Origin of the sequence: Sphingomonas sp. R647, from assembly GCF_020177055.1 — a bacterium.
In the GTDB taxonomy this organism is placed as follows: Bacteria; Pseudomonadota; Alphaproteobacteria; order Sphingomonadales; family Sphingomonadaceae; genus Sphingomonas.
The window spans coordinates 454,926-510,607 of sequence record NZ_JAIQXT010000001.1 but is presented as its reverse complement, the minus strand read 5'-3'; the positions used below and the strand labels follow the sequence as shown (position 1 = coordinate 510,607).

Sequence of the window (55,682 nt, the reverse complement as noted above, 5' to 3'; positions counted from 1 at the left end):
CGGCGCTCCATCGCCTGAACGACCGCAAACGCAACATCATGACGGTGGAAGATCCCATCGAATATGAACTTGCCGGGGTCGCGCAAACGCAGGTGAATGCGCGCACCGGCATGACCTTTGCCCGCGGTCTGCGCGCAATCCTGCGGCAGGATCCCGATGTCATCATGGTCGGCGAAATTCGCGATCAGGAAACGGCGGAGGTCGCGGTGCGATCGGCGATGACCGGGCATTTCGTGCTGTCGACGCTGCACACCAACAGCGCGGTCGGATCGGTGACGCGGCTGATCGACATGGGGGTGGAGCGGTATCTGCTCGCGCCGATGCTGGTCGGGGTGGCGGCGCAGCGGCTGGTGCGGCGGCTGTGCCCAAGCTGTCGGCGGCAGGATGTGGCGAACGAGGGCGATGTCCTGCTGCTGGGTGGCGGTATCCGTGTTGGCGAGACGCTGTGGCGTGCGGAAGGCTGTGACGATTGTCACGGCGACGGCTATCGCGGGCGCGCGGGACTGTACGAGGTCGTTGCGGTGGACGACAAGATTCAGGCGATGATCCATGAAGGTGCGTCCGAGGCCGAGATCGAGGCGCATGCGCGGCGGAGCAACCCGTCACTGCTCGATGACGGCGTCGACAAGGTGCGTGCCGGGGTGACGACGGTCGAGGAAGTTGCGCGCGTGGTGAGGGAAGAGGCGTGACGCTGGTGGCGGGGGGCTGGTGCTAGATGCCCGCATTTTCCTATCGCGCCGCTGATCGCACGGGCGTTCAGAAAAAGGGCACCGTCGAAGCGTCCAGTGCCGCAGCCGCGCGGGCGATGCTGCGCGATCAGGGGCTGCTCCCGCTCGCGGTAGAGGCGGCGGGGGAGCGGCGGTCGATCGGGTCGATCCAGCTGCCCAAGCTGGGCCGCTCCGGGATGAGCGCACGCGAACTGGCGACGGCGACGCGGCAGATTTCGACGCTGGTTGGGTCCGACATTCCGGTCGAGGAGGCGCTGCGGCTTGCGGCGAACCAGTCGGAGACGCAGCGGGTTTCGGGCATCCTCATGGAAGTGCGCGGCGCGATCCTCGACGGGCGAAGCTTTGCCAGCGCGCTTTCGACCCATCCCAAGACCTTCCCCGAATTCTACCGCGCTTCGGTCGCGGCGGGGGAGGCGTCGGGGAAGCTCACCGAAGTGCTCGGTCACCTCGCGCATTTTGTCGAGAACCGGCAAGCAAATGCGCAGAAATTGCAGCTGGCGTTGCTCTATCCCGGGCTGCTGGCGACGGTGTCGCTTGGCGTCATCGTGCTGCTGCTGGTCTATGTCATCCCGGATATCGTCAATGTGTTCGTATCGCGCGGGACCGACCTGCCGCTGCTGACGCGCATCCTGATTGCGGTATCGGGGTTCCTGCAGGCGTGGGGGTTGTATCTCCTGATCGCGGGACTGGCGGCGTATTTCGTGTTCAACCGCTGGGCGGCGGTCCCGGCGAATCGGTTGAAGGTCCATCGCGGATTTACCGAACGCTGGCCGTTCAAGCGCTTTTCGCGCCAGCATAATGCCGCGCGCTTCGCCGGAAGCCTAGCGACTCTGGTCGAGAGCGCGGTGCCGTTGGTCGATGCGTTGCACGCCGCGGCCGCTGTAACGCCGAACCTGTGGGTTCGTGCGCGCGCGATGCACGTCGCGGCGCGGGTGCGTGAAGGCATCAGCCTGCGTGCGGCAATGGGCGAGGCAGGGGTATTCCCGCTGATGCTGACCGCGATCGTCGCCTCGGGCGAGGCGTCGGGGAAGCTGGGGCCAGCGCTGTCGCGCGCGGCGGACGAACTCGATCGCGAACTGGACGCGGTGACCAGCGCACTGGTCGCGCTGGTCGAGCCGATGGTGCTGTTGCTGATGGGCGGCATGGTGTTGATGATGGTGCTGGCGATCCTGCTGCCGATCATCAATCTGAACGATCTGGTGACGTTGTAGCGCCGTTGTCCGCCGTTCATATCGGTAGCGGTACGGTTCCTGACCAAAGGGGAGAGACGTCATGCTGATCGGTTTGATTGCGACGACATTGATCGCGGTATCGCCGCAGGAGGCGCGGATGGGCCGAGGGAAGGCCAGCGTGTCCGACTTGAGCTTTCGTATTGTCGATACGCGCACCGACGGCGCGGTTCGGGAACTTCTGCTTGCTCCCGAAGCGGGCGATGCTGGCGCGGGTGTCGGTACAACTGATCATTTCGTGATGCGCGTGACGTGCGCCAAGGGCGCGGTCGCCAGTGCTTCACTGGTTGGCGCCGGTCAGATCAGCGCGATTACCGGCGGGGCGGTGGCTGGCCGAACCGGAGGCGGCGTCTTCAAGGGCCGTGAAAAAGGATTTCGCGCCGGAGCGACTGCACCGGCCGTGTGGCAGACCCGCGCCGTCGGCAAGGTGATCCGGGCGAGCTATGATCTCGCGACGATGAAAGGGGCGCGGACCAGCGGTACCGCCGTGCCGGTCACCGTGGCACAGGCGGACGCCGCCGCGATCGTCTGCGCGACTTAAAGCGCTCCGGCGATGCTCGCCCCGGCGGGCAATCCGGCGAACGGCAGGACACGCGCGCCCTCAGGCGTCATGCGGATCGTTAGCTGGCCATTTTCGCTGAGCGTCGCGGTCATCAGGATCTGACGCTGCTGGGCGCGGGGGGTGAGGCGGATCTGGGTGGTGGTGCCGATCTTTTCGGAGACCAGCAGCAGCGGCGGGACCGGGACCGGTGCGCCGCCGCCCTTGGGGGTGCAGGTGCCGGCGTCGGTGGTCAGGCGGCCGTCAATGCCCTGGCTCGACCCGCCGACCGCGATCCGGTCGAATTCGAGCTGCATCACCATGTCGCAGGTGAAGGGAAGGTTGGGCTGGAGCGCCTGGAGCAGGTTCGCGTGCGCGCTGCCGCTGACCTTGTCGAGCACGGTGCTGCTGAACCCGGCCAGTGCGCGGCCACCCATATCGGTATCCGGGCCGCTCGCGGTCCAGTCGGCGGCGAAGGCGAGGCTGGTGAGCGTACGCAACGGTGCCCAATGCCATTCGAACTTGCTGCCGCCTGCGACGCCGACTTCGCCATTCCAGACGGTTCCGGCGACGCCGGTGCGCCATGGCTGGTTCTTGACGAACACGCTTGCGGGCATCGTCGCGACCATCGCGAGGGCATAAGCCGCTATGCCCAGCACGACGAAGACGGTAAGACGCCGCCGAGCCGACCAGGATGCCCGTGAAAATGCTGCCGATTCGCCGCCGCGCGCTGCTGACTGCTCTGGGATCGGGGCTGGTATTGCCGTCGGCATTGCTCGCAAGTCCCTCTGTCTTTGCGGCCGACAAGGTCAAGCGTGACAAGCGGCCGGTGGCGTTGCTGCTGCCGCTGAGCGGACCGCGCGCCGCGCTGGGCCTTAGCATGCGTCAGGGCGTGTTGCTCGCTGATTCTGGGCCGGAAATCACTGCTTACGATACCGGCGGAACGGCCGAAGGTGCGGCGCTGGCGGCGCGCAATGCGCTGAAGGCCAAGTGCGCCATGATCCTGGGGCCGGTGACCGCTGAAGAGCTGAACACGGTGACCGCAGAGGTCGCGCGGCGGGTCCCGGTGATCGCCTTTACGAACAACGCGGTAGCGCGCGGGGCGGGCAGCTTCGTGTTCGGGATTACGCCTGCGCAGGTGACCAGCGCGGTGCTGCGCTATGCGCGGTCGCGCGGAGTGCGCAGCGTGGTGGTGGTCGATGACGGATCGCCCTGGAGTGTTGCGGCTGCGCTGGCGGCGGGCAAGGCGCAGGGCGAAGTCGGTCTCGACATTCGCGTGCTGACGGTCGTTGAGGGCCAGCCTTTGCCAGCTGCCGGGGATGCGCCTGATGCTGTATTGTTGCCGGGTAGCAGCGAGACGGTGCTGGCGGCGGCGCGGAACCTGAAGGGGACCGGGGTGCAGTTGCTAGGCACCGTGCAGGCACTCGACCATCGTCCGGCGGCGCTGGAAACGCTCGAGGGCGCGTGGATCGCCAGCCCCGATCCGGCTGCGTTCGGGCGGTTTGCGGGGGAGTTTCGGTCGCGCCATGGCGGCACGCCGGGGGCGTTGGCGGCGCTGGCCTATGATGCGGGCGGGGTGGTCAAGACGCTGCGCGCGAAGGGATCGCTCGACGAGGCGGCGTTGCTGGCAGAGACGAACTACACCTGCGTCACCGGAAATGCGCGCTTCCGCAGTGATGGCAGCGTGGCGCGTGAGCTGGCGATCCTGGTCGCGGGTGCGCAGGGCTACGAGCCGGTGGCGGTGAGCCTGGGGGCGTGAACGATGGAGCTGGCGAGGAGGGGTTTACCCTGCTCGAACTCATCATCTCGCTGGGCCTGTTCGCGTTGATCGCGGTGGCGGGCTTGACCCTGCTCAACAGCGTGATGACGACGCAGGAACGGACCGAAGGGCGGCTCGATCGGACTGCGGCGATTCAGCGGACGATGTTCGTTCTGCAGAGCGACCTCGATCAGATCACGCGGGGTGCGGTCAGTGGCGGGGGTAGCAACGTCGCCTTTACGCGCGTCGCCGCTGGCATGGGCGGGCCGCCGGTGCCGTTGCGCTATGCAGCGACCGGGGGCGCCTTGGTCCGTGCCGCGCCGCAGCCCCAGCTGTTGCTGACGGGAGTGAGCGGGGTGCGCTGGCGCTTTCTCGACGGACAAAACTGGGTCGATCGCTGGCCACCGAATGAGGAGCGCAAGGACGATTGGCCGCGCGCCGTGCAGGTCGAGATGCAGCTGGCGAGCGAACGCGGGCCACAGGGCTCGTTGCGCCGCGTCGTGGTGTTGCCGGTCAAACCACAGGACGAGGCGCAATGAGCCGGCGCGATGACGAACAGGGCATGATCCTGGTGAATGTGCTGATGTTCGTCGCCATTGCCAGCGGGCTGGTGCTGCTGATGATCGGGCGCGAGGAGCTGGCGCTGGACCGGGCGCTGCGCAGTCGTGAGGCGGCGCGGGCGGCGGCGATCGTGCGCGGGGGCGAGCTGTCGGCGCTTGCCGCGCTCCAGCGTGATGCGCTGGCGACGCCGCAGGTCGATCATGCGGGTGAGGCGTGGGCGTCGATCGGGGCGAATGGCGCGACGATCGATGGTGGGACGTTCGACCTGGCGGTCAGCGACGCCGAGGGGCGGTTCAACGTCAACATGCTGCGCAGCGGCGACGCGGTGCCAGTGATCCTGTTCCAGAAGCTGGCGCGGATCGCGGGGCTGGACGAGCAGCAGACGGTGGAGGCGATCGCCTATATCCGCACGCAAGGGCCGGTCAGCGACATCCGCCCGATCCGGCTGATCCCCGGCGCGGACCCGGCAGCGATTGCGCGGCTGGAGCGGATGGTGACGGCGCTGCCCGGCAAGACGACCATCAACTTGAATGCGGCGGACGAGGAACTGCTCGCGTTCCTGATCGGTGATCCGCTCGCGGCGCAACGGATCATCGCGATCCGCAAGCGCAACGGGCAGATCACGTTGCGCGACCTGTCCGATCTGAAGGTCAGTCAGCCGCCGGGGACGGCGTTCAGCTCCAACACCTATTGGGTGCGGGTGCGCGCGAAGGTCGGCGACACGACGCAACAGGGCGCGACGCTGATCCAGCGGCGGCGGAGCGCGCAGGGTGGGGTGACGACGGTGCCGGTCGCGCGCTGGCGCAACGCCGCGCTGCCTCCTGAGGCTCCGGCGCTCGCAGGCGGTTGAAATTCATGTAACTAAGTATCATCTGCGCTGCGAACGAAGGAGTTTGCGATGCGGGTGATGGTGGCGAAGTGGTTTGACGGGCTGGCAGTGGGTGCATCGGCGCTGTGCCTGATCCACTGCCTTGCCCTCCCGCTCCTGATCGCCGCTTTGCCCGCGCTGGCGGGGCGGCTCGATCTGGGGGATGGGTTTCATCTTGGGGTGCTCGCGTTCGCGCTGCCGATCAGCGCCTATGCGCTGGGTGAGGGCTGGCGGCGGCATCGCGGGCTGACGCCGTTGTTTGTCGGTGCTGCTGGGCTGGCGTTGCTGGCGGCAGGGCTGGCGTTCGAGGAGTGGGTTGCGGTCGAGACCGGCGTGACGGTGGCGGGGAGCCTGTTGCTCGCCGGGGCGCATGTGGCGAACTGGCGGGGGCGGGCGGCCTGAGGTCGGGTTAGAGGATTCCCGGCAGGTCCAACCCCATCTCCCCGGAGCAGGTCTTCGCGATCTCATAGCCCGCGTCCGCATGGCGCATCACCCCCGTCGCCGGGTCGTTCCACAGCACCCGCTCCAGCCGCTTGGCCGCTTCGGGCGTGCCGTCCGCGACGATGACCATGCCGCTGTGCTGCGAATAGCCCATGCCGACACCGCCGCCATGGTGGAGCGAGACCCAAGTCGCGCCGCTGGCGGTGTTGAGCAGGGCGTTGAGCAGGGGCCAGTCGCTGACTGCATCTGAGCCGTCCATCATCGCTTCGGTTTCGCGGTTGGGGCTGGCGACCGATCCGCTGTCGAGATGGTCGCGGCCGATGACGATGGGGGCTTCGAGTTCGCCCGATGCCACCATCTCGTTGAACGCGAGCGCGAGGCGGTGGCGGTCGCCTAAGCCCACCCAGCAGATGCGCGCGGGGAGGCCCTGAAACGCGATCCGCTCGCGCGCCATGTCGAGCCAGTGGTGGAGGTGGTGGTTGCCGGGGAGCAATTCCTTCACCTTGGCGTCGGTCTTCCAGATATCCTCCGGATTGCCCGACAGCGCCGCCCAGCGGAACGGTCCAATGCCGCGGCAGAAGAGCGGGCGGATATAGGCGGGGACGAAGCCGGGGAAGGCGAAGGCGTTGGCGACGCCCGCGTCCTTGGCGACCTGACGGATGTTGTTGCCATAGTCGAAGGTGGGCACGCCCATTTCCTCGAACGCCAGCATCGCGCGGACATGGGTGGCCATTGAGGCGCGGGCGGCTGTTTCCACTTCGTGCGGCGCGGTTTCGCGTTTGGCGAACCACTGTTCCAGCGTCCAGCCGGCCGGGAGGTAGCCGTTGATCGGATCGTGCGCGCTGGTCTGGTCGGTGACCATGTCGGGGCGGATCCCGCGCTTGAGCAATTCGGGCAGGATTTCGGCGGCGTTGCCGAGCAGTCCGACCGAGACGGGTGTGTCCGATACGCGAATGATTTCAAGCGCTTCGTCGATATTGTTTGCAGCGCGATCGAGATAGCGGGTGCGCAAGCGCATCTCGATGCGGCTCGGCTGGCATTCGATCGCGAGGCACGAGGCGCCCGCCATCGTCGCGGCGAGCGGCTGTGCGCCGCCCATGCCGCCGAGCCCGGCGGTGAGGATCCAGCGGCCCGACAGGTCACCACCATAATGCTGGCGCCCGGCTTCGACGAACGTCTCGTATGTGCCCTGAACGATGCCCTGCGTGCCGATATAGATCCAACTGCCCGCGGTCATCTGGCCGTACATCGCCAGCCCCTTGCGATCGAGCTCGTGGAAATGCTCCCACGTCGCCCAATGCGGTACGAGGTTGGAGTTGGCGATCAGGACGCGCGGCGCGTCGGGGTGGGTGCGGAACACGCCGACCGGCTTGCCCGACTGGACCAGCAGGGTCTGATCAGCGTCGAGCCGGCGGAGCGTCTCGACGATCTTGTCATAGGCTTCCCAGTTGCGCGCCGCGCGGCCGATCCCGCCATAGACGACGAGGCTCTCGGGCGCTTCGGCGACATCGGGATCGAGATTGTTCATCAGCATCCGCAACGCCGCTTCCGCCTGCCAGTTCTTGGCGGAGAGGGTGGTTCCGGTCGGAGCCTTGATGCGGCGGCTGTTGTCGGTGCGGGTCGTCATGCTTGGGCTTTCGCGAAATCGATGGCGGCGGTGACGATCGGGCGGAGCGTGGCGTGCGCCTGCGCGGCGTGGATGTCGTCCCAGCGCGGCGGCCAGTTGGCGGGGGGCACTTCGGTGACATAGGTACGCATCGCCAGTTCCATCTGGATGGCGTGGACGCCCTTTTCGGGTTCGCCGTAATGGCGTGTGGTCCAGCCGCCCTTGAAGCGGCCATCGATGACATGGCTGCGCTGTTGCTCGGCGCAGATCGCGGCGATGGATTGGGCGAGTTCGGGGGCGCAGGACTGGCCGCTATTGGTGCCGATGTTGAACTCCGGCAGTCGCCCGTCGAACAGCTTTGGCACCACGCTGCGGATCGAATGCGCCTCATAGAGGACGATCGCGGGATGGAGTGCGCGCAGGCGGTCGATCTCGGCGCGCAGGGCGGCGTGATAGGGATCGAAATATGCGCTGCGCCGGCGGGCGATTTCTGCCTCGTCCGGTTCCTTGCCCGGGTGGTAGAGCGGGTCGCCGTCGAAGGTTTCGGTCGGGCAGAGGCCGGTGGTGAACTGTCCGGGATAGAGCGTCGCGCCGCTGGGATCGCGGTTGACGTCGATCACTGTGCGGGAGGTTGTGGTGCGGACGATCGTTGCGCCGAGCTGAAACGCGAAGGCGTAGAGCTGGTCGATGTACAGATCGGCGTCGTAGCGTGCGCGGCTAAGCGAGACGAGCGACGGAGCGATGTCGGCGGGGATTTCGAGGCCGGCATGGGGGACGCTGACGATCAGCGGGCCTTCGTTGCGCGCGGTGACGATCATCCTTCGACTCCCGGAAGTCCGTCGCCCAGCGCGCCGCTGGTCACCAGCGCCGTGGCGAGGGCCATGTCGGGGGCGAAGTGGCGATCGTCCTCCAGCGTCGGCACCTGATCGCGGAGCAGGGTGCGGGCGGCTTCGAGCGGGGCGCTGGAGGTGAGTGGCGAATGGAAATCGCAGCCCTGCGCCGCCGCGAGATATTCGATGCCGATGATGTGCGCGAGGTTGGCGGTCATGGCGAGCAGGCGGCGCGCGCCATGGCCGGCCATCGAGACATGATCCTCCTGATTGGCGCTGGTCGGGATCGAATCGACACTGGCCGGATGCGCGCGCTGCTTGTTCTCGCTGACGAGCGCGGCGGCGGTGACTTGCGGGATCATGAAGCCCGAATTGAGCCCGGGGCGCGGAGTGAGGAACGCGGGGAGGCCCGACAAGGCGGGGTCGACCAGCATCGCGATGCGGCGTTCGGCGAGGCTGCCGATTTCGCAGATGGCGAGGGCGAGCATGTCGGCGGCGAAGGCGACGGGTTCGGCGTGGAAATTGCCGCCGGACAGCGCTTCACCCGTATCGGTGAAGATTAGTGGGTTGTCGGTGACGCCATTCGCCTCGATCGCCAGCGTCGCGGCGGCCTGACGGATCAGGTCGAGGCAGGCGCCCATCACCTGTGGCTGGCAGCGCAGGCAATAGGGGTCCTGCACGCGCTCATCGCCGTCGCGGTGCGAGGCGCGGATGGCGGAGCCGTCCATCAGCCCGGCGAGCGCCGCCGCCACCTCGATCTGGCCGCGATGGCCGCGTACCTGATGGATGCGCGGGTCGAACGGGGTGTCGGAGCCCTTCGCCGCCTCGGTCGACAGCGCTCCGGTGACGAGCGCGGCGCGGAACAGCTTTTCGGTCTCGAACAGCGCGGCAAGCGCGTAGGCGGTGCTGAACTGGGTGCCGTTAAGGAGCGCCAGCCCCTCCTTCGGCCCGAGCGTCAGGCCGCCGAGCATCGTCCGCGCGGGGATGCGGCGCGGGCCCATCTCCACCTCCCCTACGCCGATCATCGCGGCGGCGAGATGCGCGAGCGGGGCGAGGTCGCCGCTGGCACCGACCGATCCCTGCGACGGGATGATCGGGGTGATGCCGCGATCGAGCATGTCCTGAAGCATCGCGATCGTCGCGGGCTTCACGCCGCTATGCCCCTGCGCGAGGCTGGCGAGCTTGAGCGCGATCATCAGGCGCACGACCGGGGCGGGCATCGGGTCGCCGACACCTGCGGCATGGCTGAGCACGATGTTGCGCTGGAGCGTTTCGAGGTCGTCGTCGCCGATGCGGACGCTGGCGAGCTTCCCGAAGCCGGTGTTGATGCCATAGACCGGCTCATGCTTCGCCAGGATCGCCTGCACCGCGTCGGCGCTGGCGGCGACCTTGTCATGGCATGACGGGTCAAGCGGCGCGGGCTCGCCGCGATAGATGGCGTTCCAGGTGCCGAGCGGAGTGCTGCCGGGGACGATCATATGCCTGCGTAGACTCGTGCGTGGAGGGGGTTGGCGGCGATGCGATAGACCAGCTCGGCGGGGTCGGAGATGTCCCAGATGGCGAGATCGGCGGGGCGGCCGGGTTGCAGCGTGCCGCCTTCGATTCCTAGGGCGCGGGCCGCGTTGACCGTTACGCCGCGCAGGCATTCGGCGACGGTCAGGCGGAAGAACGTCGCGCCCATGTTCATCGCCAGCAGGATCGACGCCATCGGCGAAGTGCCGGGGTTGCAGTCGGTGGCGATCGCGATCGGGACGCCCTCGTCGCGCAGGGCCTGAACCGGCGGGCGGCGTTCTTCGCGCGTGAAATAAAAGGCGCCGGGGAGGAGCGTGGCGACGGTGCCGCTGGCGGCCATTGCGGCAATGCCGGAGGCGTCGAGATGTTCGAGGTGATCAGCGGACAGCGCGCCGTGGCGGGCTGCGAGGGCTGCTCCATGGAGGTTGGACAGTTGCTCGGCGTGCAGCTTGACCGGGAGGCCTTGGGCGACAGCGGCTGTCAGGACGCGGTCGGTTTGTTCCGGGGGGAAGCCGATGCCTTCGCAAAAGGCGTCCACGGCATCGGCGAGGCCGAGGGCGGCGGGGATGATGGTGTCGCAGACGAGGTCGACATAGGAGTCCGGGTCGCCGCGATATTCGGGCGGAACCGCGTGCGCGGCGAGCAGGGTGGTGCGGACGCGGACGTTGCGCACCTCGCCTAACCGGCGGGCGGCGCGGAGCATTTTCAGTTCGTCGTCGAGGGTCAGGCCATAGCCGGACTTGATCTCGACCGTGGTGGCGCCTTCGCCGATGAGCTGGTCGAGGCGGGGCAGGGCGCTCGCAATCAGATCGTCCTCACTCGCCGCGCGGGTGGCGGTGACGGTGGACAGGATGCCGCCGCCGGCGCGGGCGATCTCCTCATAGGTTGCGCCGTCGAGGCGGGCCTCAAACTCTTTCGCGCGGTTGCCAGCATAGACGAGGTGGGTGTGGCAGTCGATCAGGCCGGGGGTAATCCAGCGGCCTTCGCAATCGACGATCTCGGTGGCGTCGGGGGCTTCGGCGTCGGGGCCGACATAGCTGATCGTGTCGCCGATCGCCGCGACTGCCCCATGGTCGATCGCACCCAGCCCGTCACCGGTCATCGTCGCCAGACGGGCGTTGCGCCAGAGCTTGTCCGCAGGAGTCGCCATGCGTTTAGTGTTGGACAGTGCGGTCATTATGTCTAGACATATTCGCATGGCGCTCTGGTTCGAAACTGCGTTGCTCGATCATGGCTGGACCGATCGCGTCCGGCTGACGCTGGCGGGTGGGCGGATCGAGCGGGTGGAGGTTGGGGTCGAACCTGAGCGGTCCGATGAGCGGCATTTCGCGGCGTTGCCGGGCCTGCCCAATCTCCACAGCCATGCATTTCAGCGCGCGATGGCGGGGCTGACCGAGGTGCGCGGCGCGTCGAACGACGATTTCTGGTCGTGGCGTGAGTTGATGTACCGCTTCGTGGCCAAGATTGGGCCGGAGCAATGCGAGGCGATTGCCGCACTGGCCTATGCCGAGATGCTGGAGAGTGGCTTCACCCGCGTCGGCGAGTTCCACTATCTCCACCATGCGCCGGACGGGTCGCCTTATGCTGATCCCGCCGAGATGAGCGGGCGGATCGCGGCGGCGGCGGAGGCGACGGGGATTGGCCTAACGCTGTTGCCCGTATTCTATGCGCATGGCGGATTTGGTGGGCAGGCACCGGGCGCGGCGCAGGGGCGGTTTGTCCATGATGTCGATGGCTTTGCCGAACTGGTCGAGCGCGCGGCGGCGAATTTGGCGCAGGATGGCGTGATCGGCATCGCGCCGCACAGCCTGCGCGCGGTGACGCCGGACGAACTGGGCGCGTTGCTGCCGATCGGGAAGGGCGGGCCGGTACACATCCATATCGCCGAGCAGATGAAGGAAGTGGAGGATTGCATCGCGTGGAGCGGCCGGCGCCCGGTGCGCTGGCTGCTCGACGCGGTGCCGGTCGATGCGCGCTGGACGCTGGTGCATGCGACGCATGTCGATGCCGCTGAGGTCGCAGAGATCGCCGCGCGCGGTGCCGTTGCTGGCTTGTGCCCGGTCACCGAGGCCAATCTGGGCGACGGGCTGTTTCCGGCGGGCGCGTTTCTCGATAGCGGCGGCACGATCGGGGTCGGGAGCGATTCGAACGTGCGGATCGATGCGGCGGAGGAGTTGCGGTTGCTCGAGTATGGCCAGCGGCTGACCTTGCGCGGACGCAACCAACTGGCGAGCGATGTCCAGCCTTCGACTGGGGCGCGGCTGTTCGATGTGGCGGTTCGCGGTGGTGGCCAGTCGCTGGGCGTCGAGACCGGGCTAGCGGCAGGGCGTCCGGCCGACATCATCTCGCTGGATCGGTCCGATCCTGCTTTTGCCGAACGCAGCGGCGACGCGCTGATCGACAGCTGGATTTTCGCCAGCCGCCGCCCGATCGACTGCGTGTGGCGCGGCGGCGTCAAGCAGGTCGCGGGCGGGCGGCACCGGCATCGCGAGGCGATCGAGGCGCGCTATCGCACTGCGCTCCGCGAGCTGCTGGCATGAGCATCGAGGCGCGCATTCGCGGCGAGATCGAAGGCCGCATCCGCTCGGGCGAATGGGGGCCGGGAACGCGTGTTCCGACCGAATATGAGCTGATGGAGGCGTATCGCTGCGCGCGGGCGACGGCGAACAAGGCGTTGAGCCGGCTCGCCAGCGAGGGACTGATCGAGCGCAAGCGGCGTGCGGGCAGCTTTGTCGCACGGCCGGCGATCCGCACCCCGGTGGTCGGTGTGCCGGACATCGCCGCACTGATCGCTGATCGCGGTGAGGCCTATCGCTGGGAATTGCTGACGGTGAACCTCCACCGCCGCGCGCCCGCTGGCTTCCCGGTGCGCGGGTCGGGCAGCGGGTGGCTGGTACTGACCGGGGTGCATCATGCCGGGCCTTCCCCGTTCGGCTGGGAGGAGCGCTGGCTCGACCTCGCCGCTGCGCCGGGCGCGGCGGATGCGGATTTTTCCGCGACCGCGCCGGGCAGCTGGCTGCTCGCAAACATCCCGTGGACTGATGCGCGGCACCGGATCGCGGCGGTGGGGGCGAGCGCCGAGGCGGCGGGGCGGCTGAAGCTGACCGAAGGCGCGCCGTGCCTTCAGGTCGAACGCTGGACCTGGCGCGGCAAGGCGCCGGTGACGTTCGCGCGCCAGATCTTTCCGGGCGAGCATTACCAGCTGGTCGAGGATTTCACGCCGCGCGGTTAGCGGCCTGCATGGAGACGAAGATGTTCAACCGCCTGTTCCTGGACCATCCGCGCGATGTCGGCGAGAGCTATGGCGAGCATTTCGCCACCGCCGCCGGTTTCGGGGTGCGGATGGTTGGTGGCGGGCTGGCCTGCATCGTCCATGCGGTCGTGCCTGTGCTGTTTGTGCGGACGGCGAGCGATACGGTGAAGTCGCTCTACGCCACGATGAAGGCGCGCCAGCCAGCCTTTTCCAAAGAGCCGCCCGCCTTCGCCGCCCCTGAATGGCAGCTCGACTACGAGATTTAGGGATATGCGGATCGAGCACGTCGGCATCGTCGGCGCGGGCTTTTCGGGCACGCTGCAGGCGATCAACCTGTTGCGGCACAAGGGCCCGCGCGCGACGCTGATCGAGCGTGCGGCGACGCCGGGCCTTGGCCTCGCCTATGGCGCGGCGCACCCCAGCCATGTGCTGAATGTCCGTGCGGGCAATATGAGCGCCTTTCCCGACCAGCCGGGGCATTTTGCCGACTGGCTGGCGGCGCGCGGGGTGGCGGATGCGGACAACGCCTTTGCCGCGCGGGTGACCTATGGCGCGTATCTGCGCGAATTGCTCGATGCGGCGGTCGCGAGGAGCGGCGGGCGGCTGACCATCGTGCGCGGTGCTGTGGCAGGTCTCGACCAGCAGGAGGACGGCGTTTCGCTGGCGATGGCGGACGGGAGTAGGATCGGCGCCGACGCGGCGGTGCTGGCGGTCGGCAATCTGCCGCCGCACGCCCCGCCGGGCCTCGACCCGGCGGCCCTGCCGGACGATCTCTACAAGGGCGATCCGTGGGCCGGCGATATCGCCGACGGGCTGAACGAGAGCGACACCGTGCTGGTGATCGGCACGGGCCTTACCATGATCGACGTCGCGCTGATGCTGGAGGCGCGCGGCTTTGGCGGGCGGATCGTCGCATTGTCGCGGCGGGGGTTGCTGCCTCGGCGGCATGAGGCTGGCGCGACATGGGACCGGATCGATGAACGCCCTGCTACCGTGGCGTCGGCATTGGTCCGGAAGGTCCGCGCGCGGGCGGCGGAGATCGGCTGGCGCAATGCGGTGGACGAGTTGCGACCGTTTACCCAGCCGATGTGGGCCAATGCGAGCTTGGCAGAGCGCGGCCGTTTCCTGCGCCATTTGCGGCCATGGTGGGACGTGCATCGCCATCGTCTTGCCCCACAGGTGGCCGACCGTCTCGACGCGATGGCGGCGCGGGGGCAACTGCATGTGGTGGCGGGAAAGACGCTCGGGTTCGATGCCAGCGCTGATGGGGTCTCGCTCCACTGGCGGCCGCGCGGTGCGGATACGGCGCAGACGCTTCAGGTGCGGCGCGTGGTCAATTGCACCGGGCCACTGGGCGATCTGGGTCGCACCACGGATCCGCTGCTGGTTGCCCTACGTGAGTCCGGCGCAATCCGGCCCGATGCCGCGCATCTGGGGATCGACGTCAACGGGGCGGGAGAGGTGATCGGCGCAGATGGCCGCGCCAATCCGCGCATCTTCGCGCTCGGCCCGATGACGCGCGGGGCGTTCTGGGAGATCGTCGCAGTACCCGATATCCGCCGCCAGACCTGGGATGTCGCGCGGCGGCTGTCCAACGCGCACTGGGTTGGCGGCGAGGGGCTTTAGGGCGCTATTCGCCGCGCAGGGCGAGCCCGCGGTCGATGTCGCGCGCGACAACGGCGGCCGTCATGCGCGACAACAGCCGCTGCGCCACGGTCCAGGCACCCGGAGTGCGGGAACGTTCGGCGGTGATCAACTGGCTGCCCCAGCCACCGATCAGGTCCTGCATCTCATCCACAGTGGCGACGCGATTGCGTGCGGTCACGACCATCGACGGGAAGGGCAGGGCGATGCCGGGCGAGGCGAGCAGGGCACCTGCTTCGCCGGTGGGTGCGACCGGATCGAACAACAGTGCACCGGCGACTCGCTCCGAATAATGCCGGGGCGAGAGCCGTGCCCACCACGCTGCGGCGGTGCATCCGACGCCTTCGGCGACGAGCAGCACTGCGCGGTCGGCGTGCAACACGGCATCGTCAATGCGGCTGGCCCAAATGTTGCGGCGCGACGCATCGCGCGTGTCGAGCGCGACATGATTGTCGCCGTGCAGGGGCCAGCCCAGCCGGTCGCTCCAAATGGGGGCGCCGGCATGACGGTCGGCGATGGTGAGGACCGAAAAGCGGTCGGCCGGATTGGCGAGGGTCAGCGCGGTCATAAGCGGAAGGTCTCCCGTTCGAACGCGAAACGCTCTGTCGCGGGGCAATGTTGCATGGCCGCGGGCAGGGGTCGCGATAGCGGTTCTATCCGCCACGCAACTATTCCTAGTCAAGTGATAGGTAAATGGTCGGGGAAAGAGGATTCGAACCTCCGGCCCCTGCCTCCCGAAGGCAGTGCTCTACCAGGCTGAGCTATTCCCCGACTGAGCGGCGAAGTCCTTGTCAAAGGCCCCGGGTGGGCAGACCGCGTCGCTTGGAGGCGCGCGTATAGCCAGCACATTGCGGCTGTGCAAGCGCCCCAGCGTGCTTTTTTCAGTCGCCGCGTGCGTCGAGCATTCCGGCGACGCTGGTGAACTTTTCCCGGGGGGAATCGCTGCGCGCGGCGGCGATCTCGGCCGCGTCGATCTTTTGCCAGTCGCGGAAGGTGACGACATCGACGTTGCGTGATGCGAGCAGGGCATCGAGCCCCGGGCGACCTTGCTTGCCGCTGCCGCCCGGTGCGTCTTCGGCGATCTTCTCCGCTATGGCAAAGCCGTCCGGGCGATTGGTGCCGATCGTGCCGGTCGGTCCGCGCCGCGCCCAGCCGACCGCGTAGAGGCCGGGCAGGACGCGGCCTTCGTCATTGGCGAAGCGACCCGCGCGATCGTCATAGGGCACGCCCTCGATCTTCGGGGTGCGGTAGCCGATGCACGAGACGACGAGACCGGCGGGGATCGCATAGGTTTCGCCCGTGCCAATCGCGGCGCCGCGTTCATCGAGCCGCGTGCGTTCGACGATGACCCGTTCGGCGCGGCCATCGCCCTCGATCCGAACCGGCATGGCGTAGAAGTCGAAGATGATATGGACCGGCTTGTCGACAGGTGCCGCGGCGAAGTTGCGCAGATGCGTCACCGCCTTGCGATGACCCGGCTCGAGCAGCGCGTCGTCCAGATTCGGCGGGAAGTCGGCGGGATCGACCACCGGGGCGGCGCGCGTTAGCTTGGCAATCTCACCGAGTTCCTTGGGCGTCATCGCGATCTGGTGCGGGCCACGGCGGCCGAGCAGGGTGATCGTCTCGATCCCCGAGCCGACCAGCGCATTGAGCGCGGGGCTGACGATATCCGATCCGGCGAACTCACCACGCGTCTTGGCAAGGATGCGGGCGACGTCGAGCGCGACATTGCCGTTGCCGATCACGACTGCGCCGGGGCCGCCGAGCGGCGGGTTCAGCGCGGCAAAATCGGGATGCCCGTTATACCAGCCGACGAACGCGGCCGATCCGGTGACGCCGGGAAGGTCTGCGCCGGGGATCTCCAGCGGGCGATCGAACGGGGCGCCGGTCGCCAGCACCACCGCGTCGTACAGCCCCATCAATTCGGGGATCGTCACATCCTTGCCGACCGTGACGTTGCCAACGAAGCGGACCGTGTCGGTGAGCGCCACCGCCTCATACCGCCGCGATACGCTTTTGATCGACTGGTGGTCGGGCGCGACGCCGCTGCGGATCAGGCCGAACGGGACGGGCAGCCGGTCGATGATGTCGACCCGGACATCCTCCCCGAACTGCTTCTGGCATGCCTCTGCGGTATAATAGCCCGCCGGCCCCGATCCGATCACCGCGATATGCCGCATGCCCGGTCCTTTTCTGTTGTTAGCAGAGGCTAGCGGGGAAATGGGGAAGGGCAAGGGGAATGGTCGCCGCCGTGCGGCGCGCGGGGTCAGTGCCCTTTCTGTGGCGTCTCGAGCGCCAGGCGGACGGCGGCGAGCATCTGCGCGTCGGTGAACGGCTTGACCAGCCAGCCGCGCGGGTCGGCCGCTGCGCCACGCGCCCGGATCGCGTCGTCGCAATGCGCGCTGGCGAACAGGCTGGCGATGTTCATGCCGTGGAGCGCGACCGCGGTGTCGATCCCGTCGAGCTCTCCGGCGAGTCGGATGTCCATCAGGACCAGATCCGGGGCGGCGTCGGCCACGCTTTGCAGCGCCTCCTCCCCGCTATCGACGACCGCGAGGACGTCATAGCCAGCGTCCAGCAGCGCCGACTCGACGCTCAAGGCGACGAAGTAATTGTCTTCGACGACCAGAATCCGGGCGCGATCCGCTGTGGGTTCAGGCCCAAAGCCCGGCTCCGATCCCGGCGTGTCTCCGGGGGGCGGAACGGTCATGGTCCAAATCATGGCAGTGTCGAGGCCGATCATTGCGACTCTCCCGCGCGTGGGGCCGGCAACGCAAACCGCGCCATACAGCGCGCGCCGCCCTGATTTTCGATATCGAGCCTGCCGCCAAGCTGGCGGAGCAGCGCGCGGACGAGGCCAAGTCCGGAGGCCCGGCGCTGCGCGTCGGGGCCGGCAATGCCCGGGCCATTGTCGTGGACAATCATCGTGATGTGCCCCGCATCGTGCCGAAATTCGACGGCGATCTGCTGGTTACCCTGCGCAGGCACGCCATACTTGACGGCATTGACCAGCAATTCGTTGAGCACGAGCGCGATCGGGGTGGCAGGCTCGATCGGGAGATCGACCGGATCGACATGTTTCGCGGTTTCGAGCGGGGCGCGGGTCATGCCGGCGAGACTTGCCAGCAGGCTGTTCACCAGCGCCTCGGATCCGATCGTATCAAGTCGTCCCGAACCATAGAGCAGCTGTTGCACCACACTGACCGCCGAGAAGCGGTTGGCGGCATCGCGCAGCGCGAGTTGCGCCTCGTTGCTCGTCGCCTCACGCGCGGCGCCCAGCAGCATTCCGGCGAGCATCTGCATGTTGTTTTTCACCCGGTGCTGCAATTCGCGCAGCAACAGCTCGCGCTCCCGCAGCGATTCCTGAAGCACCGCCTCAGCATGTTTGCGCTGGGTGATCTCGGCATGAAGCTCATGCACCTTGCGCGAGAGAGCGCCGAACCGATCCTCGTCGGTTTCGAGCATGCGCAGCAGGATTGCCGGACCGTCTGACAGGGCGATGCGATTGCCGCGGCATTTCAGCCGCTCGCTACCGCGTGCGTCGGACACGATAAGGGCACCGACCAGCGGTGCAGATGAGCCGAAACAGCGCTGAATGAACCGCAACGCGTCCTGCCCGTCGCCCGCCAGGCGATCGAACAAAGAGTGACCCGGAAGATCGCTGCCGAGCCGCTGTTGGGCAGCCCGGTTCAGACCGAGCACGGTTCCGTCCTGGGACACGACCAGCGTCGCTTCCGCCAGCCCGTCCAGCAGGGCCTTTGCATCCTGAGACAGCAGCGTGGTCACCGTCCGTGATAGGCGCGCGCGGTCAGCGGAAGGTCGTCGCTCGCGCGCAGATAGACGGTCACGCGACAATCGGGATGCCCCTCGGCGATCGTCCGTTCCAGATCGACTGCGGCATAGCCCAGATTCTGTGCGGCGATGTGGCCGAATACGTTGGAGGTCATCATGCACAGCGACGGGCGGTCGCGCACCAGTTCGCCGAACGGGCAGGCGCGATTGCCAAGCACGATCCGATCCTCGGTCTCTTCGATCACGAAGAAATCACCCTGAATGCGGCGTTTGAGGTCGATCAGCACGTCGGTGACCTGCGCCCGCGTCAGGCGATCGACGGCGAGCGCGCTGCGATATTGGTGGTCGATCTGTTCACCGACCGCGACGCCGACGACGCTGATATAGCCTGATGCGTCATCGAGGCCGACTACGTCCTGCAGCGTCCCGGCGAGTTCGCGGATCAACGTCCGCGAAAACACATCGCGTTCAAGCGGCAGATCGAGTTCAGATGCTTGCATGCGCCATCGCCCCCTGTTTCGGCTCGACGCGTTATGCTTGCGTGAAGCAAGTCAAATTCGTCGTCGCCGAGATGCGGTGTCCGCCAACGTCGGTCAGCCGCCGCCGCTTAACCGTCTGTCCCGAGTGAAGGCCAAATCCGGAACCGACGCAAGGGGTTATCCGAATGGGACAGATCCACCTCGCCGCTGCATGGGGACGGACGAACCTGTCCCCATGCGGCTGACGATATGACCTTACTGGTCGAGGAAGCTGCGCATCTTGCGGCTGCGGCTTGGGTGCTTGAGCTTGCGCAGCGCCTTTGCCTCGATCTGACGGATGCGTTCGCGCGTCACGCTAAACTGCTGGCCGACCTCTTCGAGCGTGTGATCGGTGTTCATCCCGATACCGAAGCGCATGCGCAGCACGCGCTCCTCACGCGGGGTGAGGCTGGCGAGGACGCGGGTGACCGTTTCCTTGAGGTTCGCCTGGATCGCGGCATCGACCGGGATGATCGCGTTCTTGTCCTCGATGAAGTCGCCGAGGTGCGAATCTTCCTCGTCGCCGATCGGCGTTTCGAGGCTGATCGGCTCCTTGGCGATCTTCATCACCTTGCGGACCTTTTCGAGCGGCATCGAGAGGCGCTCGGCCATCTCTTCCGGCGTCGGCTCGCGGCCCTGCTCGTGCAGGAACTGGCGGCTGGTGCGGACCAGCTTGTTGATCGTCTCGATCATATGGACCGGGATGCGGATCGTGCGCGCCTGATCGGCGATCGAACGCGTGATCGCCTGACGGATCCACCAGGTCGCATAGGTGCTGAACTTGTAGCCGCGGCGATATTCGAACTTATCGACCGCCTTCATCAGGCCGATATTGCCCTCCTGAATCAGATCCAGGAACTGCAGGCCGCGGTTGGTGTACTTCTTGGCGATCGAGATCACGAGGCGGAGATTGGCCTCGACCATCTCCTTCTTCGCGATGCGTGCCTCGCGCTCGCCCTTTTGCACCATGTTGACGATGCGGCGGAATTCGCCGAGCGCCATGCCGGTCTGCTGGCTGATTTCAGAGACTTCGACGCGGATGCGATCGACGGCGGCGGCCTCATTCGTGACGAACGCGGCCCACTTCTTGTCGAGCTTTGCGACCGACTCCAGCCAATGCTCGTCCATCTCATGGTCGACATAGCGGTCGAGGAAGTCCTTGCGGCTGACCTTGTGGCGCTCGGCCAGGCGCAGCATCTGGCCGCCCAGCGCGGTCAGGCGCCGGTTGTAGCTGTACAGCTGATCGACCAGATATTCGATCTTGGCGTTGTGGAACTGGACGCTTTCGACCTCTGCGGTCAGCTCTTCGCGCAGCTTGTGGTATTTTTTCTCGTCGCTCGCGGACAGCTCGCCGCCCGCCGCCATCGCGTCGAGCCGGTTCTGCTGAACCTTGCTGAACTTCTTGTAGATCGCGGTGATGTTCGCGAAGCGCTCGAGCGCCTGCGGCTTGAGCGTCTCTTCCATCTGGGCGAGGCTGAGGGTGTTGTCCTCTTCTTCCTCGTCCGAAATGCGCGGGGCGCGACGTTCGGTCAGCTCATCGTCTTCATCGGCAGGAGCCTCTTCGGGCTCTTCCTCTTCCTTGAAGCTGGCGCCGGCGGTCTTCTCGCTGATCTCGCCATTATCATCGGCCTCGGCACCCTCGACCTGCTCGGCCGACGGTCCCTTGGACAGCATCGCGTCGAGATCGAGAATCTCTCGAAGCTGCATCGTGCCTTCGTTCAGCGCGTTGGACCAGCCGATGATCGCATTGAAGGTGATCGGCGATTCGCACAGGCCCAGGATCATCGTGTCCCGGCCGGCCTCGATTCGCTTGGCGATCGCAATCTCGCCCTCACGGCTGAGCAGCTCGACCGCGCCCATCTCGCGCAGATACATGCGCACGGGGTCGTCGGTGCGATCGACGACCTCCTTCTTCTTCGCGATTTCAAAGGCGGGTTCGTCGTCCTTGCTCTCGGCATCGACCTCGTCGGGCGTGTCGTCCTCGGGCTGGTCGTCCTCGCCGACATCCTCATTTTCGACGACGTTGACGCCCATGTCGCTGAGCGCGGACATGACGTCTTCAATCTGGTCAGTCGTGAACTGATCCTGCGGGAGCATTTCGTTGAGCTGGTCGACGGTGATGTAGCCGCGCTTTTTGGCGCGAGCGACCAGCTTCTTGATGGAACCTTCGTTGAGATCGATCAGGGGCGCGTCGCCCGTCTCGGTCGAATCCCCATCGTCTGCCATATTTGCCTTAGCCATCGACTGCCTTTGAAATCATATGGCGGCAATTATACGCCGCCCTAATCACCTAATTACGTCTCGTCCGCAAGCATCAGATTAGCGAGCCGCATTTCCAGCTCCGCCTTTCGCCGTACCAGCGCGACCTGACGCTCGAATGCCTCGTCACTGAAACGCGCCTGCACCGCCGCAGTTGCCTCTGCCAGCGCCGCCTCGACCTGAGGCCGGGCTGCCAGCACCGCGATCGCCTCGCCAAGGTCGAGCGCGGCCCGTCCCGCATCCCATTCCTTCTGGGTGAAGGTGAAGGGAAGCTGGTCGGCGCGCAGCAACTCCGCTGCTTGTGAATCGAAACCGGACGTCGCCAATATGGTACGCAGCCGCGCGCTATCAAGCGCCCGATCCTCCAGCGCGACATCGACCACGGCCTCGAACAGCCGACCGAGCGCGCCATCAGCATGGGCGAGGCTGGTCAGCGTCTCAACGTGACGCGTGATCTCGGCGGGATGGCGGATCAGGCCGGCGAGCACCGCCTTGGCCAGAACCCGGTCGATCCCGCCCGTGCCCACCGCATGGGCCGCCGGGCTGGGGGGCGGTTCCGGCGGCTGCCAGCGCTGACCCGGTTTGAACGGCCCGCGGCTCTGGTTGCGGGGCGTAAAGGTGCGCGGGGGCGGCGCGAAGTGTTCGTCGACGCGGCGGCGGAACTCGTTGACATATTCATGGCGGACATTGCCGTCCTGGATCGTCGCGGCGAGGTCGGACAGGCGGCGCTTGAGGCCGGCGCGCGCCTCGGGCGTATCGACCGGCTCGGCGGCGAGTTCGTGGGTCCAGAGGCGATCGGCGAGCGGCTGGGCAGAGCCGAGCAGCGCCTCGAACGCCTGCGGTCCGGATGCGCGGACCAGATCGTCGGGGTCTTGGCCCGGCGGAAGCGTGACGAAGGCGAGGCTGCGGCCCGGCTGGAGCAGGGGCAGGGCGCGATGCGCGGCGCGGATCGCCGCCTTTTGCCCGGCATTGTCCCCGTCGAAGGAGAGATAGGGCACGTCGGCCATGCGCCATAGCCGTTCCAGCTGGGTCTCGGTCATCGCGGTGCCGAGCGGGGCAACCGCCTCGCCAAAGCCCGCCTGTGCGAGCGCGATCACGTCCATATAGCCCTCGACCGCGATCACCCGCCCGGCCTTGCGCGATGCGGCGGAGGCGCGATCGAGATTGTAGAGGGTGCGGCCCTTGTCGAAGAGCGGTGTTTCGGGGGAGTTGAGATATTTCGGCTCGCCCTCACCGATGATCCGCCCGCCAAAGCCGATGATGCGACCGCGCGCATCCTTGATCGGGATCATCAGGCGGCCGCGGAAGCGGTCATAGGGTTCCTTGCCCTCAACCTGGATCAGCAACCCCGCCTCGACCAGCATGGCGTCGCCATAGCTTTTGAGCGCCTCGCGCAGCTTCGTGCGGGAGTCAGGCGCGTAGCCCATGCCGAAGGTGCGCGCGGTTTCTGCGGTGACGCGGCGGCGCTCAAGCAACGCCCGCGCTTCCGCCCCGGCGATGCCGTGGAGCTGGTCGGAGTAGAATTTGGCCGCGTCCGCCATGACCTCGTGCAGCCCCTTGGCGCGCTCGGCGCGCTGCGCGGCGCGAGGGTCGTCGGCGGGCATGTCGAGCCCCGCGGCCTGCGCCAGCTCCTTGACCGCATCGATGAACGGCAGCCCATCATGCTCGGTCATCCACCGGATCGCATCGCCATGCGCGCCGCAACCAAAGCAGTGATAGAAGCCCTTGTCGTCGTTGATCGTGAACGACGGCGTCTTCTCATTATGGAAGGGGCAGCACGCCTTGTGCTCGCGGCCCGCGCGCGTGATTTTCACGCTGCGGCCGATCAGGGCGGACAGCGTGGTGCGGGCGCGCAGCTCGTCGAGAAAGGCGGGCGTGAGGCTCATGGGGCTGAGTCGGACATGCCCAACCCTTGCCCGGCCCGCAAGCGGGGGCGTTGGGTCAGAGCGTCGCGACGGTTTTGAGGAAGGCGGCGATCCGTGCCTTGTCCTTGACCCCCGGTGCGCTTTCGACGCCGGAGGAGACATCCACCAGCCGTGCGCCGCTGGTTGCGACTGCCTCACTCACATTGTCCGCGTCGAGCCCGCCTGACAGTGCCCAAGGCAGGGGATGGTCGAAGCCGCGAAGCAGCGTCCAGTCGAAGCGCAGGCCCATACCGCCGGGGAGCTTGGCGTCCTCGGGTGTCTTGGCGTCGTAGAGGATGCGTTGCGCCGCGCCGCGAAAGGCATGGGCGGCGTCGAGATCGGCGCGAGTCTTGACCGCGACCGCGATCCACACCGGCAGGCGCGTGCGCGTTCCGATCTCTGCGGCGCGTTCAGGCGTCGCGCGGTGGAGCTGGATCGCATCGAGCCGGGCAGAGCGAATCGCCTGGTCGAGTAGCGCATCCTCCGGATCGACGAACACGCCGACTCGCTCGACATAGCCCGGCGCCTGCGCGGCGAGTGCGGCGGACTGGTCGAAGGTGACGTGGCGCGGGGAGGGGGGGAAGAACACGAAACCGATATGGCTCGCCCCGCCCGCGACCGCGGCGTCGAGCGTCGCGGCGGTGGACAGGCCGCAGATCTTGGCTGTGACGGGCATCGCGGCTGGCAATCGGCCCCGGCTGACGGTTTGGCAAGCGGAAGTTGGCGCGCGGTGGCATCATCCACCGCGCGCCAAGCATCCTGCTCTTATTTCTCGAATTCGCGGACCAGCGCGTCGAACAGGCGGACGCCATAGCCGCGCGCCCCCTTGGGCATGGTCGGCAGCGATTCGTCGGCGCCATCGACCCCGGCCATGTCGATATGCGCCCACGGCGTCGGCTGGGGCGTCAGGAACCCGATGAAATGCGCGCCGCGCCCCGCACCGGGGCCGGACTTGGTGGTGCCGTTGGCGATATCGGCGATCGGCGATTCCATGTCCTTGGCGTAGCTGGGGTGGAGCGGAAGCCGCCATACCGATTCGCCCGATGCCGTGGCTGCGGACTGGACGCGCGCGGCCAGCGCCTCGTCACGCGCGAACAGGCCGGCATAATCGTCGCCGAGCGCAGTGATGACTGCGCCGGTCAGCGTCGCGATGTTGACGAGGGCGGCGGGCTTGAAGCGCTCGATCGCATATTGATTGGCGTCGGCGAGGACCATGCGGCCCTCGGCGTCGGTGCTGATGATCTCGATCGTCTGGCCATTCATCGTGCGCACCACGTCGCCTGGGCGCGAGGCGTTGCCGCCGGGCATATTCTCCGCCAGCGCGGCGATGCCGACGACATTGGCTTTCGCCCCACGCTTGGCAGCGGCATAGACCCCGCCCATCACTGCCGCGGCACCCGCCATGTCGCCCTTCATCTCCAGCATGCCGGCACCGGGCTTCAGGCTGATGCCGCCGGTGTCGAAGGTGATGCCCTTGCCCACCAGCGCCAGCGGTGCGGCGTCGCCCGCGCCGCGATATTCGACGATCATCATCCGCGCCGGGTGCCGCGATCCGGCCGAGACCGACAGGATCGACCCCATGTTGCGGCGGCGCATCTCGGCTTCGTCGAGGATGGTGATGCGGACATTGGGGACGCCGGCGAACTGGGCGCGGACGCTGGCGACGAAGCTGTCGGGCGTCTTGGCGTTGGAGGGCAGGGTGATCAGGTCGCGGGCCATGCGCGCGCCATCGGCGACACCGGCGTGGTCGCGCGCGAAGGTTGCTTCGCCGGTCGGGGCGACGATGGTCAGCGGCTGAACGGCGGGGGCATCGACGCCGCTCTTGAGCTTGTCGAAGCGATATTGGCCGAGGCTGGCACCGAGCGCGACATGCGCGGCGGGGTCGGTGGCGGCGCTGGCCAGCGCGCCGGCGAGGATCGCGACCGGCTGGCGGTTGTCGCGTGTCTCCTGTGCGGCGCGACCGCCGAAATCGGCGAGCGCGGCGGAGTCGAGCGGACCCGTCGGGACGCCGATCAGCACGATGCGGTGATAGCCCCCGACGCCATAGAGCGAGAGCGTCTTGTCGGCGGCTGCCTTGAACGCGGCGGTCTCGACCGCGCTGGTGACGGCGGCGCGGAGGGCGGTGGGGACGTGGCTGAGGTCGCTGGCGCCTGCCATCGGGATCACGAGGACGCCGCTGCTGGGTGCAGTGGTGGCGAAGCGGAGCGGGCGTTCGGCGCTGTTCTGCCGTTCGCTGGCGCTGACCCCGGTGCCGATGGCCGCGCGCTCGGACTGGGCGAGGGCCGGGGCGGTGGTTAGAATCGTAGCGGCAAGCAACAGGACACGCATCGGCATCAACTCCCTCGACTGTGTAATATCGTCACATCCGTAACCGCCCCGGCGGGTCAGGGCAATTGCTGTTGGTCGAACAAAGGCTTGGTCAGCACGGCCATGGTCAGCGGGGGATCGATCGGAACGGGGAAGGGGCGCGTTTCGCCCGAGCGGGTATAGCCGTGGCGCTCATACCAGGCGATCAGCTCGACGCGCTGGTCGATCACCGTCATCTCGATGCGGGTGGCGGCGAGGGTTTCGCGCGCGGTGGCTTCGGCGGCGGCGATCAGCTGCTTGCCGATGCCGCCGGCCTGAAGCGCCGGATCGACGCAGAGCAGGCCGAGATAGGCGAGGCTATCCCCCCGGCTGGCGATGTTGACGCAGCCGAGGATGGTGTCGCCGTCGAGTGCGATGAGCAGGCGGCTGTCGCCATCAACCAGCGTGGCGAGCGTGGCGAGATCGGTGCGGGTGTTGCTGAGCAGATCGGCCTCATGCGTCCAGCCCTGTCGCGCGGAATCGCCGCGATAGGCGCGCTCGACCACGGGGTGGAGGCGGGGGAGGTCGGCGGCGGTGGCGGGGCGGATGGTGGGCATTGATCAGCCGAATGCCGCCCAAATTCTTCGGCTGCAAGGAAAGGGTTGAGGAAGGCTAGTGGTCGCCGCGAATTCTTCGGACCAGCCAAGCCGCGCCAAGGCCTAGAAACGCGAGAGCCATCCACGCTGGCAAATAGAAAACCACCAGGAAGGGCGCGATGACCAAAGCCAGGCCGCAACCGTCGCCAGGACTGGAGGAAAAAGCACAGCCAGACGCTAGCAAGCCGAGCGCCAACTCCGCGAACGGGAGAACCGCCAAAACTCCCAAAAGGGTGAATCGCAGTGCGCGGTTGGGCACAAATGACAGGGCTAAGCCTGCAATAAACGCCACCGGCAGATACAGTAGCGCGAACAAGCGGACGCCTTAAAGCGTCGCCTCGATCTCGCGCGCGGCGAGGTCGGGGTCTTCCGCCTGCGTGATCGGGCGACCGATGACGAGGATCGAGGCACCGGCGTCGAGTGCGGCGCGGGGGGTGACGACGCGCTTCTGGTCGCCGCTGCTGCCATTGGCCGGGCGGACGCCGGGGACGACGAAGAAGCCGTCTTTCCACGCCGCGTGCGCGGCTTTCACTTCCTCGCCCGAGCAGACGATGCCGTCGACGCCGGCCGATTTGGCGAGTTCGGCGAGGCGGACGACCTGTTCGTGCGGGTCGGGCGACAGGCCGATCGAGGTGAGGTCATTGGCATCGAGGCTGGTGAGCATCGTCACCGCGACGACCTTGGTGCCCGTGGGCGCAGCAGCCTTGGCATCCTCAAGCATCGCGCGGCCGCCCGAGGCGTGGACCGTGATGATCGCGGGTTCGAGCGGGCGGAGCGCCTGTACCGCCTTGCCAACCGTGTTCGGAATGTCGTGGAATTTCAGGTCGAGGAAGATCGGCAGGCCAATATCCGCCATCTCGTGCACGCCGTGGCGGCCATTGGCCATGAAGAACTCAAGGCCGAGCTTGATCCCGCCGACATGGTGGCGAACGCGGGTCGCGATCGCCTTGGCGCGTTCGATGTCCGGAGTGTCGAGGGCGACGTAGATCGGGCTCATGGCGTGACCAGTGGCGGTGCGGAGGGCGTTTCGGGTGGGGTGTCGAGATCGCCTGGATCGCTCGCCACGACCGGCGCAGGCACGACGGCAGGCGCGGGGCGCAGGTCGTCCACCGTCCGCTCCAGCATCGCGATCCGGCTGCGCATCCGCCAACGCACGGTGTGATAGATCGCCAGCATCGGCAACAGCCCGCCGAGATAGACGACGAACAGCAGGAAGGGGAGGTTCACATCTGCGATCAGGCCGCTCCACAGATGGATCTCGACCGGATGCCAGTTGGTCACGGCAAACGCGGCCGCGAGACCCAGGATCAGGAACCAGAACAAAGCCTTCAGAAACTGCATCCGCTGCGATCACCCTATTGCATGTGCGGGCAGCTTAGGCCCGGACCGCCCGCTTGGCCAGCCTCAGCCGATTTCGGCGCGCAGCTGGTCAAACAGGCCGGGGACGGCCTTGAGCCGGGGTTCCTCCTCATCGAGGATGGCGAGGAACAGTTCGCGCTTGATCGTCGCGACGCGTCCTGCCGCGAGACGCGCGCCGGGGGGCAGGGTCGAGAGGATGATATCGACCAGCCGATCCGCACCGTGCAGGCGACCCCAGAGATAGTCGTTCTCACGATAGGCGCGGCTGAAGAAGGCGCCGAAATTGTTGAACTGAATGCCCTTGAGCGTTGCCTGCGCACCGCCGCTGCGGATCGCGGTCGCATCGTCGGGCGAGATGCGGTCGACGCGGATCGGATCGAACTCATTGAGCCCCTCACCCCGCAACAGCGGCAGCGTCGCGATGTCGAAGAACGGGAAGCCGAGATAGGCGAGCAGCATCGGGCGGCGCAGGTCGCGGGGTAGCTGACTAAGTCCTTCCGAGAGGCGCGCGTCGGTCTCGTCATCGAGCGTGCGCAGGTCCATCCGCGCGGCGAGTTCGTCCATCAGCGCGGCGGCGCTGCAATCGGTCGCGCGGATCGACTCACGCATGCCGAGGAACGGGTCGGAGCGCTGGCATTCGAGATAGCCGGCGAGCGATTCGTAGATGGCAGTGCGGATCGGCGCCAGCTCCGCGCGGCTATTGTCCTGATCCAGTTCGGTCGCGCGGCGGGCGAGCAGGCGCAGGCGGCGGATGCGGAAGCCCAGATCATGCGCGCGCAGCAGGTCGAGCGTCGCGGGGTTCGCCGAGGCGGTGTGGCTGGTGCTGAAATCATCCGCGCCACGCCGGACGATCTCCGCGCCGATCGCGGTGCGCATGCGCCGCCAGCGGTCCGAACCATGCAGGTCGGCGATCTGGTTGAGGTGCGTCGCGATGCGGTCGGCAACGCCCTCGACCTTGAGCAGGCCATAGGCGGCGTGGCCGTAACCGGCGCGGGAAGCGGCGGCCTGTTGCGCGCGGGCGCGCCACGCGGCGAGGCGCTTGGGCGTCGGATAGTCGAGAAACAGCGTGTAGCCGAAGAGCGATTCGACCTGTCCCTCCACCTCGGCCCGGATGCGTTCGATGATCGTCAGCATCCGCTCGATCTGCGCCGAGCGCTGGTCGAGCGATTCGAGATTGTCGCGAATCGGCTGCTGGCGGGGGAGTTCGGACAGCGCGCCGATGATGGTGCGGAAAAAGCCGGGGCTTTCCTGCGGACCGGGGCCGGGGCTGGCGATGCGATAGCCCGGCGTTGGGTCGATGAACACGAACCGGCGATCGATCTGACGCCGGGCCGGGCGTTCGCGGAGCGCGTCGATTGCGGGACGGAACGGTGCGTTGGCAAGCACCGAGCCGTCGATCAGCGGGGCAGTATCGGCGACGCCTGCAGCAAACTGACGCGGCAGCGCGTGTTCGAGGAAGGACGCACGGCCGGGCCAGTCGGTGCCGCGTTCGGCCAGCACCGCATCGACTTCGGCGACGGTGGCGGGCGGGAAGGCGCCGGGGAAGCTGGACGTGGCGCGCGCGGCAAAGGCGAGCTCCGCAGCATGGCCGAGCGCGTCGCCATCCTGACCGTGATCGCTGAATGAGAAGACCAACCGATGCTCGGTCTCCACCACCTCGGGCGGTGAGTTCAGACGCAGCCGTTCGGGATGGCCGCGAAAATCGGTGACGGTGACGAACAGGTCGAGCGGCTGTCCTTCAGGCAGCAGGCGCGGGCCGGCGGGCGCGTCGCGCATCGCCTCCAGCGCGTCGAGCAGCATGTTCATCAACTGCTTGCCGCCAAAGGGCGGTTCGAACCAGCGCGAGCGGACGAAGCGTTCGAGCTTGGCGCGCACCTCGGCCCGTGCAGCCGGCTCGACGGTCGCATTGACCGAAGAATCGCGACCAGCGAGCATCCAGGCGATCGGCATCGCCCACATTTTGGCGAAGCGGTGGGACGGGCCATGCTCGGGGTTAAGCAGCGCCTCGACATCTGCGATTTCGAGCCACAGGTCCGTGAGCGGGTCGAGCGACTGGCCGCTGGTCACTGCCTGAGCGAGGAACACGCCGTTGATGCCACCCGCACTGGCCCCCGCGACGATATCGACCATGACGCGCAGGTTCAGGCCAGCCTCATCCCCGATCGATTCGAGCAGCGCGTAATAGACTCGCTCGCTCGCCCCGGCGGCGGGTTCGAAATCGCGATGCGCACGGCTGGCACGGGCGAGGTGCCAGATCTCCTTGGTGATGCCGTGCATGTAGATCGCAAGGCTGATCCCGCCATAGCAGACCAGCGCGAGGCGAAGTTCCTTGTCCTGCACGCTCAGCCGCGCCGGACTTCGGCCCAGACGGGCAGGTGATCGGATGCGGTGCGTGCCGCGGCGCTGTCATTGACCCCGCACTCGCCGATGCTGAGGTCCGCCGACACCATGATCCGGTCGAGCCGCGCGATCGGGCGGCGCGCGTGGAACGAGCGACCGGTCGGGGCGAAGGCGAAATCCTTGCCGAAGTCGCGCAGGCACCCCGATTGCGCGCTCCAGTCGTTGAGGTCGCCCATCATCACGGTCGGCATCGCGCGCTCGCTGCTCGCCAGATGGGTCAGGATCGCATGCGCCTGACGCCGCCGCCACAGGCCCGACAGATCGAGATGCATCCCGACGACGCGCAGCATTTCGCCGCCGATGCGCAGATCCGCCATCACCGCGCCGCGCGGTTCCAGCGCAGGCAGGTGGATGATCTCGCAATCAAGCACCTGCGCCTCTTTGCGCACCAGAATTGCGTTGCCGTGCCAGCCCATCGATCCCGAGCGGACACCGAACGACACTGCCTTCCACGGGCTGTGCTCGTCGAGCATGTGCGGCGAAATCACCCCCTGGCGCTGGCCAAAGCGACGGTCGCATTCCTGCAGCGCGATGACATCGGCATCGATCTCGCGCAGCACTTCCAGCGTGCGCTCGGGGCGCCGGCGACGATCGGTGCCGATCGCCTTGCGCATATTGTAGCTGGCAACTTTCAGCATCGGCCCTGTTTGGGCGGCGCGGCGGCGCGAAGCAAGGGCAGGATCAGGAGGTGACCGGGGGAATGGCCATCGGCGGCTGGTTACGCGCTTCGGCGGCCGCCTCCTGCAGGCTGCGTGCGGTCGCGTCGGCGGCGTCGGGGGTCATGGCAATGGCGACCCCGTCGGGGCCATCGAGCAGGACGAGGCCCGCTTCCGCGCTGGCAACGCCGGACTTGTGATGTGGTTCGCGTCCCTGACCGTGCATCGCCCTGACTTTCCCTGTTACTCACGTTAACCGCGCCAAACGCGCCGTTTCGGCAAAATATCCCGGGATTCGTGGGGCTTTTGTCGCGTTTTGGGTCAGCGTCCGCCAGCTTCGAGCAGCCGGCGCGGCGCGACGAGCTCCCAGCTGATCGCGACACGATCGCCGACCCGGTCCCAGTCGATGTCGGGGCGGTCGAGATGCATGCCGACCCAGCCCGATGGACCGTAATAGGGCGGGCGGTAATAGAGGTCGGGCTCCATCTCGATCAGCATCGCCTGTTCCTCCGGCCCGCTGGTCTTGACGATCGCAGCGGTAACATCGTCGCCATGGTGCGCGTGCCAGAAATAGGCGAACATCTTGCCTTTGGTGATGAAAACCGCAGGCATGCCGTGCGAGATCTTCTCGTTCGCCTCGGGCAGGGCGAGTGCGATCGCGCGGAGTTTGTCCAGCGCTTCGCTCGCCTGAGGGGTCATCGGCTCAGCCACTCTGCAACAATGCGGGGGTAGAGTTTGTGTTCCTCGGCCAGCACCCGCTCAGCCAGCGTGTCGGGGGTGTCGCCGGGCAGGATCGGCACGCGCGCCTGCCCAAGGACTTCCCCGCCATCAAGCTCCTCGGTCACGATATGGACCGAGCAGCCGCCATGGCTGTCGCCCGCTTCGATCGCGCGCTGGTGGGTGTCGAGGCCTTTGTAGAGCGGCAGCAGCGAGGGGTGGATGTTGACGATGCGTCCCCGCCAACGCGCGACGAAATCGTCGGAGAGGAGGCGCATGTAACCGGCGAGCGCGATGGCTTCGACTCCCGCAGTGCGGAGGGCTGTGTCGATCGCGGCTTCATAGTCCGCCTTGGCCATGCCCTTGGGCGATTGGGCGAAGGTTGGGATGCTTTGCTCTGCGGCCCAGATGAGGCCGGCGGCTTCCGGCTTGTCGGAGGCGACGAGGGCGACGCTGTACGGGCTATCGGGCAGGCGCGACCCTTCGACCAAGGCCTGCATGTTTGAGCCGCGACCGGAGATCAGGATGCCAAGCTTGCGCTTCACCCATTCCCCTCCCGCAAGCGGGAGGGGAGATTATGCATGATGCGTCGCTTCCCAAGCTTCGCGGGCACTCCAGGTCTCGACGCTGCCCGAAACGGTGCAGCCGCGCTGGCCGGCCTCGATCGTGCCGATACGGTGGACGGTTTCGCCGGCCGCTTCGAGCTCCGCCGCGACCGCATCCGCCTGATCCGCCGCGACCACGGCGACCATGCCGATGCCGCAGTTGAAGGTGCGTGCCATTTCCTGCGGTTCGATATTTCCCTGCGCCTGCAGGAACGCCATCAGCCGGGGCTGCGTCCAGCTGTCGGCATCGACGCGCGCGTGGCAGCCTTCGGGCAGGACGCGCGGGATGTTTTCGAGCAGGCCGCCGCCGGTGATATGGGCGAGGCCGTGGATGGTGCCCTTGCGCAGTTGCGGCAACAGGCTGCGGACATAGATGCGGGTCGGCGCCATCAGCGCGTCGAGCAGGATCACTTCGGGGTCGAACAGCGCCGGGCGGTTCAGCTTCCACCCCTTGTCCGCGGCAAGGCGGCGGACGAGCGAATAGCCGTTGGAATGGACGCCGGTCGAACCGAGGCCGAGGATGACGTCGCCCGGCGCGATCTTCTTGCCGTCGAGCAGCTGGTCGCGCTCGACCGCGCCCACACAGAAGCCGGCGAGGTCATAGTCGCCATCGGCGTACATGCCGGGCATTTCGGCGGTTTCGCCGCCGATCAGTGCGCAGCCGGCCTGTTTGCAGCCCTGGGCGATGCCTGCGATCACGCGCTCGGCGACGCCGTTCACGAGCTTGCCGGTCGCGAAATAGTCGAGGAAGAACAGCGGCTCGGCGCCTTGAACCACCAGATCGTTGGCGCACATCGCGACCAGATCGATGCCGACGCCGTCATGCGACTCATGGTCGATCGCCAGCTTGAGCTTGGTCCCCACGCCGTCATTCGCCGCGACCAGCAGCGGATCGGTGAACCCCGCCGCCTTGAGGTCGAACAGGCCGCCGAACCCGCCAAGATCGGCGTCGGCACCCGGACGGCGGGTGGAACGGGCGAGCGGGGCGATGGCACGGACCAGCGCATTGCCGGCGTCGATCGAAACGCCCGCCTGGGCGTAGGTATAGGACTCGGGATCGGTCATGTGGCTGCGCCTAGCCACATCGCGCTTGGATTTCCACGCCCTCTTCGCCAAAAGGGCGCGGAATGTCAGTTCGTCCTTCACCCGCCATCGCCGCAATCGGCATTGCAGCCCTGCTTGCGTCGGCCGGATTCGCCGTTGCGCAGTCCGGCAAGGGCGCGGTCAAGACCGATGCCAGCGCGGATGCCGGCAACAGTTCGGGCAGTTTCGAGGTCAGCGGCGTCGATGTCGATGTGCGCGGCAAGAGCGCGGAGGCCGCGCGGCTCGGCGGCTGGCGGCTGGCGCAGCGCAAAGGCTGGTCGATGCTGGCGCGGCAGCTGACCGGATCGCCCTCGACCTTGTCCGATTCGGCACTCGACGGGCTGGTCACCGGCATCGTCGTCGAAAATGAGCAGATCGGCCCCAACCGCTATGTCGCGCGGCTCGGCGTGTTGTTCGACCGCAACCGCGCCGCTTCGATTTTGGGAGTCGGTGGCACGCTGATGCGCTCGCCGCCGATGCTGCTCGTGCCGGTACAGGTGTCGGGCGGCACGCATCGCGTGTTCGAGGGCACCAGCGCCTTTGCCGAGGGCTGGGCGCGGTTCCGCACCGGCAACAGCAGCATTGATTATGTTCGCCCCAACGGCGCCGGTCCCGACCGGCTGCTGATGAACGCGGGACAGGTGGCGCGGCGCGGGCGTGGCTGGTGGCGCGCGATCCTCGATCAATATGGCGCGACCGATATTCTGGTCCCGACGGTCGAGCTGCGCCGCAGCTATCCGGGCGGGCCGGTTACCGGGATTTTCACGGCGGGCCATGGCCCGGACAACCGCCAGCTCGCGCAATTCGTGCTGCGCGTGAATGACGGCAACGCGATCCCCGCGCTGATCGACGCCGGCATCGCGCGGATCGACAAGGCGTATCAGGACGCGCTGCGTGCCGGCATCCTCAAGCCCGACCGCTTGCTGGTGACCGAGCCGCCGCGCCCCGAAGTCCCGCTCGAAGAGACGGGCGAGGAAGACCTGATCGACACCGGCGAGACTCCCGCGGTCGCGACCGGAGCGGTGATCACCATCCAGTTCGATACGCCGACCGTTGGCGCGCTGACCGGCGCGGAAGCGTCGCTGCGCGTGGTTCCGGGCGTCAGCTCGGCGACCACGACCAGCACGGCGCTTGGCGGCGTGTCGCTGATGCGTGTGACCTATGACGGCAGCCAGTCCTCGCTGCGCGCGGCGCTGGAAGCGCGCGGCTGGCAGGTTCAGGAAGGCGCGGGCGTGCTGCGTATCCGCCGTGGCGGTGCATCGCCCGCACCCGCGCAACCATCCGCGCCAATCCCCGAAACGGGGAACAGCATCAGCGAATGAACCAGCTTTCCCTGCCGCTCGCCCGGCCAGCCGGTGCGCGCGAGGACAGGTTCCTGATCGGCGAGTCGAATGCCCAGGCGGTGCAACTGCTCGAACGCTGGGCGACCTGGCCGGTGATGACCGGGATCATCGTCGGCCCGCGCAAGTCGGGCCGCAGCCTGCTGGCGCGGACGATGGTCGCGCGCAGTGGCGGCACGATGATCGATGATGCCGATCGCGCGGACGAAGTGGCGCTGTTCCACGCCTGGAATACGGCGCAGGCAGAACACCGGCCGCTGTTTCTGGTCGCCGATCGCGCGCCGCCGGGCTGGGCGGTGCGGCTGCCCGACCTGCGCTCCCGGCTGGGCGCCAGCGTGATCGCGCGGATCGAGGCCCCTGACGATGCGCTCGCGCATGATCTGCTGGCGCAATTGATCGACCGTCACGAACTTGTCGCCCAGCCTGATATAGTGGCGTGGATCCTGCGGCGGATCGAACGGACGCACCTCGCGATCCTGCGCACCGCCGAAGCGCTGGAGGAAGATGCGAGCCGCCGCGGCAACCGGCGCTTGTCGATTCCGACGGCGCGCGCCACATTGACTGCGGCGGGGCTGCTCCGCGAGCCTGACGCCCAATCCTGAAACGAGGCCCGATGACCCGCCCGCGCACCACAGCCGATCTGACCCGAGCAGAGGGGGGCGAGGTCCCGTCCGCAGCGACATCTGCCGACGCGCGCTATTTCAACCGTGAGCTGTCGTGGCTGGCGTTCAACCGCCGCGTGATGGAAGAGGCGCGCAACACCGCGCATCCGCTGCTCGAACGGTTGCGGTTCCTGTCGATCTCGGGCTCCAACCTCGACGAATTCTTCATGGTCCGCGTCGCCGGGCTCAAGGGGCAGCAGATGCAGGAGGTGGAGGCGCATTCCACCGATGGCCTGACCCCGGCGCAACAGCTGGCGGCGATCGTGTCCGACGCCGCCGATCTGGTCGATAGCCAGCAGGCGGTGTGGCAGGACATCCGCGCGGAGCTGATCGGGCGGGGGATCGAGGTGCTCGACGCCGAAGAGGTGACGGGCGACACCGCGACCTGGCTCGAAGAGCATTTCCGCCTTCAGATATTTCCGATCCTGACCCCGCAGGCGCTCGACCCGTCGCATCCGTTCCCGTTCATCCCGAACAAGGGGCTGAGCATCATCTTCGACCTTGTCCGCAACAGCGACAAGGAGGCGGTGCGCGAGCTGGTGCTGTTGCCGGCGGCGACCCCGCGTTTCGTGCGCGTGCCGGGCGAAACCGCGCGCTACATCGCGGTCGAGACGTTGGTGAAGCGGTTCGCGCCGATCCTGTTTCCCGGGTTCGAGAACCGCAAGTCCGCCACCTTCCGCGTGCTGCGCGACAGCGATATCGAGCTGGAGGAAGAAGCCGAGGATCTCGTCCTCTACTTCCGCACCGCGATCAAGCGCCGCCGCCGTGGCCGCGTGATCCGGCTCGAGATGGAGGAGGGGATCGACCCCGGCCTCGAAGCAGTGTTGAAGGAGGAACTGGGCGGCAGCGAGGCGTTGCTGACCGAGACCGGCGGGTTCCTAGGCAATGGCGACCTGGCGCTGATCGTTGACGAGGACCGCCCCGACCTGAAATTCCCGCCCTTTGTCGCGCGCTTTCCGGAGCGGATCCGCGAATATGACGGCGATTGTTTTGCGGCGATCAAGGCCAAGGACATCGTCGTCCACCACCCCTATGAATCGTTCGACGTGGTGCTCGCCTTCCTTAAGCAAGCCGCCAGCGACCCCGATGTGATCGCGATCAAGCAGACGCTGTATCGCGCGGGCAAGCAGTCGGCGGTAATTCAGGCGCTGATCGCCGCGGCGGAAGCCGGCAAGTCGGTGACCGCAGTGGTCGAGATCAAGGCGCGGTTCGATGAGGAGCAGAATCTGCTCTGGGCCAGCGCGCTCGAACGCGCGGGCGTGCAGGTCATCTACGGCTTCACCAACTGGAAGACCCACGCCAAGGTATCGATGGTGGTGCGGCGCGAGGGCGACGAGTTCCGCACCTACTGCCATTTCGGGACCGGCAATTACCACCCGGTCACTGCGCGCATCTACACCGATTTGAGCTTCTTCACCGCCGATCCCCGGGTCGGGCGCGATGCTGCGAAGATCTTCAACTACGTCACCGGCTATGTCGAGCCGCAGGGGCTGGAGCTGATGTCGGTGTCGCCCCGCCATCTGCGCGAGCGGCTGATCGAACTGGCGGATCAGGAGATTGCCAACGCGCTGGCGGGCAAGCCGGCGGCGATCTGGGCAAAGATGAACAGCCTGGTCGATCCGGTGATGATCGAAAAGCTGTATGAGGCGAGCAATGCGGGGGTCCAGATCGACCTGATCATCCGCGGCATTTGCTGCCTCCGCCCCGGCATGCCGGGCATGTCCGAGCATATCCGCGTCAAGTCGGTCGTCGGGCGCTTCCTGGAGCACAGCCGCATCTGGGCATTTGGCAACGGCAAGGCGCTGCCCAATGACGGCGCGCAGCTGTATATCTCGTCAGCCGACTGGATGCCGCGCAACTTCGACCGGCGCGTGGAGTTCATGCTTCCGATCATCAACACCACGGTGCACGATCAGGTGCTTGACCAGGTGATGGTCGCAAACCTGATCGACTCCGAACAAAGCTGGGAGCTGCAGCCCGATGGCCGCTATGTCCGTGACGATCCCGGCACCAAGCCGTTCAACCTCCATCGCTATTTCATGACCAACCCGTCGCTGTCCGGTCGCGGCGCTGCGCTTGAGTCGAGTGAGGCGGTGCCCAAGCTGTCGCTGCGCCGCTGGCGCGCGGAGCGGGGGGCGTGAGCGTAACCTCGCTCGCGCAACGCAAGCCGCGCACGCAGGCGGTGCCACTGGCACAGCGTACCGCGATCATCGACATTGGGTCGAACTCGATCCGTCTGGTTGTCTATGACGGGTCGGCGCGCCTTCCCGCGATCCTGTTCAACGAAAAGGTAATGGCGGGCCTTGGCCGTTCGCTTGCCGCGACCGGGGCAATCGCGGAGGACGCGCTGGTGCTGGCGACGACCGCGCTGGCGCGCTTCTCCAGCCTGGCGCGCGAGATGGAGGTTGATTCGCTCCGCACCGTCGCGACCGCAGCGGTGCGCGATGCCAGCAATGGCGCGCGCTTGCTCGACATCGCCCGTGCGCTCGGCCTGAAGGTCGAATTGCTCTCGGGCGAGGCCGAGGCACTGGCCGCCGGCTATGGTGTGTTGTCGGGCATTCCCGATGCCGACGGGATCGTCGGCGATCTGGGTGGCGGATCGCTCGAACTGGTCCGCGTCGTCGCCGGTACCGTGACCGATCGCGTCTCCTTCCCGCTCGGCGTGCTGCGGCTCGAAGCGATCCGGTCGCAGGGTAAGGGGACGCTCGACAAGACGGTGGCCAAGCTGTTGGAGCAGGCCGGGTGGAGTCGGCGCGGGGAGGGGCTGCCCTTCTTCCTTGTCGGTGGATCGTGGCGCGCGCTGGCGCGGCTTGACATGCATCTGACCGGCTATCCGCTGCCGGTCATCCACGAATATGCGATGCCCGCGTCGACCATCACCCGGTTGCAGCGAACGATCGCGCAAATGGGCAAGAGCCGCATTCGATCGGTGCCGAACCTCTCCTCTGGCCGCGTCGCGACGCTGGAGAACGCTGCCGCATTGCTTGGCGCGTTGATCAAGCATCTGGGCAGCAGCGAGACGGTCGCGTCTGCATTCGGCCTGCGCGAAGGGCTGCTTTACGGCGAACTGAGCATGGAGGAGCGGCGCGCAGACCCGCTGATCGTGGCGACACGCGACGAGGCGCGGCGGTCGGGGCGGTTCCCTGAGCATGGCGATTTGCTCGACGCCTGGATCGCGCCGCTGTTCGGCGACGAGGATGATTCGCTGACCCGACTGCGGCATGCTGCCTGCCTGCTCGCCGATGTGGGCTGGCGCGCGAACCCGGAATTTCGTGCCGAGCGCGGGATGGAAATCGCGCTGCACGGCAATTGGGTCGGGATCGATGCGCGCGGGCGGGCCTTGCTCGCCCAGGCGCTGTTCACCTCACTCGGCGGCGGACTCGAATCACCTGCGCCGGTGGGGCAGCTTGCCCCGCCCGAGGCGCTGGAACGCGCGCGGCTGTGGGGGCTGGCGATGCGGCTGGGACAGCGGCTGTCGGGCGGCGTCGCCGGGCCGCTGCGCCGATCGCGCGTCGCGGTCGAGGGCGAGATGCTCCAGCTCTATCTGCGCGAGGACGACGCGGCGCTCTATGGCGAAGCGGTCGAGAAGCGCCACCGCGCGCTTGCCGGGGCGCTGGGGCTGACGGCGAGTGTAGAGGTGGGGGCTTAGGCTCTCCGCTTGTCGGAGATTCGACGACTTCAAAGACGGGCAAAATGCCTGAACCTCCGTTTGCCCTGAGCTTGTCGAAGGGCCGTTCCCGACCGCTGTGTGGCTTGCGGCCCTTCGACAGGCTCAGGGCAAACGGGGTTGTTAGCTGGCTGGGTTCACCCGCAGCGCAGCGCCTTGATCGTGTCCACGTCGTCCAGCTCAACATTCAGGCGGTCGGACCGATAGTCCATCGTCACCGCCATACCGGGCTTGATCACCCGCACGGTCCGCGCACCCGAGCGCTGCTTGGCGCGCTCGATCACCTGCGGCTTGGCCTCGCGACCCACCAGAGGCTGGACGCGGTCGGCATTACATTCGCGGATGCCGCCGGTGCCGGGCGCAGGCCGCTCATAGCTACACGCGGCTAGGCTCAGCGGCAGGGCGATCAGGGCAACGGCTTTCATGGGTTCGGCTCCTCGGTACGCGTCATCTTGAGCTTACCATTGCGCACGGTGAACCCAAGCTGACCCTCGACCAGCGCGAGCGCGTCGCGGCCGAATTGTTCGAAGCGCCAGCCGCGCAGGATCGACAGCCCTTCGCGCTGACCCGCGGCAAGCGCCTCGAGATCGTCGGAGCGGGCGAGCAGGCGCGAGGCGACGTTGATGTCGCGCGAGCGGATTTTGAGCAGCAGCTTGAGCAGGTCGGCGACCAGTGCGCCTTCCTTGCCGAGCGGGAGCTTGCGGTCATCGCGCGGGGGCATTTCCTCGGCCGACATCGGCTCGGCATTCTCGAGCGCGGCCATCAGGCGCCCGCCGATATCGTTGCCGCCCCAGGTTGCGGAAAGGCCGCGCACCTTGGTCAGGTCGGCCTGTTTGCGCGGGGGATTCCCGGCGAGATCGGCGATCGTCTCGTCCTTGACGATGCGCCCGCGCGGCAGGTCCTTGCCCTGTGCCTCACGCTCGCGCCATGCCGCCAGCGCCTTGAGGCGACCCAGCACTTCGGGCTTGCGGCTGGAGATGCGGATGCGCTGCCACGCCTTTTCCGGGTCGCTGCGATAGTTTTCGGGATCGCCGATCCGCTCCATCTCCTCGTCCAGCCAGTCGCCACGGCCGGTCTTTTTGAGCTTCGCCAGCATCTTGGGGAAGATTTCGGAGAGGTAGGTCACGTCGCAGATCGCGTAATCGATCTGGCGCTTGTCGAGCGGACGGCGCGACCAGTCGGTAAAGCGTGCGCCCTTGTCGACCGTGATGCCGAGATAGGTTTCAACCAGGTTGGAATAACCGATCTGCTCGCCCTGACCCAGCGCCATCGCCGCGATCTGGGTGTCGAACAGAGGGTAGGGGGTCTTGCCGGTCAGGTTATAGACGATCTCAAGATCCTGCCCGCCGGCGTGGAAAACCTTGAGCACATCCTCATTGTTCACGAGCAGCTCGAGCAAGGGGGTCAGGTCGAGCCCCGGTGCCATCGGATCGATCGCCGCCGCCTCGTTCGTGTCCGCGATCTGGATCAGGCACAGCTCGGGGTAGAAGGTGTTTTCCCGCATGAACTCGGTATCCACCGTGATGAACGGTTGCTGCGCGAGGCGGGTGCAGAGGTTGGCGAGCGTCGCCGAGTCTTGAATCAGGCCGTGAATATGCATCGCAGGCCCATAGCCGCGCCCGCGCGGGTTGACAAAGGGGCGTGTGAGAAGGATGCGCGCGGCCTGATATTTTTACGCGCCGACCGCGCGCCTGCCACTTGAGAAGAGACCAACCGATGCACGTCTATCGCACGCACAATTGCGGCAAGCTGACCGCCGATCAGGTCGGTGAGACCGTCCGGCTGTCGGGCTGGATTCATCGCAAGCGCGACCATGGCGGCGTGCTCTTCGTCGATCTGCGCGACCATTATGGCGTGACGCAGATCGTTGCCGACAGCGACTCGCCTGCATTGGCGGTGCTTGAAGGCCTCCGCGTCGAATCCGTTGTGACGATCGACGGCGTGGTCAAGGCGCGCAGCGAGGCGACGGTCAACGCCAACCTCGCCACCGGCGCGATCGAGGTGTTCGCCAAGGGCGTGACGGTTCAGAGCCACGCGCAGGAACTGCCGATGCCGGTGTTCGGTGAGGCGGATTATCCTGAGGAAACGCGGCTTCGTTACCGCTTCCTCGACCTGCGCCGCGAGGGACTGCATGCAAACATCATGCTGCGCAGCCATGTCATCGCGAGCCTGCGCAAGCGGATGATTGATCAGGGCTTCACCGAGTTCCAGACACCGATCCTGACCGCGAGCAGCCCCGAGGGCGCGCGCGATTATCTGGTGCCGAGCCGCGTGCATCCGGGCAAATTCTACGCGCTTCCGCAGGCGCCGCAGATGTTCAAGCAGCTGCTGATGGTTGCGGGCTTCGACCGCTATTTCCAGATCGCGCCGTGCTTCCGCGACGAGGATGCGCGCGCCGACCGTAGCCCGGGCGAGTTCTATCAGCTCGATTTCGAGATGAGCTATGTCACGCAGGACGACGTGTTCGCGGCGATCGAACCGGTTCTGCATGGCGTGTTCGAGGAGTTCGCGAATTGGCAGGGCAAGGGCCGCACGGTCAGCCCGCTGCCGTTCAAGCGCATCCCCTACCGCGAATCGATGCTGAAATACGGCAACGACAAGCCCGACCTGCGCAACCCGATCCTGATTTCCGATGTCAGCACGCATTTCGAAGGCTCTGGTTTCGGGCGCTTTGCCTCGATCGTCGAAGCTGGCGACGTGGTCCGCGCGATCCCGGCACCGGGCACTGCGGACAAGAGCCGCAAATTCTTCGACGATATGAACGCGTGGGCGCAGTCCGAGGGTTTTGCCGGCCTGGGTTATGCGACGCGCAAGGGCGGCGAATGGGGCGGCCCAATCGCCAAGAACCATGGCGAAGACAAGATGTCGGCGATGGCCGACGCACTCGGCCTTGGCCCGGATGACGGCATCTTCTTTGCCGCGGGCAAGGAGGCGCAGGCCGCCAAGCTCGCCGGCCTTGCGCGCACCCGCGTCGGCGAGAGCCTCGAGCTGATCGACAAGAGCCGCTTCGAATTCTGCTGGATCGTCGATTTCCCGATGTTCGAATATGACGAGGACGCGAAGAAGGTCGATTTCAGCCACAACCCGTTCAGCATGCCGCAGGGCGAGCTGGAGGCGCTGGAGACCAAGGATCCGCTCGATATCCTCGCATGGCAGTATGACATCGTGTGCAACGGCATCGAGCTGTCGTCGGGTGCGATCCGGAACCACCGTCCGGAGATCATGTACAAGGCGTTCGAGATCGCTGGGTACAGCCAGCAGGACGTGGACACCAATTTCGCGGGCATGATCAACGCGTTCAAGTTCGGCGCGCCGCCGCACGGTGGCTCGGCCCCGGGCGTCGATCGCATCGTGATGCTGCTCGCCGACCAGCCGAACATCCGCGAGGTCATCGTCTTCCCGATGAACCAGAAGGCGGAGGATCTGATGATGCAGGCGCCGTCGGCGGTGAGCGAGAAGCAGCTCAAGGAGCTGAACATCCGCCTCGCGCCGCAAGCGATGGACAACAAGGGCTGACCTGAAACTCCCCTCCCGCTTGCGGGAGGGGCTGGGGGAGGGCATGTTCGCGGCATGCTCCACCCGATTTTGACAGACCCTCCCCAGACCCCTCCCGTAAACGGGAGGGAAGAATGAAGATCGACCTTTCGGATTACGAGTCCGGGGACAAGGTCGACGACTATCACGACCGCCTGACCGCGCTGCAGGAGCGGCTGAGTCATATCCAGACTGCGCACATCATCCATAAGCGACGCGCGATCATCGTGTTTGAGGGCTGGGATGCGGCGGGGAAAGGCGGGATTATCCGGCGGCTGACCGCTGACTGGGACCCGCGCTATTTCGAGGTCTGGCCGATCTCCGCGCCGACGCCGGAGGAGCTGTCGCACCATTTCCTGTGGCGCTTCTGGCGGCGGCTGCCGGCGCAGCACAATATCGCAGTGTTCGACCGCAGCTGGTATGGGCGGGTGCTGGTCGAGCGGGTCGAGGGCTTTGCGAGCGAAGCCGAATGGAAGCGCGGCTATGCCGAGATCAACGACTTCGAGGCGCAGCAGGCAGAGACCGGCGCGACGCTGATCAAGATCTTCGTTCATGTGACTCAGAAAACGCAGGACAAGCGTTTGCGCGAGCGGATCGAGACGCCGTGGAAGCGGTGGAAGACCGGCCTCGACGATTATCGCAACCGCGCGCGGCGGGCGGACTATCTGGACGCGATGCACGAGATGTTCGCGCGGACCAGCACCGAAGCGGCGCCGTGGATCGTGATCGACGGCAATGACAAGAAGGCGGCACGCATCGCCGCGCTGACCGCAATCGCCGATGCGCTGGAGGCGCGCGTACCGATGGACCCGCCCGCGCTCGCTCCGGCGGTCGAAGCGGCGGCGCGCAAGGCGGGTGTGATCGACTGAAGCGATGGACGGCACGGTGTTGCGGCTCTAGGCGGTATCAAAAGTTACGTATGGACCCGGAGAGCGATGCCTGACCCCCAATCCGCGGCAATGCACGACCGCGCGCAGGCAACGATCGGCATCGCCGACCTGTTCACCATCGGGATCGGGCCGTCATCCTCGCATACGGTCGGCCCAATGCGCGCGGCCTTTGCCTTTGCCGAAGCGGCGTTGGACCGGGGCGTGCCGGTGTCGGTGTCGTGCGAGCTGTTCGGATCGCTCGCGCTGACCGGCAGGGGCCATGCGACCGATGTCGCGGTGATGCTGGGCCTTGCGGGCTGTCAGCCAGAGAGCGTCGATCCCGATGCGGTGCCGACCGTCGTTGCAACGATCCGCGCGGAGGCACAGCTGAAGCTGGGCGGGCATGTCCCGGTACCGTTCATCGAGGGGAAGCACCTTGTCTTTTGCAGCGACCGGTTCCTGCCCGCACATCCGAACGGGATGCGCTTTGTCGCGCATTATGGCGATGGCGAGCCCTATGAAACCTTCTGGTATTCGATCGGCGGCGGCGCGGTGGTCGAAGGTGGGTGCGAACCGCCTCAGGCGAATGTGAAGCTGCCCTTCGCCTTTTCATCGGGCGCGGAGTTGCTCGCGGTGGGCGAGGCGCAGGGCAAGAGCATCGCCGACATCGTGCGCGCGAACGAAGCTGCGTGGCGCGACGATGCGGAGACTGATGCTTTTATCGATTCGCTGCGGGGCGCGATGTCGGCCTGTATCGAACGCGGGATGCGGGGCGAAGGCGAATTGCCCGGCGGGCTGAAGGTCAAGCGCCGGGCACGCGACCTGCACGCCCGGCTGATGGCACGCGGGCCGCGATCGGACCCGTCATTGGTGTTCGACTGGGTCAGCCTGTGGGCGCTGGCGGTGAATGAGGAGAATGCTGCGGGCGGCCGCGTTGTCACCGCGCCCACCAATGGTGCGGCGGGGGTGATCCCGGCTGTGCTGCGCTATTACGAAACCTTCTGCGCCAGCCCGACCCCGGCGGGATCGCGTACCTTCCTGCTCACTGCGGCTGCGATCGGGTTTCTGTACAAGAAGCGCGCGTCGATCAGTGCCGCAGAGATGGGGTGTCAGGGCGAGGTCGGCGTCGCCTGTTCGATGGCGGCAGCGGGGCTGGCGGCGGCGCTGGGTGCGACCAATGCGCAGATCGAGAATGCCGCCGAGATCGGGATGGAGCATAACCTCGGCCTCACCTGCGACCCGATCGGCGGGCTGGTGCAGATCCCGTGCATCGAACGCAACACGATGGGCGCGATCAAGGCGATCAACGCCGCCTATCTCGCGATGCACGGCGATGGCAGCCATATCGTAAGCCTGGACGCGGTGATCGAAACGATGCGCCAGACCGGCGAGGACATGCGGTCCAAGTACAAGGAAACGGCGCAGGGCGGGCTGGCGGTCAACGTCGTCGCCTGTTGATCCCCCACCTGCTAGGCTCCTGCTTTGTGGGAGCAATCCATGCGCGTCACGATTTTCGGCACCAAGGGCTATGACCGCCGCTTTCTAAGCGAGGCCAATGCCGCGCATGGGCATGATCTGGTGTTTCTGGAGCCCCGGCTCGACCTGACCACCGCGCCGCTGGCGAAGGGGTCGCGCGCAGTGTGCGTATTCGTCAACGATCGCGTCGATGCCGCTGTGCTGGCGGCGCTGGCCGAGGCGGGAGTGAGGCTGGTCGCGCTGCGCTGTGCCGGGTTCAACAATGTCGATCTGTCCGCCGCCGCGCGGCTGGGCGTCGATGTGGTGCGGGTGCCTGCCTATTCGCCGCATGCAGTGGCTGAATTCACCATCGGCTTGCTGCTGGCGGTCGACCGGCAGATCCCACGCGCCTGGGCGCGGGTGCGGGAGAATAACTTCGCGCTGGACGGGCTGATTGGGCGCAATCTGCATGGCCGGACGGTGGGCGTGATCGGTACCGGACAGATCGGCGCGCTGGTCGCCCGCACGCTCAAGGCCGGGTTCGGGTGCGATGTGCTGGCGAGCGATCCGGTGGTCGATGCGGCGCTGGAGGCGATCGGGGTGCGCTATGTGGCGCGGGAGGCGTTGCTGGCGCAGGCGGAGGTGGTGACGCTCCACTGCCCGCTGACGCCCGATACCCGCCATCTGATCGACGCCACCGCCATCGATCGCGCACGCGACGGGCTGGTGATCGTCAATACCAGCCGTGGCGCGCTGATCGATACCGCTGCGCTGATCGCGGGGCTCAAGTCACGCAAGATCGGTGCGGTCGCGCTCGATGTCTATGAGCAGGAGGCGGACCTGTTCTTTGAGGATCTGTCCAACGAGATCGTCGATGACGATGTGTTCCAGCGGCTGCTGACTTTCCCCAACGTCCTCGTCACCGGGCATCAGGCGTTCCTGACGGAAGAGGCGCTGGCCGCGATCGCGGAGACCACCTTGTCGAGCATCAGCGATGCCGAAGCTAGGCGGGTGCTGACCAACCGGATTGGGGTGGAGCGGGTGCGGGGCGGCGGTCAGCCGGGATAGGCGATCGTCATCACCTCATAATCCTTTTCGCCTGCGGGCAGCACCACCTTGCGCAGATCGCCCACCGCAGCACCGCGCAGCGCGCGGGCGAGGGGGGAGTTCCAGCCGATCCGGCCAGCGCCGGCATCCGCCTCGTCATCGCCGGTCAGCGTCAGCGTGCGGTGGTTGTCATCCTCATCGGCGATCGTAACCGTGGCCCCGAACCAGACTTTCGACTGATCCTCTTGCCGTGCCGGATCGACGACCTTGGCCGCCTTCATCCGCTTTGCCAGCCAGCCGAGCCGCCGGTCGATCTCACGCAGCCGTTTGCGCCCGTAGATATAATCGCCGTTTTCCGACCGGTCGCCATTGCCCGCAGCCCAGGCGATCGTCTCGACCAGTGCCGGCCGCTCAGTGCCGAACAGCACGTCATATTCGGCCTTCAGCGCCGAATAACCGGACGGCGTGATGTAGTTAGGACGGTCGATCAAAGCGTGCGGCCCATGCTGATTCGCGGCTCGACCGCATAGCCCATATGCCCCCAGAAGGCGGCGGCGTCGTGGTTGGTGTCGCGGACCTGCAGGTTCACCTTGGTGCAGCCCAGCTCCGCCAGCGCCTGTTCGGCAGCACGGATGAGCGCGCGGGCGATGCCGCAGCCGCGCGCCTTGGGATGCACCGCCAGCTTGTAGAGCCAGCCGCGATGGCCGTCATAGCCCGCCATGATCGCGCCGAGGACATGGCCATCCTCTTGCGCCACCAACAGCAGGTCGCGCTGCACCGCCAGCTTTTGCGGGATCGCGACTGCGGCGTGGCTGTGCGGCGGGTCTTCGGGAAAGACGGTGCGCCACAGCGCATCCACTTCCGCGAACTGCGCCTCGGCATAGGGAAGGATCGCGATCACCCCGGGCGGTTCTTCCCCAGATACCAGCTGGTCCGATACGGGCCGCGCGAACGCGAGCGCTGGGGGTGGAGCAGGTCGTACACCACCGCATTCTCGAGCACGCGGTGGACATAGTTCTTGGTCTCGAAAATCGGGATGTTCTCGATCCAGACGAGCATGTCGACGCCGGGCAGGCGCGGATCGCCATTGGCGCGGATCCACTTGTTCACATTGCCCGGCCCAGCATTATAGGCAGCGACGGCGAGCGGGTAGCTGCCGCCATAATAGTTGAGCATCCGCTGGATATAGCTGGAGCCGAGGCGGATATTGTAATCGGTGTCCACCGTCAGCGCGTCGCGGTTGTAGCTGAGGCCAAGCTGCCCCGCGACCTCACGCGCCGTGCCGGGCATCAACTGCATGATCCCGCGCGCGCCGGCATGGCTGATCGCTGCCTTGTCGAACTGGCTTTCCTGCCGGGCGATGGCGTGGATGATGGTGAAGTTGCTTTCCTGCCCCAGCGGGACCGGGACGGAAGGATAGCCGGCGACGGTATAGTCGGTCAGGCCATTGAGCAGCGCGCTACGCCCGACCATCACGCCCAGGTCTGGGCGGCCGATCGTGCGCGATAGCTCGGTCGCCAGCACATGATCCTCCGCGCTGGTCGCATCGGCGGCGATCTGGCGCAGGAAAAAGCCCTGATCCTCGGCGCGGCCCAAGGTGCCGAGCATCTGCGCGGCGCGCACCACTTCGCGGTTGTAGAAGGCGGTGCGCGCGGCGGGGCTGACCTTGCGGAAATCGACGGGCGGCGGCGCCCTGAGGTCGCGGCTCAGCCGTTCGGCGGCAAGCTGGCCGTAGAACAGGTCGGAGTAAGCGGCGGCGCGCTCGTAATAGGCGCGGGCGGCGCCGGCTTGCCCGGCGGCCTCGGCAGCGCGGCCAGCCCAGTAAATGCCCTTCGACTGGGTGGTCGGGGTGCGCGACCCGCGCGAATAGCGGTCGAACATGCCGATCGCGTCGGCGGGGCGGCCTAGCTTGTGCATCGCGACGGTGCCGGCGAGCCAGACGAGGCTGGTATAATCGTCGCGGATGCCGAGCCCGAGATCGGAGACGTCGGTCCCCGGCGCGACCGCGTCGTCGACCTGGCTCGCAATCGCATAGGCCAGCGCATATTGCCGGTCGGACTCCGCCGCACGCGCGTTGGTCAGCAGCACCTCATACCATTCCTCGACATTGCCGGGGCGGCTGTCGAGGGTGCGGGGGCGGGCGAGCAGCGAGCGCGCCGATCCGCTTGCGCCATTGGTGCGATACCAGCTTGCGCGGTCGGCGATGAAGCCGGGGTCGCGGAGGCCAAACGCCTCGACCGCAGCCGCGCGGTCCTGCGCGTCGGGGGCGTTGGAGTGGAGCGCGAGCCGTGCTTCGAACAGTGCGCGCTTCTGCGGCGAGGTATAGCCGATGTGGCGCGCGGCGACGGTGCGCGCGTCCTGCCACAGCAGCGCGTCCATCCGCGCGTCATGGTCGGCGGGGGAGAGGGCGCTGGCAAAGGCACCCAGCACCGCAGTCTCGTCGGTCGGGCGGAGAATGCCGCTGCGCCAGGCGCGCCGCGCGTGCTCGTCCGCTTCAGCGCGGCGGCCTGTGATCGCTAGCGCCTCGGCAAAGCGGATGCGCCCTGCGGCGGTCAGCGGAGGGAAGCGCTCGAAGAAGAGGACGGCGAGCGACGGCGCGTCGGTGCCTGCCCCCAGCGAGGCTTCGGCGGCAGCGCGGCGGCTCGTCTCTCCCGGCCAGCCGGGATGGGCGAGCATGAAATTGGCATAGTCGCTGAACGGCCAGCGATCCGACTGTTGCAGCCGCTTCCACTGGTCGATCGTGTACTGCAGGCTGGACGCCGACGGGGGCGGGGCGGCAGGCAACACCTGCGCCGCGACCGCAGCGAACTGCGCGCGATACCATTGGGCTCCATCCTGCACGACCTGTGAGGAGACCGCGACACCCGATACGCCGGCGAGCAAGAGCCCGCTCTTGAATACAGAAGCAAGCATGCTGGACATGATACGCAATCGCCCCCTATTGGCCACCCCGAATTTCCGACGATTGGGGCATTTTGACGCATATGTTCGCAGGTTCCATCCCCGCCCTGATCACACCATTCCGTAACGGCAGCTTTGCGGAGGACGTATTCCGCGATTTCGTGGAGTGGCAGATCAGCGAAGGATCGTCGGCTCTGGTCCCGGTGGGTACCACGGGCGAGGCGGCGACGCTGTCCAAGGACGAGCATTTCGAGGTTGTGCGCGTGTGCGCCGAGCAGGTGCGCGGTCGCGTGCCGGTGATTGCAGGCGCAGGGTCGAACGACACGCGCGTCGCGATCGGCAACGTTCAGGCGGCGAAGGAAGCCGGTGCAGATGCGGTGCTGATGGTCCCGCCTTATTACAACCGCCCGAGCCAGGAAGGCATCTTCCAGCATTTCGCGGCGGTGGCGGGCGAATGCGACCTGCCGATCATCCTCTACAATGTCCCCGGTCGCACCGTGACCGACATCCAGCCCGAAACGGTAGTCCGCATCGTTGAGGCGTTTCCGGACAAGTTCGTGGCGATCAAGGATGCGAGCGGCGACCTGACCCGCGTATCCAAGCATCGCGCCGCGCTGCGTAATGGCCTTGCCCAGCTGTCGGGCAACGACGAAACCGCGCTCGCCTTCAACGCGATGGGTGGGGTCGGGTGCATTTCGGTCGCCGCGAATGTCGCGCCCAAGCTGTGCGCGCAGTTTCAGGCGGCCTGGGCCGAGGGCGACACGGCGGTGGCGCTGGCGCTCCACGACCGGCTGTTCGCGCTGCACCTCGCGCTGTTCACCGACGCCTCGCCGGGGCCGGTGAAGTACGCGGTGAACAAGCTGCGGCCCGAGATTTGCGCCGAACTGCGCCTGCCGATGGTCGCGCCGAGCGACGCGAGCAAGGCGGCGGTCGATGCGGCGATGGCGGCGGCGGGGATTATCTGAACGATGCGCTACTTTGTCCCGGATATCCGGCTTCCGGAAGAGAGCAGCGCCAGCATTGAGCGATTGGGTGGCATACCGTTCGGACTAGCGACGGCAGACTGGCCGTTGTGTGCGGAATGTGGAAAGTCGCAATCGCTTCTCGCCCAGCTCGCGCATCATCCTGATCGGCTCGACCTCGGGCGTAATGGCCGGATTTTGTTCGTGTTCCAATGCAGTCACGATCCCGGCATGTGCGACACTTGGAGCGCAACCTCCGGCGCGAACGCTTGCCTCGTGGTGGAGCCTGAAAACCTGACTGGAATTCAGACTCCCCTGCCAGCTGACACGCCCCCATTGGATAATGCAGTCGTGATTGCAGGATGGGTCGCTCGCGATGATTCAGTGACCGACGCCGAGGCCATGGCATTCTATTCAGACGAGAAATTTCTTGAACTCGGTGAGAATGTCTGGCGCAAGGTTACTAACGGGACGAAGCTGGGAAGCGTGCCGAGCTGGGTACAAAGCCCAGACGAGGCGCCGAAGGGTTGGCGATTCATCGGTCAGCTGGACAGCGGTTATAGTTTTCTCTCAATGCCCGACGCCCCATGTCCTTGGGTGAAGCCTGATCCCGAAGCATGGGAGGGGCGCGCAGCCTACGCTGACGGCCCCAATTTCGGCGGCGGGATCGCCTATCTGTTCCTCACAGAAGGCGACCCAAAGCCTGAGGTTCGCATGTTTTGGCAGTGTGGCTGACGGTTTCGGAAGCCATCGCTTCCCTTTCTCCCCCCGCACGCCTACATCGCGCGTCCCATGGCACGCCCTCGTCCCCTTGAATTCGACAAGAAGAAGATCGTCGCGGAGAACCGCAAGGCGAGGTACGAGTATTTCCTCGAGGAGTTTTTCGAGGCGGGGATCGCGCTGCAGGGGACCGAGGTGAAGTCGCTGCGATTTGGCGAAGGGTCGATCGCGGAGAGCTATGCCGAGGTGCGCGACGGGCAGGCGTGGCTGGTCAACGCCAACATCCCCGAATTTTCGCACGGAAACCGCTTTAATCACGAACCGAAGCGTCCCCGTAAATTGCTCCTTCACGAACGCCAGGTAGAAAAGCTGCAGGGCGCGGTCGCGCGGGAGGGCATGACGCTGATCCCGATGTCGATCTACTTCAACGGTCGCGGTCGCGCGAAGGTCGAGCTGGCGCTGGCGAAGGGCAAGAAGACTCACGACAAGCGCGAGTCGATCAAGGAACGGGACTGGAAGCGTGAACAGGGGCGGATCCTCCGCGATCGCGGGTGACATGAAACCGAGTCGTCTCAGCGCTTGGTGGCATCGCAACATGCCGACCCGCGAGTCGATCGAGCAGATCCGCTGGCTGCGTCCCGTTGCCCATCGCGTTCTCGCCCCGGAATTGTGGCGATTTACTCGTCGGTCGGTGCCGCGTGGCGTGGCGCTGGGGCTGCTGGTCGGTATCTTCCTGCTGATCCCGGGGCTTCAGATCGCGGGCGCGGCGATGCTGGCGCTGCCGTTCCGCGCCAATGTGCCGATCGCTGCGGCGATGACGTTCCTCAGCAATCCCGCGACCACGCCGTTCATCCTCTATGGCTCGGTGTACACCGGCAATGTGATGCTAGGGCGGAGCGCCGATGTGTCGGGGTTCATGGCGCTGGTCGAGCATCATGCGGGTGTCGGCGAATGGATGAGCTGGCTGTTTTCGCAGGCGGCTCCGGCGCTGCTGATCGGGCTGCTGGTCATTTCGGTGGCGTCGGCGGTGGCAGGCTACGGCATGTCCATTTTGCTCTGGCGCGCCTGGGTTGCGCGCAAATGGCGCAAGCGGGTCGCACTCCGCAATAAAGTTTCTTCCGAGACTTGATCGGGCGTATCATCGGCGTAAGACACGGGCGTTTTCTAATGTCCCGAAGGGTGCCCGATGCGTCTTCTCCTGATCCCCGTCCTCCTCGCCGGAACCGCGCTGGCGAGCGGCTGCACACCGTCGACCAGCGCAGAAGCGCCGTCGGCTGCCCCGGCGCCGGCTCCCGCAGCCAAGCCGCAGCTCGGCAGCTTCGGCTTCGATGTAACGGGGATGGACCGCAGCGTTGCGGCGGGCGAGGATTTCTACGCCTTCTCGAACGGGGCCTGGGCAAAGAACACGCCGATCCCCGCGGACAAGTCCAACTATGGCATGTTCACCGCGCTCGATGATCTGTCGAAGGAGCGGGTGCGCGGCATTCTGGATGAGGTGAAGGACGATCAGGCCAGCATGGTCGGGCGCGCGTACACCAGCTATCTCGACACGGCGACGGTCGAGGCACGCGGGCTGGCGCCGATCCAGCCGTGGCTGGGCAAGATCAAGGCGCTCGACAGCAAGGCGGGCTATGCCGCTTTGGTGGTCGAAGGCGTGAAGATGGGCATTCCCGGACCGTTTGGCGGCTATGTTGGCCAGGACGACAAGATCCCGACCCAATATATCTTCTCGATCTATCAGGGCGGCACGGGGCTGCCTGATCGCGACATGTATCTGCTCGACAACCCCAAGATGGCTGCGATCCGCACCGGCTATCTCGGCTATCTGACGAAGATGCTGACGCTGGCGGGCGAGGCGAATGCCGAGGCGCGGGCCAAGGCAATCCTCGACCTTGAGACCAGCATCGCCAAGGTGCAGTGGACGCGCGAGGAATCGGGCGACGCGGCCAAGACTTATAACAAGTTCACGCTGGCAGAGACGGCCAAGCTGTCGTCCAGGACGCTCGACATGCCCGCGATCCTGAAGGCGGTGAGCCCCAAGATCACCGAAGTGCTGGTCGGCCAGCCGGGCGCGGTGACCGGCATCGCCAAGATCCTGGACGACGCGCCGCTGGCGGTGGTCAAGGATCAGATGCTGGTCCGCAGCCTGGGTGCGATGGCCGATTATCTGCCCGATGCGGTCGCCGACACCAACTTTGCTTTCTATGGCACGACGCTTCAGGGCACGCCGCAGCGCGAGGAGCGCTGGAAGCGCGGCGTCAGCTTCACTGAGGGTGCGCTGGGCGAGGAACTGGGCAAGGAATATGCCGCGCGCTATTTCCCCGCGGAGTACAAGGCGGAGATGAACAAGCTCGTCGCCAACGTGCTCGACGCGATGGGCCGCCGGATCGACTCGCTCGACTGGATGCAGCCGCAGACCAAGGCGCGCGCCAAGGCGAAGCTCAAGAACTTCACCGTCAAGGTCGGCTATCCTGATCAGTGGCGCAGCTATGCGGGCCTCGAGGTCAAGGCTGACGACCTGTTCGGCAACGCCGTCCGCTCGAACCGCTTCGACTATGCCTATATGCTCGACAAGCTGGGCGGACCGGTGCGCCGGTGGGAATGGGGCATGCTGCCCCAGACGGTGAACGCCTATGCCAATTTCGGCATGATGGAAGTCGTGTTCCCCGCCGCAATCCTTCAGCCGCCCTTCTTCGACCCCAAGGCTGACCCGGCGATCAACTATGGCGGCATCGGCGCGGTGATCGGCCACGAGATCAGCCATCATTTCGACGATCAGGGCGCCAAGTATAACGAGAAGGGCGAGCTGTCCGACTGGTGGACGCCTGCAGACGTCAAGGCGTTCGAGGCGGCGGGCAAGGCGCTGATCGCGCAGTATGACGCCTATGAGCCGCTGCCCGGTGAGCATGTGAAGGGCGAGTTCACGCTGGGCGAGAATATCGGCGATCTCGCCGGCCTCACCATCGCCTATGACGCGTACAAGCACGCGCTGGGCGGCAAGGAAGCGCCGGTGATTGACGGGTTCACCGGCGACCAGCGCTTCTACCTTGGCTGGGCGCAGGTGTGGCGTCGCAACTATCGCGAGGCGAACCTGCGCCAGCGCCTGCTGACCGATCCGCACAGCCCGTCGATCCAGCGCGCCTGGGTCGTCCGCAACCTCGACCCCTGGTATGGTGCATTCGGCGCGAAGCCGGGCGAGAAGCTGTATCTGGACCCGGCAAAGCGCGTCCGCGTCTGGTGAGCGCTTGACGCTATGCCAGCGGGGCGGGAAAGGGGGCCATGCCCGCAACTCCCGCCCCGACTGACGACTCCCCCGGCATCACCGGCCCGCTGATCGTCGCTATCGCTGCGGGCGCGGTCGCGGTCGGCGCGGTGCTGTGGGCGATCGACTCGCTACCGGTGGCGGCCGGATTCTTCGCGACGGCGGTGCTGATCGCGCTGGCGGTGACGTTGCTGCGGCGACCTGCCGTTGCGGCGGAGGCCTCGTCGCAAGCGAGTGAGATCGACTGGTCGCTGGCCAATATGCTGGCGTCGATGAGCAACGACGCGATCGCGGTCACCGATCGTGCCGGGCGGCTGGTCTGTGCGAACGAGCGGTTCGGGACGCTGTTCCCCGGCTATCCGGCGCCCCCCGCAGTGGTGATCGGCGACTGGGCCGCGTCACAGCTGGGTAGCGCCGGGCGCGCGGCGTGGCGCGACGGGCAGGCGTCGAGCGGATCGTTCGACGCCGCCGGGGCCAAGTTGACCGCGCATGTCGCACGCGTTGGGGATTCGCTGCTGGTGTGGCGCTTCGCCGGTGCCGATGCGGTGGACCTGACCAAGCAGGCGCAGGCGCTGGTCGCCGGGAAATCGGGCGACCGGCTGGGTCAGGCCGGGATCATGATGGCGCTGATCGGCGCCGATGGCCGAGTGCGCGCCGCCAATCGCGTGCTGCGGCTGCGCGCTGTGGGTGACGAGCTGGCGATGATCGAGGGGCGGGACATCACCCGCTTCCTGATCACCGACAATCGCGGGACGGTGCGGTTCGAGCGCGAGGGGCTGTCGGGGACGCCGATCCGCGTGCTCGAAATCCCCTTCCTCGACGGCGATGCGACGCCGATGCTGGTGGCGCTGCTCGATGAGGAATATGCCCCGGCGCAGGAGATGGGCGCGGAATCGACCGCGCATGTCCGGTCGTTGATCGCGCTGCTCCCCACCGGCATCGCGCTGGTCGGGGCGGATGGCCGCTTCGCCTTCATGAACGATGCCTTTGTCCGCGCCGCGCACGTGAATGGCGATGCGCCGCCGCTCTACCCGGGCGACCTGGTGGTGCGTGAGGACAAGAGCACGCTGGCCGATGCGGTGCGGCGCTTTGCGGCGGGTGCGGTGCATCCGATGGACCTCACCGTCCGCTTCGCGCAGGCTCCGGACGAGGCGGTGTCGCTGTCGATCGCCTCGGCGCGTGGCCTGGGCGACGCAGCCGTTCTGCTCAGCCTGCGTGATGCGGGTGAGGAGGGGCAGCTCAAGCGACAGGTGGCGCAGGCGACCAAGATGCAGGCGGTCGGCCAATTGGCCGGGGGCGTCGCGCACGACTTCAACAACATCCTGACCGCGATCATCGGCCATTGCGACCTGATGCTGATGCGCCATGCGCCCGGCGACAGCGACTATGACGATATCCAGCAGATCCTGCTCAACTCGAACCGCGCCGCCGCGCTGACCCGCCAGTTGCTCGCCTTTTCGCGCCAGCAGACGCTGCGGCCGCAGCTGTTGCAGCTGCCCGACATCATTTCCGAAGTGTCGAACCTGCTCAAACGCCTGCTGGGCGAGACGGTCGAGCTGGTGGTCAATCACGGCCGCAACCTTGGTCCGGTCCGCGCCGACCCCGGGCAGTTGGAACAGGTCGTTGTCAATCTTGCCGTCAATGCACGCGACGCGATGCTGGCGAAGAACCCCAATGGCGGCGGCACCCTGACGATCGAGACGCTGAGCGTCGCAGCACATGAAGTGCGGGCGATGGACGAGGATGTCCTGCCGGTCGGCGACTATACCGCGCTGCGGGTGTCCGACACCGGATCGGGCATTCCGGCGGACGTGCTCGCGCATATCTGGGAGCCGTTCTTCACGACCAAGGAAGTGGGGAAGGGGACCGGCCTTGGCCTGTCGACCGTCTATGGCATCATAAAGCAGTCGGGCGGGTTCATCTTTGCCGAGAGCGAGCCGGGCAAGGGTGCGGTGTTCACCATTTACCTGCCGGTCCACACGGCGCCCGAGCCGACCGCGCAGCTGCCGACCGCCAAGGCGGTGCAGGGCGATCTGTGGGGTACCGGTACGATCCTGCT

The 55,682-nt window shown here is 66.7% G+C and carries 54 protein-coding genes and 1 tRNA gene (2 of these 55 cut by a window edge); 25 read left to right on the top strand and 30 right to left on the bottom strand.

The features are described from left to right. The 3 genes from K9B35_RS20125 to K9B35_RS02360 all read left to right on the top strand — a co-directional run. Positions 1 to 689: the end of a GspE/PulE family protein gene (locus K9B35_RS20125; RefSeq protein WP_263622234.1), read on the top strand. 772 nt of this gene lie to the left of the window's left edge; the window shows 689 of its 1,461 coding nt (coding positions 773-1,461); the start codon falls outside the window, past its left edge; its stop codon occupies positions 687 to 689. Positions 690 to 715: 26 nt separating this feature from the next. Continuing rightward, a complete protein-coding gene (locus tag K9B35_RS02365; protein WP_224920198.1) occupies positions 716 to 1,939 on the top strand; it encodes a type II secretion system F family protein in 1,224 nt (407 codons plus the stop codon). A 61-nt stretch (positions 1,940 to 2,000) separates the two neighbouring features. Further along, positions 2,001 to 2,498: a hypothetical protein gene (locus K9B35_RS02360; RefSeq protein WP_224920197.1), complete on the top strand. Its 498-nt coding sequence runs from the start codon at positions 2,001 to 2,003 to the stop codon at positions 2,496 to 2,498. Here the strand turns inward: K9B35_RS02360 and gspN are convergent. After that, on the bottom strand, positions 2,495 to 3,124 hold the full coding sequence (gene gspN / locus K9B35_RS02355) for a type II secretion system protein N (protein ID WP_224920196.1): 630 nt from the start codon (positions 3,122 to 3,124) through the stop codon (positions 2,495 to 2,497). The two genes, K9B35_RS02360 and gspN, sit on opposite strands and share 4 nt — an antisense overlap. A gap of 77 nt (positions 3,125 to 3,201) precedes the next feature. Here gspN and K9B35_RS02350 point away from each other — a divergent pair, with 77 nt between their 5' ends. The 4 genes from K9B35_RS02350 to K9B35_RS02335 are packed head-to-tail and all read left to right on the top strand — an operon-like array spanning position 3,202 to position 6,085. Next, positions 3,202 to 4,254, top strand: coding sequence for an ABC transporter substrate-binding protein (locus K9B35_RS02350; RefSeq protein ID WP_224920195.1), 1,053 nt, complete (start codon positions 3,202 to 3,204; stop codon positions 4,252 to 4,254). Continuing rightward, a complete protein-coding gene (locus K9B35_RS20260) occupies positions 4,251 to 4,793 on the top strand; it encodes a type II secretion system protein GspJ (protein ID WP_224920194.1) in 543 nt (180 codons plus the stop codon). Before K9B35_RS02350 ends, K9B35_RS20260 begins: the two co-directional genes overlap by 4 nt. Beyond that, positions 4,790 to 5,665 carry a general secretion pathway protein GspK gene (locus K9B35_RS02340; RefSeq protein WP_224920193.1) on the top strand — a complete coding sequence of 292 codons (876 nt, stop codon included), beginning with the start codon at positions 4,790 to 4,792 and terminating at the stop codon, positions 5,663 to 5,665. The genes K9B35_RS20260 and K9B35_RS02340 overlap by 4 nt, the downstream gene beginning before the upstream one ends. 48 nt (positions 5,666 to 5,713) lie before the next feature. After that, positions 5,714 to 6,085, top strand: a complete 372-nt coding sequence (locus K9B35_RS02335) for a MerC domain-containing protein (RefSeq protein ID WP_224920192.1) — start codon at positions 5,714 to 5,716, stop codon at positions 6,083 to 6,085. Positions 6,086 to 6,092: 7 nt separating this feature from the next. On the opposite strand, the gene hutU is transcribed toward K9B35_RS02335, so the two are convergent. From hutU to hutI, 4 genes are read right to left on the bottom strand one after another with little or no spacing between them, the layout of a single operon-like run. Then, positions 6,093 to 7,751: a urocanate hydratase gene (gene hutU, locus K9B35_RS02330; RefSeq protein ID WP_224920191.1), complete on the bottom strand. Its 1,659-nt coding sequence runs from the start codon at positions 7,749 to 7,751 to the stop codon at positions 6,093 to 6,095. Further along, positions 7,748 to 8,548 (bottom strand): N-formylglutamate deformylase, encoded by an 801-nt coding sequence (hutG, locus tag K9B35_RS02325; RefSeq protein ID WP_224920190.1) that lies wholly within the window; start codon positions 8,546 to 8,548, stop codon positions 7,748 to 7,750. Before hutG ends, hutU begins: the two co-directional genes overlap by 4 nt. After that, complete coding sequence (gene hutH / locus K9B35_RS02320) at positions 8,545 to 10,038, bottom strand: histidine ammonia-lyase (RefSeq protein ID WP_224920189.1); 1,494 nt, start codon at positions 10,036 to 10,038, stop codon at positions 8,545 to 8,547. The genes hutG and hutH overlap by 4 nt, the downstream gene beginning before the upstream one ends. Then, entirely contained in the window at positions 10,035 to 11,222 is a 1,188-nt protein-coding gene (gene hutI, locus K9B35_RS02315) for an imidazolonepropionase (RefSeq protein ID WP_224920188.1), read from the bottom strand. The genes hutH and hutI overlap by 4 nt, the downstream gene beginning before the upstream one ends. Before the next feature lie 46 nt (positions 11,223 to 11,268). Here hutI and K9B35_RS02310 point away from each other — a divergent pair, with 46 nt between their 5' ends. From K9B35_RS02310 to K9B35_RS02295, 4 genes are read left to right on the top strand one after another with little or no spacing between them, the layout of a single operon-like run. Then, entirely contained in the window at positions 11,269 to 12,612 is a 1,344-nt protein-coding gene (locus tag K9B35_RS02310; protein ID WP_224920187.1) for a formimidoylglutamate deiminase, read from the top strand. Then, positions 12,609 to 13,304, top strand: coding sequence for a UTRA domain-containing protein (locus K9B35_RS02305; RefSeq protein ID WP_224920186.1), 696 nt, complete (start codon positions 12,609 to 12,611; stop codon positions 13,302 to 13,304). The genes K9B35_RS02310 and K9B35_RS02305 overlap by 4 nt, the downstream gene beginning before the upstream one ends. 8 nt (positions 13,305 to 13,312) lie before the next feature. Continuing rightward, positions 13,313 to 13,591, top strand: coding sequence for a DUF6356 family protein (locus K9B35_RS02300; protein WP_412103429.1), 279 nt, complete (start codon positions 13,313 to 13,315; stop codon positions 13,589 to 13,591). A gap of 4 nt (positions 13,592 to 13,595) precedes the next feature. After that, positions 13,596 to 14,951 carry an FAD/NAD(P)-binding protein gene (locus K9B35_RS02295; RefSeq protein WP_224920185.1) on the top strand — a complete coding sequence of 452 codons (1,356 nt, stop codon included), beginning with the start codon at positions 13,596 to 13,598 and terminating at the stop codon, positions 14,949 to 14,951. A gap of 4 nt (positions 14,952 to 14,955) precedes the next feature. Here the strand turns inward: K9B35_RS02295 and K9B35_RS02290 are convergent, their stop codons facing one another. From K9B35_RS02290 to purM, 20 genes are all read right to left on the bottom strand, one after another. After that, positions 14,956 to 15,537, bottom strand: coding sequence for an alpha/beta hydrolase (locus tag K9B35_RS02290; RefSeq protein WP_224920184.1), 582 nt, complete (start codon positions 15,535 to 15,537; stop codon positions 14,956 to 14,958). 126 nt (positions 15,538 to 15,663) lie between these two features. After that, positions 15,664 to 15,740, bottom strand: a tRNA-Pro gene (locus K9B35_RS02285). A 110-nt stretch (positions 15,741 to 15,850) separates the two neighbouring features. Next, the gene (locus K9B35_RS02280) at positions 15,851 to 17,149 is read right to left on the bottom strand and encodes an FAD-dependent oxidoreductase (RefSeq protein ID WP_224920183.1); all 1,299 of its coding nucleotides are present in this window, start codon (positions 17,147 to 17,149) and stop codon (positions 15,851 to 15,853) included. An 86-nt stretch (positions 17,150 to 17,235) separates the two neighbouring features. Then, the gene (locus K9B35_RS02275) at positions 17,236 to 17,679 is read right to left on the bottom strand and encodes a response regulator (RefSeq protein ID WP_224920182.1); all 444 of its coding nucleotides are present in this window, start codon (positions 17,677 to 17,679) and stop codon (positions 17,236 to 17,238) included. Positions 17,680 to 17,708: 29 nt separating this feature from the next. Beyond that, positions 17,709 to 18,755: a sensor histidine kinase gene (locus tag K9B35_RS02270; protein WP_224920181.1), complete on the bottom strand. Its 1,047-nt coding sequence runs from the start codon at positions 18,753 to 18,755 to the stop codon at positions 17,709 to 17,711. Continuing rightward, the gene (locus tag K9B35_RS02265) at positions 18,752 to 19,261 is read right to left on the bottom strand and encodes a methanogen output domain 1-containing protein (RefSeq protein ID WP_224920180.1); all 510 of its coding nucleotides are present in this window, start codon (positions 19,259 to 19,261) and stop codon (positions 18,752 to 18,754) included. Before K9B35_RS02265 ends, K9B35_RS02270 begins: the two co-directional genes overlap by 4 nt. A gap of 234 nt (positions 19,262 to 19,495) precedes the next feature. Continuing rightward, the gene (gene rpoD / locus K9B35_RS02260; protein ID WP_224920179.1) at positions 19,496 to 21,520 is read right to left on the bottom strand and encodes an RNA polymerase sigma factor RpoD; all 2,025 of its coding nucleotides are present in this window, start codon (positions 21,518 to 21,520) and stop codon (positions 19,496 to 19,498) included. A gap of 53 nt (positions 21,521 to 21,573) precedes the next feature. Further along, positions 21,574 to 23,424, bottom strand: coding sequence for a DNA primase (gene dnaG / locus K9B35_RS02255; protein WP_224920178.1), 1,851 nt, complete (start codon positions 23,422 to 23,424; stop codon positions 21,574 to 21,576). A gap of 55 nt (positions 23,425 to 23,479) precedes the next feature. Then, a complete protein-coding gene (locus K9B35_RS02250; RefSeq protein ID WP_224920177.1) occupies positions 23,480 to 24,118 on the bottom strand; it encodes a phosphoribosylanthranilate isomerase in 639 nt (212 codons plus the stop codon). 89 nt (positions 24,119 to 24,207) lie between these two features. Next, complete coding sequence (locus K9B35_RS02245; RefSeq protein WP_224920176.1) at positions 24,208 to 25,770, bottom strand: leucyl aminopeptidase family protein; 1,563 nt, start codon at positions 25,768 to 25,770, stop codon at positions 24,208 to 24,210. A 56-nt stretch (positions 25,771 to 25,826) separates the two neighbouring features. Then, the gene (locus K9B35_RS02240) at positions 25,827 to 26,345 is read right to left on the bottom strand and encodes a GNAT family N-acetyltransferase (protein ID WP_224920175.1); all 519 of its coding nucleotides are present in this window, start codon (positions 26,343 to 26,345) and stop codon (positions 25,827 to 25,829) included. A 55-nt stretch (positions 26,346 to 26,400) separates the two neighbouring features. Further along, a complete protein-coding gene (locus K9B35_RS02235) occupies positions 26,401 to 26,700 on the bottom strand; it encodes a hypothetical protein (RefSeq protein ID WP_224920174.1) in 300 nt (99 codons plus the stop codon). A gap of 9 nt (positions 26,701 to 26,709) precedes the next feature. Then, on the bottom strand, positions 26,710 to 27,381 hold the full coding sequence (gene pyrF / locus K9B35_RS02230; RefSeq protein WP_224920173.1) for an orotidine-5'-phosphate decarboxylase: 672 nt from the start codon (positions 27,379 to 27,381) through the stop codon (positions 26,710 to 26,712). After that, positions 27,378 to 27,725 carry a hypothetical protein gene (locus tag K9B35_RS02225; protein ID WP_224920172.1) on the bottom strand — a complete coding sequence of 116 codons (348 nt, stop codon included), beginning with the start codon at positions 27,723 to 27,725 and terminating at the stop codon, positions 27,378 to 27,380. Before K9B35_RS02225 ends, pyrF begins: the two co-directional genes overlap by 4 nt. 63 nt (positions 27,726 to 27,788) lie before the next feature. Then, entirely contained in the window at positions 27,789 to 30,083 is a 2,295-nt protein-coding gene (locus K9B35_RS02220; RefSeq protein ID WP_224920171.1) for a patatin-like protein, read from the bottom strand. Between the two features lie 2 nt (positions 30,084 to 30,085). Continuing rightward, a complete protein-coding gene (locus K9B35_RS02215) occupies positions 30,086 to 30,781 on the bottom strand; it encodes an endonuclease/exonuclease/phosphatase family protein (protein WP_224920170.1) in 696 nt (231 codons plus the stop codon). 43 nt (positions 30,782 to 30,824) lie between these two features. Further along, complete coding sequence (locus K9B35_RS02210; RefSeq protein WP_224920169.1) at positions 30,825 to 31,025, bottom strand: hypothetical protein; 201 nt, start codon at positions 31,023 to 31,025, stop codon at positions 30,825 to 30,827. A gap of 95 nt (positions 31,026 to 31,120) precedes the next feature. After that, positions 31,121 to 31,498 (bottom strand): MmcQ/YjbR family DNA-binding protein, encoded by a 378-nt coding sequence (locus K9B35_RS02205; RefSeq protein ID WP_224920168.1) that lies wholly within the window; start codon positions 31,496 to 31,498, stop codon positions 31,121 to 31,123. After that, positions 31,495 to 32,016: a phosphoribosylglycinamide formyltransferase gene (gene purN / locus K9B35_RS02200; protein WP_263622268.1), complete on the bottom strand. Its 522-nt coding sequence runs from the start codon at positions 32,014 to 32,016 to the stop codon at positions 31,495 to 31,497. Before purN ends, K9B35_RS02205 begins: the two co-directional genes overlap by 4 nt. Positions 32,017 to 32,091: 75 nt before the next feature. Next, a complete protein-coding gene (gene purM / locus K9B35_RS02195; RefSeq protein WP_224920166.1) occupies positions 32,092 to 33,186 on the bottom strand; it encodes a phosphoribosylformylglycinamidine cyclo-ligase in 1,095 nt (364 codons plus the stop codon). A 62-nt stretch (positions 33,187 to 33,248) separates the two neighbouring features. Between purM and K9B35_RS02190 the strand changes: the two genes are divergently transcribed. From K9B35_RS02190 to K9B35_RS02175, 4 genes are read left to right on the top strand one after another with little or no spacing between them, the layout of a single operon-like run. Beyond that, positions 33,249 to 34,526 (top strand): heavy-metal-associated domain-containing protein, encoded by a 1,278-nt coding sequence (locus K9B35_RS02190; protein ID WP_224920165.1) that lies wholly within the window; start codon positions 33,249 to 33,251, stop codon positions 34,524 to 34,526. Then, entirely contained in the window at positions 34,523 to 35,146 is a 624-nt protein-coding gene (locus tag K9B35_RS02185) for a DnaA ATPase domain-containing protein (protein ID WP_224920164.1), read from the top strand. Before K9B35_RS02190 ends, K9B35_RS02185 begins: the two co-directional genes overlap by 4 nt. A gap of 11 nt (positions 35,147 to 35,157) precedes the next feature. Continuing rightward, a complete protein-coding gene (locus tag K9B35_RS02180; RefSeq protein ID WP_224920163.1) occupies positions 35,158 to 37,347 on the top strand; it encodes an RNA degradosome polyphosphate kinase in 2,190 nt (729 codons plus the stop codon). Then, a complete protein-coding gene (locus tag K9B35_RS02175; protein WP_224920162.1) occupies positions 37,344 to 38,855 on the top strand; it encodes a Ppx/GppA family phosphatase in 1,512 nt (503 codons plus the stop codon). The genes K9B35_RS02180 and K9B35_RS02175 overlap by 4 nt, the downstream gene beginning before the upstream one ends. A gap of 155 nt (positions 38,856 to 39,010) precedes the next feature. Here K9B35_RS02175 and K9B35_RS02170 read toward each other — a convergent pair whose 3' ends face one another. Continuing rightward, entirely contained in the window at positions 39,011 to 39,298 is a 288-nt protein-coding gene (locus K9B35_RS02170) for an I78 family peptidase inhibitor (RefSeq protein ID WP_224920161.1), read from the bottom strand. After that, entirely contained in the window at positions 39,295 to 40,473 is a 1,179-nt protein-coding gene (rnd, locus tag K9B35_RS02165) for a ribonuclease D (protein WP_224920160.1), read from the bottom strand. Before rnd ends, K9B35_RS02170 begins: the two co-directional genes overlap by 4 nt. Positions 40,474 to 40,589: 116 nt before the next feature. Between rnd and aspS the strand changes: the two genes are divergently transcribed. The 4 genes from aspS (at position 40,590) to K9B35_RS02145 (ending at position 45,799) form a co-directional block, all read left to right on the top strand. Next, on the top strand, positions 40,590 to 42,389 hold the full coding sequence (aspS, locus tag K9B35_RS02160) for an aspartate--tRNA ligase (RefSeq protein ID WP_224920159.1): 1,800 nt from the start codon (positions 40,590 to 40,592) through the stop codon (positions 42,387 to 42,389). Positions 42,390 to 42,502: 113 nt separating this feature from the next. Further along, complete coding sequence (locus K9B35_RS02155; RefSeq protein ID WP_224920158.1) at positions 42,503 to 43,276, top strand: polyphosphate kinase 2 family protein; 774 nt, start codon at positions 42,503 to 42,505, stop codon at positions 43,274 to 43,276. A 66-nt stretch (positions 43,277 to 43,342) separates the two neighbouring features. Continuing rightward, positions 43,343 to 44,734 carry an L-serine ammonia-lyase gene (locus K9B35_RS02150; RefSeq protein WP_224920157.1) on the top strand — a complete coding sequence of 464 codons (1,392 nt, stop codon included), beginning with the start codon at positions 43,343 to 43,345 and terminating at the stop codon, positions 44,732 to 44,734. Between the two features lie 39 nt (positions 44,735 to 44,773). Further along, entirely contained in the window at positions 44,774 to 45,799 is a 1,026-nt protein-coding gene (locus K9B35_RS02145) for a 2-hydroxyacid dehydrogenase (protein ID WP_224920156.1), read from the top strand. Here the strand turns inward: K9B35_RS02145 and greB are convergent. From greB to K9B35_RS02130, 3 genes are read right to left on the bottom strand one after another with little or no spacing between them, the layout of a single operon-like run. Continuing rightward, positions 45,787 to 46,269 (bottom strand): transcription elongation factor GreB, encoded by a 483-nt coding sequence (gene greB, locus K9B35_RS02140; RefSeq protein ID WP_224920155.1) that lies wholly within the window; start codon positions 46,267 to 46,269, stop codon positions 45,787 to 45,789. The two genes, K9B35_RS02145 and greB, sit on opposite strands and share 13 nt — an antisense overlap. Then, positions 46,266 to 46,679, bottom strand: a complete 414-nt coding sequence (locus tag K9B35_RS02135) for a GNAT family acetyltransferase (protein WP_224920154.1) — start codon at positions 46,677 to 46,679, stop codon at positions 46,266 to 46,268. Before K9B35_RS02135 ends, greB begins: the two co-directional genes overlap by 4 nt. Then, positions 46,676 to 48,691 (bottom strand): lytic transglycosylase domain-containing protein, encoded by a 2,016-nt coding sequence (locus tag K9B35_RS02130; protein ID WP_224920153.1) that lies wholly within the window; start codon positions 48,689 to 48,691, stop codon positions 46,676 to 46,678. The genes K9B35_RS02135 and K9B35_RS02130 overlap by 4 nt, the downstream gene beginning before the upstream one ends. Positions 48,692 to 48,762: 71 nt before the next feature. Here K9B35_RS02130 and dapA point away from each other — a divergent pair, with 71 nt between their 5' ends. The 6 genes in view from dapA to K9B35_RS02100 are tightly spaced (at most 57 nt apart) and all read left to right on the top strand, a layout consistent with a single transcriptional unit that may run on beyond the window. After that, positions 48,763 to 49,644 (top strand): 4-hydroxy-tetrahydrodipicolinate synthase, encoded by an 882-nt coding sequence (gene dapA, locus K9B35_RS02125; RefSeq protein ID WP_224920152.1) that lies wholly within the window; start codon positions 48,763 to 48,765, stop codon positions 49,642 to 49,644. 3 nt (positions 49,645 to 49,647) lie between these two features. Further along, entirely contained in the window at positions 49,648 to 50,376 is a 729-nt protein-coding gene (locus K9B35_RS02120) for a hypothetical protein (RefSeq protein WP_224920151.1), read from the top strand. Positions 50,377 to 50,433: 57 nt separating this feature from the next. Further along, complete coding sequence (smpB, locus tag K9B35_RS02115) at positions 50,434 to 50,916, top strand: SsrA-binding protein SmpB (RefSeq protein ID WP_224920150.1); 483 nt, start codon at positions 50,434 to 50,436, stop codon at positions 50,914 to 50,916. A 1-nt stretch (position 50,917) separates the two neighbouring features. Next, entirely contained in the window at positions 50,918 to 51,490 is a 573-nt protein-coding gene (locus tag K9B35_RS02110) for a DUF2062 domain-containing protein (RefSeq protein WP_224920149.1), read from the top strand. 57 nt (positions 51,491 to 51,547) lie between these two features. Next, complete coding sequence (locus K9B35_RS02105; RefSeq protein WP_224920148.1) at positions 51,548 to 53,602, top strand: M13 family metallopeptidase; 2,055 nt, start codon at positions 51,548 to 51,550, stop codon at positions 53,600 to 53,602. A 38-nt stretch (positions 53,603 to 53,640) separates the two neighbouring features. Next, a protein-coding gene (locus K9B35_RS02100) for a PAS domain-containing sensor histidine kinase (protein WP_224920147.1) crosses the window boundary here: on the top strand, positions 53,641 to 55,682 show its 5' portion. 346 nt of this gene lie beyond the right edge of the window; only the first 2,042 of its 2,388 coding nucleotides appear in the window; it begins with the start codon at positions 53,641 to 53,643; its stop codon lies beyond the right edge, outside the window.

Excerpts from the sequence above, each read along its gene's own strand:
- K9B35_RS02120 (WP_224920151.1), top strand. The coding sequence starts at position 49,648 with ATGCGCTACTTTGTCCCGGATATCCGGCTTCCGGAAGAGAGCAGCGCC.
- purM (WP_224920166.1), bottom strand. The coding sequence starts at position 33,186 with ATGACCGATCCCGAGTCCTATACCTACGCCCAGGCGGGCGTTTCGATC.
- K9B35_RS02205 (WP_224920168.1), bottom strand. The coding sequence starts at position 31,498 with ATGACCCCTCAGGCGAGCGAAGCGCTGGACAAACTCCGCGCGATCGCA.
- gspN (WP_224920196.1), bottom strand. The coding sequence starts at position 3,124 with ATGGTCGCGACGATGCCCGCAAGCGTGTTCGTCAAGAACCAGCCATGG.
- K9B35_RS02210 (WP_224920169.1), bottom strand. The coding sequence starts at position 31,025 with ATGCACGGTCAGGGACGCGAACCACATCACAAGTCCGGCGTTGCCAGC.
- K9B35_RS02365 (WP_224920198.1), top strand. The coding sequence starts at position 716 with ATGCCCGCATTTTCCTATCGCGCCGCTGATCGCACGGGCGTTCAGAAA.
- K9B35_RS02185 (WP_224920164.1), top strand. The coding sequence starts at position 34,523 with ATGAACCAGCTTTCCCTGCCGCTCGCCCGGCCAGCCGGTGCGCGCGAG.
- K9B35_RS02145 (WP_224920156.1), top strand. The coding sequence starts at position 44,774 with ATGCGCGTCACGATTTTCGGCACCAAGGGCTATGACCGCCGCTTTCTA.
- K9B35_RS02155 (WP_224920158.1), top strand. The coding sequence starts at position 42,503 with ATGAAGATCGACCTTTCGGATTACGAGTCCGGGGACAAGGTCGACGAC.
- K9B35_RS02290 (WP_224920184.1), bottom strand. The coding sequence starts at position 15,537 with ATGACCGCGCTGACCCTCGCCAATCCGGCCGACCGCTTTTCGGTCCTC.
- K9B35_RS02335 (WP_224920192.1), top strand. The coding sequence starts at position 5,714 with ATGCGGGTGATGGTGGCGAAGTGGTTTGACGGGCTGGCAGTGGGTGCA.
- K9B35_RS02250 (WP_224920177.1), bottom strand. The coding sequence starts at position 24,118 with ATGCCCGTCACAGCCAAGATCTGCGGCCTGTCCACCGCCGCGACGCTC.
- aspS (WP_224920159.1), top strand. The coding sequence starts at position 40,590 with ATGCACGTCTATCGCACGCACAATTGCGGCAAGCTGACCGCCGATCAG.
- K9B35_RS02360 (WP_224920197.1), top strand. The coding sequence starts at position 2,001 with ATGCTGATCGGTTTGATTGCGACGACATTGATCGCGGTATCGCCGCAG.
- K9B35_RS02170 (WP_224920161.1), bottom strand. The coding sequence starts at position 39,298 with ATGAAAGCCGTTGCCCTGATCGCCCTGCCGCTGAGCCTAGCCGCGTGT.
- dnaG (WP_224920178.1), bottom strand. The coding sequence starts at position 23,424 with ATGAGCCTCACGCCCGCCTTTCTCGACGAGCTGCGCGCCCGCACCACG.
- K9B35_RS02305 (WP_224920186.1), top strand. The coding sequence starts at position 12,609 with ATGAGCATCGAGGCGCGCATTCGCGGCGAGATCGAAGGCCGCATCCGC.
- K9B35_RS02105 (WP_224920148.1), top strand. The coding sequence starts at position 51,548 with ATGCGTCTTCTCCTGATCCCCGTCCTCCTCGCCGGAACCGCGCTGGCG.
- smpB (WP_224920150.1), top strand. The coding sequence starts at position 50,434 with ATGGCACGCCCTCGTCCCCTTGAATTCGACAAGAAGAAGATCGTCGCG.
- K9B35_RS02215 (WP_224920170.1), bottom strand. The coding sequence starts at position 30,781 with ATGCTGAAAGTTGCCAGCTACAATATGCGCAAGGCGATCGGCACCGAT.
- pyrF (WP_224920173.1), bottom strand. The coding sequence starts at position 27,381 with ATGAGCCCGATCTACGTCGCCCTCGACACTCCGGACATCGAACGCGCC.
- K9B35_RS02150 (WP_224920157.1), top strand. The coding sequence starts at position 43,343 with ATGCCTGACCCCCAATCCGCGGCAATGCACGACCGCGCGCAGGCAACG.
- hutG (WP_224920190.1), bottom strand. The coding sequence starts at position 8,548 with ATGATCGTCACCGCGCGCAACGAAGGCCCGCTGATCGTCAGCGTCCCC.
- K9B35_RS02350 (WP_224920195.1), top strand. The coding sequence starts at position 3,202 with ATGCTGCCGATTCGCCGCCGCGCGCTGCTGACTGCTCTGGGATCGGGG.
- hutI (WP_224920188.1), bottom strand. The coding sequence starts at position 11,222 with ATGGCGACTCCTGCGGACAAGCTCTGGCGCAACGCCCGTCTGGCGACG.
- hutU (WP_224920191.1), bottom strand. The coding sequence starts at position 7,751 with ATGACGACCCGCACCGACAACAGCCGCCGCATCAAGGCTCCGACCGGA.
- K9B35_RS02225 (WP_224920172.1), bottom strand. The coding sequence starts at position 27,725 with ATGCAGTTTCTGAAGGCTTTGTTCTGGTTCCTGATCCTGGGTCTCGCG.
- K9B35_RS02245 (WP_224920176.1), bottom strand. The coding sequence starts at position 25,770 with ATGCGTGTCCTGTTGCTTGCCGCTACGATTCTAACCACCGCCCCGGCC.
- K9B35_RS02240 (WP_224920175.1), bottom strand. The coding sequence starts at position 26,345 with ATGCCCACCATCCGCCCCGCCACCGCCGCCGACCTCCCCCGCCTCCAC.
- K9B35_RS02180 (WP_224920163.1), top strand. The coding sequence starts at position 35,158 with ATGACCCGCCCGCGCACCACAGCCGATCTGACCCGAGCAGAGGGGGGC.
- K9B35_RS02310 (WP_224920187.1), top strand. The coding sequence starts at position 11,269 with ATGGCGCTCTGGTTCGAAACTGCGTTGCTCGATCATGGCTGGACCGAT.
- K9B35_RS02340 (WP_224920193.1), top strand. The coding sequence starts at position 4,790 with ATGAGCCGGCGCGATGACGAACAGGGCATGATCCTGGTGAATGTGCTG.
- dapA (WP_224920152.1), top strand. The coding sequence starts at position 48,763 with ATGTTCGCAGGTTCCATCCCCGCCCTGATCACACCATTCCGTAACGGC.
- K9B35_RS02190 (WP_224920165.1), top strand. The coding sequence starts at position 33,249 with ATGTCAGTTCGTCCTTCACCCGCCATCGCCGCAATCGGCATTGCAGCC.
- K9B35_RS02280 (WP_224920183.1), bottom strand. The coding sequence starts at position 17,149 with ATGCGGCATATCGCGGTGATCGGATCGGGGCCGGCGGGCTATTATACC.
- K9B35_RS02300 (WP_412103429.1), top strand. The coding sequence starts at position 13,313 with ATGGAGACGAAGATGTTCAACCGCCTGTTCCTGGACCATCCGCGCGAT.
- K9B35_RS02110 (WP_224920149.1), top strand. The coding sequence starts at position 50,918 with ATGAAACCGAGTCGTCTCAGCGCTTGGTGGCATCGCAACATGCCGACC.
- K9B35_RS02265 (WP_224920180.1), bottom strand. The coding sequence starts at position 19,261 with ATGCAAGCATCTGAACTCGATCTGCCGCTTGAACGCGATGTGTTTTCG.
- K9B35_RS02130 (WP_224920153.1), bottom strand. The coding sequence starts at position 48,691 with ATGCTTGCTTCTGTATTCAAGAGCGGGCTCTTGCTCGCCGGCGTATCG.
- K9B35_RS02275 (WP_224920182.1), bottom strand. The coding sequence starts at position 17,679 with ATGACCGTTCCGCCCCCCGGAGACACGCCGGGATCGGAGCCGGGCTTT.
- rnd (WP_224920160.1), bottom strand. The coding sequence starts at position 40,473 with ATGCATATTCACGGCCTGATTCAAGACTCGGCGACGCTCGCCAACCTC.
- hutH (WP_224920189.1), bottom strand. The coding sequence starts at position 10,038 with ATGATCGTCCCCGGCAGCACTCCGCTCGGCACCTGGAACGCCATCTAT.
- purN (WP_263622268.1), bottom strand. The coding sequence starts at position 32,016 with ATGCAGGCCTTGGTCGAAGGGTCGCGCCTGCCCGATAGCCCGTACAGC.
- rpoD (WP_224920179.1), bottom strand. The coding sequence starts at position 21,520 with ATGGCTAAGGCAAATATGGCAGACGATGGGGATTCGACCGAGACGGGC.
- K9B35_RS02295 (WP_224920185.1), top strand. The coding sequence starts at position 13,596 with ATGCGGATCGAGCACGTCGGCATCGTCGGCGCGGGCTTTTCGGGCACG.